The organism is Haemophilus parainfluenzae (assembly GCF_036288925.1).
Classification (GTDB): domain Bacteria; phylum Pseudomonadota; class Gammaproteobacteria; order Enterobacterales; family Pasteurellaceae; genus Haemophilus_D.
In genome coordinates, this window is record NZ_CP127167.1 from 1,953,045 (window position 1) to 2,010,715 (window position 57,671).

The 57,671-nt window shown below is 38.4% G+C and carries 51 protein-coding genes, 2 other RNA genes, 1 pseudogene and 1 CRISPR repeat array (2 of these 55 cut by a window edge); of the genes and pseudogenes, 33 read left to right on the plus strand and 21 right to left on the minus strand.

The window, feature by feature from the left end; translation table 11 throughout:
- Nucleotides 1-578 carry the start of a tyrosine-type recombinase/integrase gene (locus QQS40_RS09860; protein ID WP_329505090.1) on the minus strand. It extends 667 nt beyond the left edge of the window, so only the first 578 of its 1,245 coding nucleotides appear in the window; the start codon lies at nt 576-578; the stop codon falls past the left edge of the window.
- 286 nt (nt 579-864) lie between these two features.
- Nucleotides 865-1,230, minus strand: a transfer-messenger RNA (tmRNA) gene (gene ssrA / locus QQS40_RS09865).
- Between the two features lie 108 nt (nt 1,231-1,338).
- On the opposite strand from ssrA, the gene QQS40_RS09870 reads away from it, so the two are divergent.
- The gene (locus QQS40_RS09870) at nt 1,339-1,821 is read left to right on the plus strand and encodes a hypothetical protein (RefSeq protein ID WP_289901851.1); all 483 of its coding nucleotides are present in this window, start codon (nt 1,339-1,341) and stop codon (nt 1,819-1,821) included.
- A 108-nt stretch (nt 1,822-1,929) separates the two neighbouring features.
- The gene (gene dinB, locus QQS40_RS09875) at nt 1,930-2,997 is read left to right on the plus strand and encodes a DNA polymerase IV (protein ID WP_289901852.1); all 1,068 of its coding nucleotides are present in this window, start codon (nt 1,930-1,932) and stop codon (nt 2,995-2,997) included.
- A gap of 87 nt (nt 2,998-3,084) precedes the next feature.
- On the opposite strand, the gene rnpB is transcribed toward dinB, so the two are convergent.
- Nucleotides 3,085-3,461, minus strand: an RNA gene (gene rnpB / locus QQS40_RS09880) — RNase P RNA component class A.
- A 124-nt stretch (nt 3,462-3,585) separates the two neighbouring features.
- On the opposite strand from rnpB, the gene QQS40_RS09885 reads away from it, so the two are divergent.
- A complete protein-coding gene (locus QQS40_RS09885) occupies nt 3,586-4,521 on the plus strand; it encodes a KpsF/GutQ family sugar isomerase (RefSeq protein WP_289901853.1) in 936 nt (311 codons plus the stop codon).
- A complete protein-coding gene (locus tag QQS40_RS09890) occupies nt 4,521-5,066 on the plus strand; it encodes a KdsC family phosphatase (RefSeq protein WP_165819669.1) in 546 nt (181 codons plus the stop codon). Before QQS40_RS09885 ends, QQS40_RS09890 begins: the two co-directional genes overlap by 1 nt.
- A gap of 71 nt (nt 5,067-5,137) precedes the next feature.
- Here the strand turns inward: QQS40_RS09890 and QQS40_RS09895 are convergent, their stop codons facing one another.
- Both QQS40_RS09895 and QQS40_RS09900 read right to left on the minus strand, forming a co-directional pair.
- Nucleotides 5,138-7,795: a PqiB family protein gene (locus QQS40_RS09895; protein WP_289901854.1), complete on the minus strand. Its 2,658-nt coding sequence runs from the start codon at nt 7,793-7,795 to the stop codon at nt 5,138-5,140.
- Nucleotides 7,779-9,032 carry a paraquat-inducible protein A gene (locus tag QQS40_RS09900; RefSeq protein WP_289901855.1) on the minus strand — a complete coding sequence of 418 codons (1,254 nt, stop codon included), beginning with the start codon at nt 9,030-9,032 and terminating at the stop codon, nt 7,779-7,781. The genes QQS40_RS09895 and QQS40_RS09900 overlap by 17 nt, the downstream gene beginning before the upstream one ends.
- 169 nt (nt 9,033-9,201) lie before the next feature.
- Between QQS40_RS09900 and proQ the strand changes: the two genes are divergently transcribed.
- The 5 genes from proQ (at nt 9,202) to QQS40_RS09925 (ending at nt 14,824) form a co-directional block, all read left to right on the plus strand.
- Entirely contained in the window at nt 9,202-9,849 is a 648-nt protein-coding gene (gene proQ, locus QQS40_RS09905) for an RNA chaperone ProQ (protein ID WP_289901856.1), read from the plus strand.
- 29 nt (nt 9,850-9,878) lie between these two features.
- Entirely contained in the window at nt 9,879-11,948 is a 2,070-nt protein-coding gene (prc, locus tag QQS40_RS09910) for a carboxy terminal-processing peptidase (RefSeq protein WP_329505096.1), read from the plus strand.
- A gap of 78 nt (nt 11,949-12,026) precedes the next feature.
- Nucleotides 12,027-13,496 (plus strand): L,D-transpeptidase family protein, encoded by a 1,470-nt coding sequence (locus tag QQS40_RS09915; RefSeq protein ID WP_329506791.1) that lies wholly within the window; start codon nt 12,027-12,029, stop codon nt 13,494-13,496.
- Between the two features lie 75 nt (nt 13,497-13,571).
- Nucleotides 13,572-14,132, plus strand: a complete 561-nt coding sequence (gene mepK / locus QQS40_RS09920; RefSeq protein ID WP_329505098.1) for a peptidoglycan L,D-endopeptidase MepK — start codon at nt 13,572-13,574, stop codon at nt 14,130-14,132.
- Between the two features lie 62 nt (nt 14,133-14,194).
- Entirely contained in the window at nt 14,195-14,824 is a 630-nt protein-coding gene (locus QQS40_RS09925) for an MBL fold metallo-hydrolase (RefSeq protein ID WP_289901859.1), read from the plus strand.
- Nucleotides 14,825-14,979: 155 nt separating this feature from the next.
- Here the strand turns inward: QQS40_RS09925 and pepT are convergent, their stop codons facing one another.
- Nucleotides 14,980-16,218: a peptidase T gene (gene pepT / locus QQS40_RS09930; RefSeq protein ID WP_297567653.1), complete on the minus strand. Its 1,239-nt coding sequence runs from the start codon at nt 16,216-16,218 to the stop codon at nt 14,980-14,982.
- 277 nt (nt 16,219-16,495) lie between these two features.
- Here pepT and potA point away from each other — a divergent pair, with 277 nt between their 5' ends.
- The 4 genes from potA (at nt 16,496) to QQS40_RS09950 (ending at nt 20,442) form a co-directional block, all read left to right on the plus strand.
- Nucleotides 16,496-17,611 carry a spermidine/putrescine ABC transporter ATP-binding protein PotA gene (gene potA / locus QQS40_RS09935; protein ID WP_329505101.1) on the plus strand — a complete coding sequence of 372 codons (1,116 nt, stop codon included), beginning with the start codon at nt 16,496-16,498 and terminating at the stop codon, nt 17,609-17,611.
- Complete coding sequence (potB, locus tag QQS40_RS09940; RefSeq protein ID WP_289901862.1) at nt 17,595-18,455, plus strand: spermidine/putrescine ABC transporter permease PotB; 861 nt, start codon at nt 17,595-17,597, stop codon at nt 18,453-18,455. The genes potA and potB overlap by 17 nt, the downstream gene beginning before the upstream one ends.
- Nucleotides 18,455-19,225, plus strand: coding sequence for a spermidine/putrescine ABC transporter permease PotC (gene potC, locus QQS40_RS09945; protein WP_049356535.1), 771 nt, complete (start codon nt 18,455-18,457; stop codon nt 19,223-19,225). Before potB ends, potC begins: the two co-directional genes overlap by 1 nt.
- Nucleotides 19,226-19,359: 134 nt before the next feature.
- Complete coding sequence (locus QQS40_RS09950; protein ID WP_005698550.1) at nt 19,360-20,442, plus strand: extracellular solute-binding protein; 1,083 nt, start codon at nt 19,360-19,362, stop codon at nt 20,440-20,442.
- Between the two features lie 77 nt (nt 20,443-20,519).
- Here the strand turns inward: QQS40_RS09950 and QQS40_RS09955 are convergent, their stop codons facing one another.
- The 6 genes from QQS40_RS09955 to QQS40_RS09980 all read right to left on the minus strand — a co-directional run bounded on the left by QQS40_RS09955 (nt 20,520) and on the right by QQS40_RS09980 (nt 28,359).
- The gene (locus QQS40_RS09955; protein ID WP_289901863.1) at nt 20,520-21,860 is read right to left on the minus strand and encodes a replication-associated recombination protein A; all 1,341 of its coding nucleotides are present in this window, start codon (nt 21,858-21,860) and stop codon (nt 20,520-20,522) included.
- Between the two features lie 53 nt (nt 21,861-21,913).
- Entirely contained in the window at nt 21,914-22,540 is a 627-nt protein-coding gene (gene lolA, locus QQS40_RS09960) for an outer membrane lipoprotein periplasmic chaperone LolA (RefSeq protein WP_289901864.1), read from the minus strand.
- Nucleotides 22,541-22,576: 36 nt separating this feature from the next.
- Entirely contained in the window at nt 22,577-25,366 is a 2,790-nt protein-coding gene (locus tag QQS40_RS09965; RefSeq protein WP_289901865.1) for a DNA translocase FtsK, read from the minus strand.
- Nucleotides 25,367-25,368: 2 nt separating this feature from the next.
- Nucleotides 25,369-25,848 carry a leucine-responsive transcriptional regulator Lrp gene (gene lrp, locus QQS40_RS09970; protein WP_005695827.1) on the minus strand — a complete coding sequence of 160 codons (480 nt, stop codon included), beginning with the start codon at nt 25,846-25,848 and terminating at the stop codon, nt 25,369-25,371.
- 82 nt (nt 25,849-25,930) lie between these two features.
- Nucleotides 25,931-27,310 carry a DNA repair protein RadA gene (gene radA / locus QQS40_RS09975; RefSeq protein WP_049380993.1) on the minus strand — a complete coding sequence of 460 codons (1,380 nt, stop codon included), beginning with the start codon at nt 27,308-27,310 and terminating at the stop codon, nt 25,931-25,933.
- A 26-nt stretch (nt 27,311-27,336) separates the two neighbouring features.
- On the minus strand, nt 27,337-28,359 hold the full coding sequence (locus tag QQS40_RS09980; RefSeq protein ID WP_128787162.1) for a CYTH domain-containing protein: 1,023 nt from the start codon (nt 28,357-28,359) through the stop codon (nt 27,337-27,339).
- Between the two features lie 138 nt (nt 28,360-28,497).
- Here QQS40_RS09980 and QQS40_RS09985 point away from each other — a divergent pair, with 138 nt between their 5' ends.
- The 7 genes from QQS40_RS09985 to QQS40_RS10015 all read left to right on the plus strand — a co-directional run bounded on the left by QQS40_RS09985 (nt 28,498) and on the right by QQS40_RS10015 (nt 35,029).
- Nucleotides 28,498-29,178 carry a TIGR00153 family protein gene (locus QQS40_RS09985; RefSeq protein WP_329505108.1) on the plus strand — a complete coding sequence of 227 codons (681 nt, stop codon included), beginning with the start codon at nt 28,498-28,500 and terminating at the stop codon, nt 29,176-29,178.
- A gap of 35 nt (nt 29,179-29,213) precedes the next feature.
- The gene (locus QQS40_RS09990; protein ID WP_128787160.1) at nt 29,214-30,476 is read left to right on the plus strand and encodes an inorganic phosphate transporter; all 1,263 of its coding nucleotides are present in this window, start codon (nt 29,214-29,216) and stop codon (nt 30,474-30,476) included.
- Nucleotides 30,477-30,554: 78 nt separating this feature from the next.
- Complete coding sequence (locus QQS40_RS09995) at nt 30,555-31,163, plus strand: TIGR04211 family SH3 domain-containing protein (protein WP_049356518.1); 609 nt, start codon at nt 30,555-30,557, stop codon at nt 31,161-31,163.
- A gap of 61 nt (nt 31,164-31,224) precedes the next feature.
- The gene (locus QQS40_RS10000) at nt 31,225-32,469 is read left to right on the plus strand and encodes a multifunctional CCA addition/repair protein (protein ID WP_049356516.1); all 1,245 of its coding nucleotides are present in this window, start codon (nt 31,225-31,227) and stop codon (nt 32,467-32,469) included.
- A 64-nt stretch (nt 32,470-32,533) separates the two neighbouring features.
- Nucleotides 32,534-33,157 (plus strand): lipoprotein insertase outer membrane protein LolB, encoded by a 624-nt coding sequence (gene lolB, locus QQS40_RS10005; protein WP_005698818.1) that lies wholly within the window; start codon nt 32,534-32,536, stop codon nt 33,155-33,157.
- Nucleotides 33,157-34,050 (plus strand): 4-(cytidine 5'-diphospho)-2-C-methyl-D-erythritol kinase, encoded by an 894-nt coding sequence (ispE, locus tag QQS40_RS10010; RefSeq protein ID WP_049356514.1) that lies wholly within the window; start codon nt 33,157-33,159, stop codon nt 34,048-34,050. The genes lolB and ispE overlap by 1 nt, the downstream gene beginning before the upstream one ends.
- A gap of 31 nt (nt 34,051-34,081) precedes the next feature.
- Entirely contained in the window at nt 34,082-35,029 is a 948-nt protein-coding gene (locus tag QQS40_RS10015; RefSeq protein WP_128787159.1) for a ribose-phosphate pyrophosphokinase, read from the plus strand.
- 322 nt (nt 35,030-35,351) lie between these two features.
- Here the strand turns inward: QQS40_RS10015 and mdh are convergent, their stop codons facing one another.
- Nucleotides 35,352-36,287: a malate dehydrogenase gene (gene mdh, locus QQS40_RS10020; RefSeq protein WP_128787158.1), complete on the minus strand. Its 936-nt coding sequence runs from the start codon at nt 36,285-36,287 to the stop codon at nt 35,352-35,354.
- Between the two features lie 186 nt (nt 36,288-36,473).
- Between mdh and argR the strand changes: the two genes are divergently transcribed.
- Together argR and QQS40_RS10030 are read left to right on the plus strand one after the other, a co-directional pair.
- Complete coding sequence (argR, locus tag QQS40_RS10025; protein ID WP_049362727.1) at nt 36,474-36,932, plus strand: transcriptional regulator ArgR; 459 nt, start codon at nt 36,474-36,476, stop codon at nt 36,930-36,932.
- On the plus strand, nt 36,929-37,813 hold the full coding sequence (locus tag QQS40_RS10030; protein WP_289901866.1) for a TIGR01777 family oxidoreductase: 885 nt from the start codon (nt 36,929-36,931) through the stop codon (nt 37,811-37,813). Before argR ends, QQS40_RS10030 begins: the two co-directional genes overlap by 4 nt.
- Before the next feature lie 46 nt (nt 37,814-37,859).
- Here the strand turns inward: QQS40_RS10030 and folC are convergent, their stop codons facing one another.
- The 3 genes from folC to truA all read right to left on the minus strand — a co-directional run bounded on the left by folC (nt 37,860) and on the right by truA (nt 40,919).
- Nucleotides 37,860-39,164 (minus strand): bifunctional tetrahydrofolate synthase/dihydrofolate synthase, encoded by a 1,305-nt coding sequence (gene folC, locus QQS40_RS10035; protein ID WP_128787998.1) that lies wholly within the window; start codon nt 39,162-39,164, stop codon nt 37,860-37,862.
- A 4-nt stretch (nt 39,165-39,168) separates the two neighbouring features.
- Nucleotides 39,169-40,059, minus strand: coding sequence for an acetyl-CoA carboxylase, carboxyltransferase subunit beta (accD, locus tag QQS40_RS10040; RefSeq protein WP_197546806.1), 891 nt, complete (start codon nt 40,057-40,059; stop codon nt 39,169-39,171).
- 65 nt (nt 40,060-40,124) lie between these two features.
- Complete coding sequence (truA, locus tag QQS40_RS10045) at nt 40,125-40,919, minus strand: tRNA pseudouridine(38-40) synthase TruA (protein WP_289901867.1); 795 nt, start codon at nt 40,917-40,919, stop codon at nt 40,125-40,127.
- Between the two features lie 343 nt (nt 40,920-41,262).
- Here truA and QQS40_RS10050 point away from each other — a divergent pair, with 343 nt between their 5' ends.
- Both QQS40_RS10050 and QQS40_RS10055 read left to right on the plus strand, forming a co-directional pair.
- Entirely contained in the window at nt 41,263-41,451 is a 189-nt protein-coding gene (locus tag QQS40_RS10050) for a hypothetical protein (protein ID WP_288668232.1), read from the plus strand.
- Entirely contained in the window at nt 41,448-41,858 is a 411-nt protein-coding gene (locus QQS40_RS10055; RefSeq protein WP_329505117.1) for a hypothetical protein, read from the plus strand. The genes QQS40_RS10050 and QQS40_RS10055 overlap by 4 nt, the downstream gene beginning before the upstream one ends.
- Before the next feature lie 474 nt (nt 41,859-42,332).
- Here the strand turns inward: QQS40_RS10055 and rplY are convergent, their stop codons facing one another.
- Entirely contained in the window at nt 42,333-42,620 is a 288-nt protein-coding gene (gene rplY / locus QQS40_RS10060) for a 50S ribosomal protein L25 (RefSeq protein ID WP_014065570.1), read from the minus strand.
- A gap of 226 nt (nt 42,621-42,846) precedes the next feature.
- Between rplY and QQS40_RS10065 the strand changes: the two genes are divergently transcribed.
- From QQS40_RS10065 to cas2, 4 genes and pseudogenes are all read left to right on the plus strand, one after another.
- On the plus strand, nt 42,847-43,452 hold the full coding sequence (locus QQS40_RS10065; protein WP_289901927.1) for a DedA family protein: 606 nt from the start codon (nt 42,847-42,849) through the stop codon (nt 43,450-43,452).
- A gap of 328 nt (nt 43,453-43,780) precedes the next feature.
- Nucleotides 43,781-46,948, plus strand: a complete 3,168-nt coding sequence (gene cas9, locus QQS40_RS10070) for a type II CRISPR RNA-guided endonuclease Cas9 (protein ID WP_329505121.1) — start codon at nt 43,781-43,783, stop codon at nt 46,946-46,948.
- 53 nt (nt 46,949-47,001) lie between these two features.
- Complete coding sequence (cas1, locus tag QQS40_RS10075) at nt 47,002-47,919, plus strand: type II CRISPR-associated endonuclease Cas1 (protein WP_297567667.1); 918 nt, start codon at nt 47,002-47,004, stop codon at nt 47,917-47,919.
- A pseudogene (gene cas2 / locus QQS40_RS10080) lies at nt 47,912-48,237 on the plus strand (CRISPR-associated endonuclease Cas2). The gene cas1 and the pseudogene cas2 overlap by 8 nt, the downstream one beginning before the upstream one ends.
- 61 nt (nt 48,238-48,298) lie before the next feature.
- Nucleotides 48,299-49,192: a CRISPR direct-repeat array (repeat unit 36 nt; unit sequence ATTATAGCACTGCGAAATAAAAAAGGGAGCTACAAC).
- 84 nt (nt 49,193-49,276) lie between these two features.
- On the opposite strand, the gene QQS40_RS10085 reads toward cas2, so the two are convergent.
- Together QQS40_RS10085 and QQS40_RS10090 are read right to left on the minus strand one after the other, a co-directional pair.
- On the minus strand, nt 49,277-49,552 hold the full coding sequence (locus tag QQS40_RS10085) for a hypothetical protein (RefSeq protein ID WP_128787148.1): 276 nt from the start codon (nt 49,550-49,552) through the stop codon (nt 49,277-49,279).
- Nucleotides 49,553-49,580: 28 nt separating this feature from the next.
- Nucleotides 49,581-50,195 carry a riboflavin synthase subunit alpha gene (locus QQS40_RS10090; protein WP_289901930.1) on the minus strand — a complete coding sequence of 205 codons (615 nt, stop codon included), beginning with the start codon at nt 50,193-50,195 and terminating at the stop codon, nt 49,581-49,583.
- A 45-nt stretch (nt 50,196-50,240) separates the two neighbouring features.
- On the opposite strand from QQS40_RS10090, the gene QQS40_RS10095 reads away from it, so the two are divergent.
- On the plus strand, nt 50,241-51,638 hold the full coding sequence (locus tag QQS40_RS10095; protein ID WP_329505126.1) for an MATE family efflux transporter: 1,398 nt from the start codon (nt 50,241-50,243) through the stop codon (nt 51,636-51,638).
- A 44-nt stretch (nt 51,639-51,682) separates the two neighbouring features.
- Here the strand turns inward: QQS40_RS10095 and rng are convergent, their stop codons facing one another.
- Nucleotides 51,683-53,158 carry a ribonuclease G gene (rng, locus tag QQS40_RS10100; protein ID WP_297567685.1) on the minus strand — a complete coding sequence of 492 codons (1,476 nt, stop codon included), beginning with the start codon at nt 53,156-53,158 and terminating at the stop codon, nt 51,683-51,685.
- 117 nt (nt 53,159-53,275) lie between these two features.
- On the opposite strand from rng, the gene putP reads away from it, so the two are divergent.
- The 4 genes from putP to QQS40_RS10120 all read left to right on the plus strand — a co-directional run bounded on the left by putP (nt 53,276) and on the right by QQS40_RS10120 (nt 57,000).
- Nucleotides 53,276-54,790: a sodium/proline symporter PutP gene (putP, locus tag QQS40_RS10105; protein ID WP_297567687.1), complete on the plus strand. Its 1,515-nt coding sequence runs from the start codon at nt 53,276-53,278 to the stop codon at nt 54,788-54,790.
- Entirely contained in the window at nt 54,790-55,755 is a 966-nt protein-coding gene (gene cmoB / locus QQS40_RS10110; protein WP_329505129.1) for a tRNA 5-methoxyuridine(34)/uridine 5-oxyacetic acid(34) synthase CmoB, read from the plus strand. The genes putP and cmoB overlap by 1 nt, the downstream gene beginning before the upstream one ends.
- Nucleotides 55,756-55,840: 85 nt before the next feature.
- The gene (locus tag QQS40_RS10115; RefSeq protein WP_128787646.1) at nt 55,841-56,194 is read left to right on the plus strand and encodes a helix-turn-helix domain-containing protein; all 354 of its coding nucleotides are present in this window, start codon (nt 55,841-55,843) and stop codon (nt 56,192-56,194) included.
- A complete protein-coding gene (locus QQS40_RS10120) occupies nt 56,182-57,000 on the plus strand; it encodes an IS3 family transposase (RefSeq protein ID WP_329506793.1) in 819 nt (272 codons plus the stop codon). Before QQS40_RS10115 ends, QQS40_RS10120 begins: the two co-directional genes overlap by 13 nt.
- 61 nt (nt 57,001-57,061) lie before the next feature.
- Here the strand turns inward: QQS40_RS10120 and rlmM are convergent, their stop codons facing one another.
- A protein-coding gene (gene rlmM / locus QQS40_RS10125; RefSeq protein ID WP_329505132.1) for a 23S rRNA (cytidine(2498)-2'-O)-methyltransferase RlmM crosses the window boundary here: on the minus strand, nt 57,062-57,671 show its 3' portion. 479 nt of this gene lie beyond the right edge of the window; only the last 610 of its 1,089 coding nucleotides appear in the window; its start codon lies beyond the right edge, outside the window — the gene reads right to left on this strand; it ends in the stop codon at nt 57,062-57,064.

Sequence of the window (57,671 nt, forward strand, 5' to 3'; positions counted from 1 at the left end):
TCTCGGTGTAGGGCGTAAGTCATGATCTCGTTATGCTTCTGAATCGTCCGTTTGAGCTTTTCTAAATGCCCTTCATCTTGATACTGCTTAAATGCCTTTAATGCCATTGGCGCGGTAATTTGGGAAATAGGTAAATGTCCGAAATGTGGCAATAAGCAACGATTGATCAGGCTTATAACGTCTTTTTGATAATTATCTGAAAAGTTCTTTTTGGTTTTGCGATACTCAAGCCACGCCCACGCCACCGCTTCATAGGTATTATTCAGCTCATTTTGTTTCGCTTGTTCTTGCTGTTGGCGATAGATTGCTGGATCGATATTCTGCGCAAGTAAAGATAAATACTCATCTCTAATTGCTCTTGCTTGCTGTAAAGAAATATCAGGGTATTTGCCAACGCCAATTAACGCCCTTTTCTTTGGTTGCGTGAAAGGCTTGTAATAGTTAAACCGCCATAACTTAGCCCCATTGGGCTTAACCAACAGATAAAGCCCTTTGCCATCGGATAGGGTAAATTCCTTTTTCTGCGGCTTGGCTTTGTCTATTTTCGTGCTGTTTAGCGGTGTAATTATGCGTGCCATATTGTTTCTTTCTGAGAGTTGAAAACTGTTCTAAATAACTTAGACGGCGATTCAGACTTTTAAAAATCGGGTATAGCTAAAACATCGTTAACACTTTTTTCTAACAGGTTTTGTGCGATTTTAGTTATATCGATTTTGTTATACGGCTGTCAGTATAACTAAACGTATAACTAAAATTCAAGGATTTTATAGGATTGGATAGGAATGCTTAGGATATAAAAAAGCCCTTGAGGTCAATATTTTCAAGGGCTTTTAGGATTTGATAAGTTTGCTTTGGATTGTTATTTGGTGGAGCTGGCGGGAGTTGAACCCGCGTCCGAAATTACTCTACCTTCAGTACTACACGTTTAGTCTCGTCTTTAATTTCACTTAAGCATGCGGACAGACACGCTAAACTTAAGCTAGTTTGATTCAATTTAGTGCTTCGATCCTCAAACAGCGGCTTCCACACGATCTCGTTTTGGTTTGACTCCGCTTTATCTCCGTCTTACGAGCGGAAGCTGGGGAGCGAAGGCTATGAGCAGGTTATTAAGCTGCTAAAGCGTATTGTTCGTCGTTTGCGACTATTTTTTTGCGGTTTATTTACGAGGCCTACCGCACCTCGACGTGCACCTTGGGCTTCGCTAATCCCGTCGAATCCAAAATCAGCCCCAAAATTCTTTTGTATTTTATCAAAAAATTCAAGAAAGGAAAAGATGCTATTTATTAATCAGGAAAGTCAAGGTAAAATTTTGCCACTTTTTTATAAGGAATCAAATCAATGAAAACATTAAAATCTCTGACCGCACTTTCATTAGGTGTATTATGTTTAGCATTTAACACGCAAGTTATTGCAAAAGAAGCGACACCAGCAACCCAACAAGTAGCAAAAGCGAGTGATAACATCGACAAATACCTTGCCATCAATATTGGTAACCGTGAAATGGTGGTTGATGAAAATGGTCAAGCATTAAGTGCATTCAAACATGAAATCACTAACATTGGGCAAAAGCCAATCCAAAATATTCAATGGGTAGGCGTGTATGTGAATAACCGTAAAGTTATTTACAGCCAAGATATGCAAATCAATTTACAAAGCCCATTACAACCAGGTAAATCTTTAAATATTAATTTGCAAATCCCGTTTGTTCAACTGGCTGAAGACGCACGCAAAGCCTTTATGAATCAACAAGAAAAAATTGACGTTTATACGATTGAACGTATTGTAAAATTCTCCGATAAAACTATCCTTTCTGATCGTTAATTCTTTTATCTAGCCCACGCAATGCGGGCTTTTAACAACTGTATACTTGAACAGCTATTTTCTTTTCGATATACTAAAAACACGCCTAATTTTGACCGCACTTCAACTATGAATTCCACCCGAAAAATCATTCACATTGATATGGATTGCTTTTATGCCTCTGTTGAAATCCGTGAAAATCCAACGCTACAGGGAAAACCTGTCGCGGTGGGGGGAAGTTCTCGACAACGTGGTGTACTCACTACCTGTAATTACGAAGCACGAAAATTTGGACTGCACAGTGCGATGCCGACAGCACAAGCTATCAAAAAATGCCCGAATCTAATTTTAGTGCCAGTTAATATGCCCCTTTATAAACAGGTATCCGCACATATTCATCATATCTTTCAACGCTACACTTCTATTATTGAGCCACTTTCCTTAGATGAAGCTTATTTAGATGTTACGGATTGTACACAATGTTCAGGATCCGCCACTTGGATCGCACAAGAAATTCGCCAAGCCATTTTTGATGAATTAAAGCTGACTGCCTCTGCTGGTGTGGCTCCCCTTAAATTTCTCGCCAAAATTGCTTCCGATATGAATAAACCGAATGGGCAATTTGTGATTAAACCTCATGAAGTTGAGCAGTTTGTAAAAACGTTACCATTGAAGAAAATCCCTGGTGTGGGGAAAGTCACCTCTGAACGTTTATTGAAAATGGGGCTAGAAACTTGCGAAGATGTGCAAAAACTCGACCAATCTATTTTGTTAAATATCTTCGGTAAAATGGGCAAGCGAATTTGGGATTTTAGCCATGGCATTGATGATCGTGAAATTCAAGCGCATCGGGAGAGAAAATCTATCGGCGTAGAACGCACTTTATCCGAAAATGTTCGTCATCTCGAACAAGGCATAGCATTGTTAGATAATCTCTATACCGAGCTTATTCGTCGCATTGAACGAAGCGCGCCGAATATCCCTTTAACCGCTTTTCGCAAAATTGGGGTGAAATTAAAATTTGAAGATTTTCAGGTGACAACCTTAGAAAAAACTGGCCTAACTTTATCGTTAAAAAGCTTTCAGCAATTACTGGAACAAATTTGGCAACGTAGCCATGGGAAATCCATTCGTCTCGTTGGATTACACGTGAATTTACCAGAAGAAAGCCATTTAGAACAAATGAGCTTGTGGTAAAACACAAAAGAAAATGACCGCACTTTTATTCATTCCATCCCGAGTTGGATAACTAAAAAACAAAAGTGCAGTCATTTTTTGATGAACTTGTTGAGTTGGTCGATAAGCCGAGTTCTGTCGTGGACAATCATTCCTCTAGGCGACAAATTACTCTGCCGCTCAAGCAACCTACCCGAACTCTGGACGGGCCATCCATTGAGTTCCTATTTGGTCTTGCTACGAGTGGAGTTTACCTTGCTGCACGTTGTTACCAACGGCACGGTGTGCTCTTACCACACCCTTTCACCCTTACCGTTTTCACGGCGGTCTGCTCTCTGTTGCACTGGTCGTCGGCTCACGCCGCCCGGACGTTATCCGGCACTCTGCCCTTTGTAGCTCGGACTTTCCTCTCGTTTACTTGTCCCACTAGGTCGTGCGAACACGGTTAAGGGCTTCAATAAACCAGCGATTGTCTAACCAACTCGCGGCGTAGTATAGGGGGAATTCAAAGAGCGGTCAAATTTTCATTCTTATTTTTAATAACTTCCGTTAAAATAGCCCTACAAAACACGGTTATTTTCAACCGCACTTTTATCATAAGGATTTCCTATGAATTATTTACAAATCGCACGAGAAACCCTTTCCGTTGAAAGCCAAGCGCTCGCTCAACTAAGCCAACGTTTGGATGATGCGTTTTCTCAAGTTGTCGATCTTATCCTTACTTGCGAAGGTCGTTTAGTCATCGGTGGTATTGGTAAATCGGGGCTAATTGGCAAAAAAATGGTGGCGACCTTTGCTTCTACAGGGACGCCAAGTTTCTTCCTTCACCCGACTGAAGCCTTTCATGGCGATTTAGGTATGCTAAAACCGATCGACATTGTGATGCTGATTTCTTATAGCGGTGAGACAGATGATGTAAATAAGCTCATTCCAAGTTTGAAAAACTTTGGTAATAAAATTATTGCTTTAACCAGCAATAAAAACTCTACGCTTGCTCGCCATGCGGATTATGTTTTAGATATCACGGTAGAGCGTGAAGTCTGCCCAAACAATCTCGCACCAACCACTTCTGCGTTAGTCACGTTAGCCTTAGGCGATGCTCTTGCGGTTTCATTGATTACTGCGCGTCATTTCCAACCAGCTGATTTTGCGAAATTCCATCCGGGTGGTAGCCTTGGTCGTCGTTTGTTATGCAAAGTAAAAGATCAAATGCAAACTCGCCTACCGATTACCACACCAGATACCAGCTTCACTGATTGCTTAACTATTATGAATGAAGGTCGTATGGGTGTGGCATTAGTCATGAAAAACCAACAACTTAAAGGTATTATTACCGATGGTGATGTGCGCCGAGCATTAACGGCTAACGGAGCTGACACGCTTAATAAAACCGCGAAAGAATTGATGACCTCGTCACCGAAAACTATTCATGAAAATGAATTCTTAGCAAAAGCAGAAGACTTAATGAAAGAGAAGAAAATTCACTCTCTTGTTGTGGTCAATGATGAAAATAATGTTGTGGGCTTAGTGGAGTTCTCAAGCTAATGATTAACGAAAAATTAAAGAAAATTAAATTGGTCATCACCGATGTTGATGGCGTATTAACTGACGGACTACTCCATTATGATGCAAATGGCGAAGCCATTAAAAGTTTCCATGTGCGCGATGGGCTTGGTGTCAAAATGTTGATGGATGCGGGTATTCAAGTAGCCGTATTATCGGGCAGAGATTCGGCGATTCTGCGTAAGCGAATTAGTGATCTCGGAATTAAGTTGTTCTTTTTAGGTAAGCTTGAAAAAGAAAGTGCTTGTTTAGATCTCATGAAACAAGCTGGTGTTACTGCTGAACAAACGGCCTATATTGGTGATGACAGTGTCGATCTCCCCGCTTTTGCAACCTGTGGCCTTTCTTTTGCTGTGGCAGACTCTGCACCTTATGTGCAAAATGCTGTGGATTATGTGCTTTCACTTGGCGGCGGAAAAGGTGCATTCCGTGAAATGTCTGATATGATTTTACATGCTCAGGGCAAAGATGAAGTCTATACTTCAGCCAAAGGTTTTTTAAAATCCGTCAAAAATATGGGCCAATAGCACTCCTCAAAACACCTAAAAAAATAACCGCACTTTGATTATTCAAAAGTGCGGTTATTTCTTTTTATGTTTTATTGATTTGCCGGTAAAGCACCTGAATTCCAAGTCGGTGCTTCAGCGGGTTTCTTCACTTGTAACATAAAGCGCTGATTTGCCGTTGCTTGTGGTTGAACGATCGTACCCGATGGAGTCGAGAACGAAATACCGCCTTTTAACAATTGTTGTACACTACCAGTATTAAACTCTGCGCCTTTCCAACCAAGGTTGAAATCATAACCCGATGAAACCCAGAACTCTGAATTTTTACGTACCAAATGTTGATACTTCGGTGTAATCGCAATATGTACCAACACACGATCGCCTAAAGAATTCAATTCAAACTTACGAACGGTTCCCACTTCAACACCGCGATAAAGCACTGGTGAGCCTTCCGTTAAATTCATCGCATCACTGGTTTCCAAAATAAATGGCACGCCATTGCTGTATTTATTTCGAGGTTGTGCAGTTTGTGCTAAATTAAACTGTGTTTTTGATGGACCTTTGCCTAACTCAATATCAATGTAAGGCTGTAAAAGGCTATCTAAGTTTTCAATTCCACCCGCTGAGATTTGTGGGGAAATCACTTTAAATACAGTACCCTCTTTTGCAATCATCCCCATATAACTTGGGTTAATTAATGCTTTCGCTGTGATACGGTTTGTCTTTTGATCAAGAGCAATCTGCTCGACCTCACCCACATTCATACCAAGATAACGTAAGCTCATTCCTTTACTTAAAGCCGTTGCATCATCTGTGAGTAACGTAATCACTTGCCCTGCTGATTTTGCTCGCAATTCACTTGGATAAAGCGTTTTATTTTTACCTGAACCTGTATTATCAAAGCTTATTGCACCTTTTAATGATCGCGCAACCGGTGATGCCTGGATACTAATACCTTTTGGCGTAATATCAATTTGTGCTGCACTTTCTACCCAGAATACACTTTTATCTGTCAGAAGATGTTGATAAGCCGGATAAATATACACATCAATATCAAAGTTATTGGCTTTCGGTCTTACGTTAATAATTTTACCTACTTCAAACTGACGATAAAGCACGATTGAACCTTTACTAATACTTGGTAAATTAGTCGAATGTAATACTATAGTTGGATTTACCAAATTACCCGTAATGCCCGTTTCTGCACTACTAATATCTTTATAAAGTGGATAGCTTGAATGTGGGGCACCACTTCCTTTTTTGGGTAATACTCTCACCCCACCTTGTAGCCATTTTGATGGCATTGCTGATTCAAAACGTAATCCGTCGATACCAAAACTGACATCAAAATTAGAGGCTGCCACAAATTGAGTATTTTCATGAATAAGATTGCGGTATTCCGCCGCAATTGCCGCTTCAAATTTCACACCATCAACATTTAAGTGCTGCTTCACAATTTGACCAATGGCAATATTGTTATAAAACACCGATTGCCCTTCAGCAATACCATAAGTTTCTGGTGCGGTTAAAGTTAAGACTAAAGTATTCGGTGCTTTGAGTAATAACTCATATTCTCGAATCACATCAAATTGCGTTTTGCTTTCTCCACTACCCGGAATAATTTCAAAATAATCTCCACGGAAGAATTTTTTCGGATTAGCCACATCACCCAAATCTAACTTACGATTTTTTAACACAATACGTGTATTTGTTTTTAACAGGCTAGCTTGACTTGGATCAATTAATAATGTGCCTTTTAAAATTTCTTCATTATTTTCAACCGCACTTAAAGATGAAAGAATACCTACCGGTTCATTACCATAATAAACCGAAGTCTGCTCTGCCTGTAAACCCGCTGTGACCGGAATTGTTATACTTACTTCAATCCCTCGTTTGGCTGCTTGTAAATTAGAGTAAAGTTTGTAATTACTGTCTGCAACGGCCTGTGTGCTATCTGCTGGCGAGTCAAATGATACCGCACCTTGCACCACAGAATTTAAACTTTCTATTGCCACATGCATCCCTGATGAATTAATGTTTGCGTTAATACCACTAATATTCCAAAAACGTGAATCTTTCTTCACAAAATGTGCAAAAGATTTATCAATTACCACATCAATTTCTACTTTATTCTCTTTATTGAAGCGGTAATCATAAATTTTCCCGACCGGCATTTTTTTGAAATACACGGAAGCGCCAATCGAAATTGAGCCTAAATCATCTGAAATTAAATGAATGAGCAAATCGCCAGGATTGACTTGTGCAATAGGGCCTTGCTCTTCAGCAATAAATTCATCTTCTGAATCGCCATCACCCGGTTGAAGCGTAATGTAATTTCCTGATACTAAAGAGTCTAAACCTGAAATCCCTGCAAGAGACACACTTGGTTGGACAAGCCAGAATTTGGTATTTTCCTTTAACACATCGGTGGCTTCAGAATAAACGTTAGCCTCAACTTTCACTTTTTGCATGTTGTCGGTAAAGTTAACCTTCTTCACAACACCGATTTGCAAACCCTGGTAACGTATAGGCGTTTTATCTGCAACGAGTCCTGCGCCATTGGAAAACGTGATCGTAATAGTCTTCCCTCGTTCTTGCACAATTTGGAAAAATAAAATGGCACCAATACATAATGCAATAAAAGGCAACAACCAAAACGGTGAGATGCGTTTATTCTTGCGTAATAACGCTTCCACATTGTTATATTGCTCATCAATAGATTGAGATTCTGGTTTATTGTTTTCTGTCATAAATTTTCCAAATTAATCGACTATCAAACTGAGAAGTTGAAATCATAGTTAAAAACACGGCTGCACCAAAATAAAATGCGGCAGGGCCTACAGTAAAATTAATAATCTGTCCGCGTGTGACTAGAGACATCATCAAAGCTAACACAAAAAGATCCAGCATTGACCAACGTCCTACAAAATGAACAATATGTAATAACCGCATTTGCCATTTGATCGAATGTCGCCATTTAAAATGTACACTCGCAAGCAAGTATACCATAATGAGAATTTTACTTATTGGAACAAAAACACTGGCGAAGAATACCACGAAGGCAACAAAATAGCTGCCCATACTAACAAAGGAAATAACACCAGACATTAAAGTATCTTCTGATAGACTACCTGTTAAATAAACACCTGATATAGGAAGTAAGTTTGCGGGAAAAAGCATAATAACCCCTGAGACTAATGTTGCCCAAACTCGCTGTAACTTAATACTATCGGGTATATCAATAACTGATTCACAACGAGGACAAATTGCACGATGACGGTGATCATATTCTTGATCTTCTTTTAAAAAAGTGTAATCACAAGCTGTACAAAGTACTAACGGCTTATCACTTTGAGTAACGGGTTTCTGCTCGGGATAAAAATCATGCCATAAGTCATCTAAATTAATTTTAATAAACAATAAAGTGGTTAAAAGTGCAGTAAAAACAAAAGCAATTAAATATACATCTACTTCTAACGTGGCATATTCGCGCACTTTAAACATGGTAACAGCGAGTGCAACTAAATACACGTCAAACATGACCCAAGGCTTAATATAACCCAAAAATAATAAGACATTACGAGGCTTAATTTTGAGTAATTTAGAAAGCTGCAACATAATGACTAAAATCGCAAAAGAGACAGGCATTAAAACAGCACAGATAAAAATCATAAATGCAGTATAGGAATATCCCTCTACTGCCATTTTCCAAATCCCTTTCCAAACAGAAGCATCAATTTTAGTACCCAGTAAATCTAAGCTCAATAAAGGATAACCTAAAGCAAATGGCATTAAAATTAAGATAGAAAGGGCGATTAATGAACAACGTTTAAGAGACCAACGACTTCCCGATTGCAATTTATGATGGCAACGCGGACATTGCGCATACTCACCTTCTTGCGGACGACAAACAGACACCGTTGCATCACATCCGATACAACGCACGAGTTTATAAGTGGCATGAGAAAAATCAGGTGTTTTTGTCATTATGTTTTGAGAAATTATAAAAGTGGACTATTTTAGCCTGAATTAAGGGAATTTGTAAAGTTATACATTTGAGCTAGAAACGGAATTATTCTGTCCAGCCATTGTCAATTCTTATAAAAGTGCGGTAAACTGTGCAAGTTTTTATTTTTTATCCTAGGAAAACGCAGAAATGACAGATTCTCAAGTTGAAGCCCAAGTTGAAAATAGTGCTGAAGGCATTCAAAAATTAACTGATACAAAAGCGATCATTGCATATCTTGTGGAAAAATTCCCACTTTGCTTTATTGCAGAAGGTGAAGCTAAACCATTAAAAATTGGTCTTTTCCAAGATCTTGCTGAAGCATTAAAAGATGATGAACGTGTCAGCAAAACTCAATTACGTCAGGCTTTACGTCAATACACCTCTAACTGGCGCTATTTACACGGCTGTCGCGAAGGTGCTGAGCGTGTGGATTTATACGGCAATCCTGCAGGTGTCTTAGATGCAGAACATGTTTCTCATGCGGCTCAGCAATTAGCTGAGGCAAAGGCAAAATTTGCAGACAAGCGCAAAGCAGAATTAGCAGCGAAAAAAACACAACAAAAACGCCCTGCTCGTAAACCAAATACAAATCAAACAACTCGCAAACCGAAAGCACCACAAGTGAAACTAAGTGCGGTTGATTTCACGACACTTTCTACTGGCAGTAAAGTTAAAGTAAAAGTTGGTGAGCAAGCAAAAAATGCGACCGTATTAAATTTGGAAAAAGATGGCGCACGCGTAGAACTTGAAAATGGTTTAGTGATGACAGTCACCGCAGATCGTTTATTTGCCTAATAATTTATTTCTTATCGGGATAAGGTTAAATGAAATTACATACAACCAAAAGTCTTATTGCGACAGCAATTTTAGGTGCGTTATTTCTTCATTCGTCTGACACATTTGCTGTGCAGCCGAAATTAAAGCAAAATGATATTACGATTCCTTCCGCAACTGATGCAAATCAGTTGGCAACAAAGCGTGCAACAACACGTTTAACCCAATCACATTATCGCAAATTCCAGCTTGATGACGCCTTTTCCGACAAGATTTTTGATCGTTACATTAAAAGCTTAGATTACAGCCATAACACCTTTTTAAAATCAGATATTGATGATTTACGTGCTAAATATGGTTCTAAATTAGATAATCAACTTAATGAGGGTGATCTTTCAGCTGCATTTGCGATTTACGATCTGATGATGAAGCGTCGCTATGAGCGTTATGCTTATGCACTATCCTTATTAGATAAAGAACCTGATTTAAAAGGTAATGATCAAATTGAGATCGACCGTGAAAAAGCACCTTTTCCAGCAAGCGAAGAAGATGCAAACAAGCTTTGGGAACAACGAGTCAAAAATGATGTAATCAGTCTGAAGTTAAAAGATAAAAAATGGCCTGAAATTAAAGAAAAACTGACTAAACGTTACAATTTAGCCATCCGTCGATTAACTCAAACCAAGGCTGATGACATTGTTCAGATTTATATTAATGCCTTTGCTCGAGAAATCGATCCGCATACAAGCTATCTTGCGCCACGTACCGCAAAAAGCTTTAATGAAAGTATGAACCTTTCTTTAGAAGGAATTGGTGCAACATTACAATCTGAAGATGACGAAACCAGCATCAAGTCTTTAGTGCCAGGTGCGCCTGCTGAACGCAGTAAAAAATTACAAGCGGGCGATAAAATCATTGGTGTAGGTCAAGAAAAAGGTGAAATCGAAGATATTATCGGTTGGCGTTTAGAAGATATCGTTGACAAAATCAAAGGTAAAAAAGGAACAAAAGTTCGTCTTGAAATTGAACCTGCAAAAGGTGGAAAAAGCCGCATTGTCACTTTAGTGCGCGATAAGGTCCGTATTGAAGATCAAGCAGCCAAACTCACTGTTTCTAAAGTTGAGGGTGAAACGGTTGGTGTCATTAAAATCCCAAGTTTCTATATTGGCCTAACTGATGATGTGAAAAAATTATTAGTGGATGCTGAGAAGAAAAAAATTGGTGCTTTAATTGTGGATCTTCGTGAAAATGGCGGTGGTGCGTTAACGGAAGCGGTCGCATTGAGTGGTTTATTCATTACTGATGGTCCTGTAGTACAAGTTCGTGATGCGTATCAGCGTATTCGTGTACACGAAGATGACGACAATGCCCAGCAATATAAAGGGCCATTGCTGGTAATGATCAATCGTTTCAGTGCGTCTGCTTCTGAAATTTTTGCTGCAGCAATGCAAGATTACAATCGCGGTATCATTATTGGGCAAAATACCTTTGGTAAAGGGACAGTACAACAAAGTCGTTCATTAAACTTTGTGTATGATTTAGACCAAACACCACTTGGTGTATTGCAATATACTATCCAAAAATTCTATCGAATTAATGGTGGTTCAACCCAATTAAAAGGTGTAGCAGCGGATATCAATTTCCCTGAAATTATTGATGCAAAAGAAATTGGTGAAGAAAAAGAAGATAATGCATTGCCTTGGGATAAAATTCCTGCAGCGACTTATTCTGAAACCAACAAAGCGCGTAAAGATGTTGAACCATTAAATGAAAAACATCTTGAGCGCATTGCAAAAGATCCTGAGTTTATTGCGTTAAATGAAGATCTTAAAATCCGTGATGAACGTCGTGAGCGCAAATTCTTGTCATTGAATTTCCAAGAACGCAAAGCGGAAAATGACAAAGATGATGCAAGACGTTTAAAAGATCTCAATGATCGTTTTAAACGTGAAGGTAAAAAAGCATTAAAAGATATTGATGATTTACCGAAAGACTATGAAGCGCCAGATTTCTTCTTAAAAGAAGCGGAAAAAATGGCAGCTGATTTAGTAAAACTCAATGCTAATCAACAAAAAGTGGATGCTGAAATAAAACAAGAAGCGACAAAAGCAACAAAATAACGATTATTTTGACCGCACTTTAGCAGATAAAAAAACTGAAGTGCGGTTATTTTTATGAATATTTTTAAAGGTACAGTAATGTTAAAAGGAACAATGAAATTAAGCACATTAGTCTTATCATTATCAATGATGACGTCAGGTTGTGCGTTAGCAGACTGGGCAAAAACAGTTGGGCAACCTCAACAAGCCGAAAATAAAGGCGTTGATATGTCTAAATTAAGCCCTGAAGAGCGTGCAAAACTTGAAGCGGAAATCAAAGAAGACCAAGCTCGCCTAGCAGCTGAAAAGCAAACTATGCTAGAGATGTCATTAACCCATGAAATTGGCGAACAAAATCTGCAGTTCAAACCAATTTTGGCAAAATTATATGCCGATAATAAATATGACTTAATGTGGAAAGACAAGGCTGCAGAAAAACAATTCCTACGTGAATATGCCGCCATGGTAGCATCAGGCATTTCTAAACGTTCTGCGCAATCATTAATTAATTTACATAACGCTGAAAAAACGGGCGGGCTCACCTATGATGTATTACTAAGTGATGCTTTCCTTGATTACTTGTATTACAGCAAGAATGTAAATCAACAAGCACAACGTTGGTTATATACAACGAATGCTTACAAACCAGAATTACCAAATCAAGAAATTATTGACCAATGGCAAAGTGCGGTTAAAAACAATGCGGTTTCTGACTTTGTGAATGGATTATCCAATCATAATCGTTTATACCGTGAAACTGTACAATCGCTCCCGTCAATGATTTCATCTTCAGGTATTTCTGCAATGGGTAAAAAACTTGCTCTCAATGCGCAGCGTTTACGTGTTATTCCTGATTTTGAAAATGGCATTTTTGTCAATATTCCGAGTTATAAATTAAAATATTACCGTGATGGGAAAGCAATCTTAGAATCACGTGTTATCGTAGGAAAAAATGAACGCCGTACACCTGTTATGTATAGTCGCTTAAGCAATGTAGTGGTTAACCCGCCTTGGAATGCTCCTACACGCTTAATCAATGAGGATATTTTACCGAAACTAAAACGTGATCCTAGCTATGCAACAGCTCACAACTATTCTATTTTGGATAGCCGAGGCAATGCCATTGATCCTCACTCTATTAATTGGAGTCGTATTGGTGATAAATTTCCATATCGCATCCGTCAAGCTGCTGGTGACAGTGCATTAGGTAACTATAAATTCAATATGCCAAGTTCTGATGCAATTTATCTTCACGATACACCAAATCATAGTTTATTTAGTAAAAAAGATCGCGCATTAAGTTCTGGCTGTGTACGCGTAGAAAAATCCGACCAACTAGCCTCACTTTTATTACAAGAAGCGGGCTGGTCAGATGATAAAAAACGCAATGTTTTAGCAAGTAAGAAAACGACTTCTGCGAATATTCGTACAAATGACCCCGTATTCTTATATTATGTCACTGCATGGGTGGAAAACGGTCAAACACAAGTTTTACCAGACATTTATAAATACGATGATGCAGCAAGTTTTAGCGGTATTGATTGGGCGGTTGTAAAAAAATATCTTTAAAATGGTTTACACTAGAGAACTTTTTAATACAAAAATTGTCTAGGGTGAAAGATAGGTAATAAAAGAGACTATAAAATGAGTAATATTAACAAAAATCGTCGTAAATGGCTTTCGTTAGGCGGCATTGTTTTAGGCACAAGCATGATGCCAACTTCGGTATTAGCCATGGTCTCTACACCCAAACCTCGCATTCTCAGCTTTTATAATGTCAACACCAATGAACGATTAAGTGGTGAATTCTCTGCAACCACAGGGTTTAGTCGTTCACTACTTGCTAAACTTGATTATTTTATGAGAGATCGCCGTACTGACCAAGTCCATCATATGGATCCTAATCTCTTCATGAAATTTTATCATTTACAAAATAACTTAGGTTTACGTACGGCACAAATTGATGTAATTTGTGGTTATCGTAGTGCTAAAACGAATGCTGTACGCCATCGCCAAAGTCGTGGTGTAGCAAGTAATAGCTATCATATTAAAGGACAAGCGATTGATTTTAGAATGCCCGGTATCCCTTTAGCTAAATTACGTCAGGCCGCTGAAAATCTCAACAGTGGTGGCGTAGGATATTATCCCTATAGTAATTTTATTCATGTTGATACTGGACCAATAAGAGCATGGCGTGGTGCATAGAAAAATGTGATTAAAACCGCACTTCTGTGTGGTTTTTTTGTTATCAACAATAAGGAAAAAAGATGAATATTGAAATTATTCCAGTTACAGCCTTTCAGCAAAATTGCTCACTTATTTGGGATGATGAAAAAAATGCAGCAATTATCGATCCTGGTGGTAATGCGGAAAAGCTTATTCAACGCATTGAAGAACTCGAATTAAACCTTAAAGCTGTCCTATTAACACATGGACATCTTGATCATGTAGGTGCAGCAGAAGCGATTCGTGATCATTTCAACATTGAAATTTGGGGTTCGCAAGAAGAAGATCGTTTTCTATTTGAAAGTCTACCACAGCAATCTCAACAATTTGGTTTACCTTATGTTTCCGCATTTACACCTGATCGCTGGTTTAATCAAGAAGGCGAAGAAATTCAAATTGGCACATTAACCTTTGAAATTTTTCGCCTTCCAGGCCATACACCAGGTCACATTGGCTTTATTGAGCATGAAAAAAATATCGCTTTTACTGGCGATGTCCTTTTTCAAAATAGCATTGGGCGTACAGACTTTCCTCGTGGGAATTTCGATACATTGATCTCATCAATTAAAAATAAATTATTTACATTAAACGACGACATGGTTATTGTTGCAGGGCATGGTCCTTACACAACTATTGGACAAGAGAAACAAAATAATCCGTTTTTGAAGTAAAGATCTGAATTTTGGCTAAAAAAAAGCTCCTAATTTCTTAGGAGCACCAAAAAGGAATTTATGAATAAAATCTCTAAAGTTTAGCTTTATCAAAGGAATCTCGATAAAACATTAACTATTATATTGTTACGCTATAACAAATGCAAGTTTTTTCTTTACATTAATTTACAAACCTTTATAATTTGTAGTATTACTTCAACCGATTTTCCCATTCCTTCTAGAGTAATTAATTCATGCTTACTATGGAAATTATAGCCACCAGTAAAAATATTTGGACAAGCTAATCCTTTTTCCGCTAAAAATGCCCCATCCGTTCCACCGCGTATTAGTTTGTGATTTGGTGTAATACCGCAAGCTTTCATTGCTGCATCCGCAAGTTTAATCGCCAGTGGAACATTTTTAACTGTGTCATACATATTTTTGTAACTGTCTTCAATGACACATTCCACGGGCTCTTTCAGGCTTTTCTCTCTATTAAATTTTTCCACTAATTGATAAATAAACGCCTTGCGTTGCTCAAAATGAGCTTGGTCAAAATCTCGAATGAGATAATGTAGCTCAACTTTCTCAATATCCCCTTTAAAATCATCTAAATGGAAAAAACCCTCTTTACCCGATGTTTTTTCAGGGACATCATCTTTTGGAAAACCTTGTTGAAATTCACAAGCTAACGTAAGCGCATTCACTAATTTGTTTTTAGCATAACCCGGATGAATGCTCCGACCTTTAAAGGTAATTTTTGCAGTCGCAGCATTAAAGTTCTCATACTCTAATTCACCCACTTCTCCACCATCAATGGTATATGCCCAATCACAAGGAAAATCGTCCAATGGAAAATAATGCATCCCTAAGCCAATTTCTTCGTCTGGTGTAAATGCAACCCTAATATTACAATGTGCTATATTTTCTCGTTGCAAGATAGAAAGTACAGTCATAATTTCTGCGATTCCAGCTTTATTATCTGCACCAAGTAGAGTCGTTCCATCTGTCACAATCAAGGTTTTACCAATAAGCTGATGTAAAAATGGATAATACACGGGACTAATAAATTCAATTCCTAAACCTAATGCAATATCTCCCCCCCGATAATTTTCAATCACTTCGGGTTGAACATTTTTACCGCTGCATTGTGGTGAGGTATCAAGGTGGGAAATAAATCCAATAGTTCGTGTTAACTCGGGATGATTTGAAGGTAAATAAGCTGTGACAACGGCATGCTTAGTCACATTGACATCTTGTAAACCAAGTTTAATTAATTCTTGCTGCAAATGTAAAGCCAACTTCATTTGCCCTACTGAACTTGGTGAATGCTTTGCAGACGATTTAGATTGCGTATCAAACGCAACATAAGTTAAAAATCGCTCCAGTAATTTATTATAATCTTGTTCTTCCATTTTGATATTCTCCTTTGTTTTACTGCTAGTCTAATCCCAAAAATCCTTGCTGTTCTTGATATATAACAAGAAAGTGAAGAGTTATAAAATTTTCTGAAAAAAGTGCGGTCAGTATTTCAATAAAATTTTTCCTAAAAACGTGATTAAATCCTTTTCATCATTAACAATTCGCTATATCATAGCTGTTCAATTTTATGTCGCCCCTGCATCATTTTTGCAGGTTCATTTCTACTCAGTACCGATTAAATTGGTGAAATTAGGGAGAAAACCAAAGCTAGTGGAAAATCTGGTTCAAAAGCCTATTATTGATCTTCGTTCAATCAAAAAATCCTATGGTTCTAACACAATTATTAATGATTTTAATCTAACCATTAATAACGGTGAATTCGTCACAATTCTTGGCCCGTCAGGCTGTGGTAAAACTACAGTGCTACGTTTATTAGCAGGTTTAGAAGAATTAGATGAAGGTCATATTATTTTGGACGGTGAAAATATTACTAATGTTCCGGCAGAAAAACGCCACATTAACACCGTATTCCAAAGTTATGCATTATTCCCGCATATGACCATTTTTGATAACGTAGCTTTTGGTTTGCGTATGCAAAAAGTGGCAGAAAGCGAAATTAAATCTCGCGTTCTGGATGCATTGCGTATGGTGCAATTAGAAGAAATGGCAGATCGTAAGCCAACCCAACTTTCTGGTGGTCAGCAACAACGTATCGCGATTGCTCGTGCTGTTGTGAATAAACCAAAAGTGTTGCTACTTGATGAATCTTTATCTGCGCTGGATTATAAGTTACGTAAACAAATGCAAAATGAACTTAAACAATTACAGCGTCAACTTGGCATTACCTTTATTTTCGTTACTCATGATCAAGAAGAAGCAATCACCATGTCTGATCGTATCGTTTTATTACGTAAAGGTAAAATTGCACAAGATGGTTCACCTCGTGAAATCTATGAAGATCCAGCTAACCTATTCGTCGCTCGCTTCATTGGTGAAATCAACGTATTTGATGCTACTGTGATTGAACGTAAATCTGACGATGAATTACTTGCTAACGTAGAAGGTCGTGTATGTGATATTCACACCAGTATCTCTGCTGAAAAAGATCAAAAGCTACAAGTGTTGTTACGCCCAGAAGATATTGTGATTGAGGAGCTTGACGAAAATGAGCACTCAAATGCCATTATTGGTCGTATTGTAGATCGTACCTATAAAGGGATGACTCTTGAGTCTACCGTAGAATTTGATCATAACGGCAAACGCGTATTAGTAAGCGAATTCTTTAACGAAGATGACCCACATATGGATCACAGCGTTGGTCAACGTGTAGGTATTACATGGCACGAAGGTTGGGAGGTTGTACTCAACGATGAAGATAATCAATAATAAATTTCAGAAAATTACTGTTGCAATTATCTTTAGTTGGTTAATCTTCTTTGTGCTAATTCCAAACTTATTGGTTTTAACCGTAAGTTTTTTAACCCGAGATGGTAGCGACTTTTATGCTTTGCCATTTACTTTAGATAACTACACGAACCTGTTTAATCCGCTTTATGCACAGGTTGTGTGGAATTCATTGTATATGTCTGGCATTGCGACAATTATTTGCTTACTCATTGGCTATCCATTTGCCTTTATGGTCAGCAAAATTAACCCTAAATATCGTCCATTTTTGTTATTCCTTGTGGTATTGCCATTCTGGACAAACTCACTCATTCGTATCTATGGGATGAAAGTATTCCTTGGTGTGAAAGGGGTGTTAAATACCATGTTAATGGATATGGGGATTTTGAATGAGCCTATTCGTATTTTAAATACCGAAGTAGCTGTAATCATTGGTTTAGTGTATCTTCTTTTACCATTTATGATTCTACCGCTCTACTCTGCTATTGAAAAATTAGATGGACGCTTATTAGAAGCGGCAAGAGATTTAGGGGCGAATGCAGTTCAACGTTTCTTCCGTGTTATTCTGCCATTAACCATGCCGGGTATTGTTGCAGGTTGTTTATTAGTATTACTACCAGCAATGGGGATGTTCTATGTAGCAGACTTGCTTGGTGGGGCGAAAGTATTATTAGTTGGTAACGTGATTAAGAGTGAATTCTTAATTTCCCGTAACTGGCCATTCGGTTCGGCGATCAGCATCGGTTTAACTATCTTAATGGCATTGCTGATTTTCGTTTACTATCGTGCAAATAAATTGTTGAATAAGAAAGTGGAGTTAGAATAATGAGTCGTTTACTGCGTAATATTTTTATGTTTGTGGTATACGCTTATTTGTATATCCCAATTATTATTTTGGTGACTAACTCCTTCAACGAAGACCGTTATGGTTTAAGTTGGAAAGGTTTTAGTTGGAACTGGTATGAGCGTTTATTTAATAATGATACCTTAATCCAAGCTGCATTCCACTCTGTCACGATTGCTTTCTTTGCCGCTACGTTAGCAACTATTGTGGGCGGTTTGACCGCGATTGCACTTTATCGCTATCGTTTCCGCGGAAAACAAGCCGTAAGCGGTATGTTATTTATCGTCATGATGTCACCAGATATCGTAATGGCGGTTTCTCTACTTGCCTTATTCATGGTTGTAGGAATTTCGTTAGGTTTCTGGTCATTATTATTGGCGCACGTAACGTTCTGTTTACCTTATGTTACCGTGACGATTTTCTCTCGCTTAAATGGCTTTGATGCAAGAATGCTTGAAGCAGCAAAAGATTTAGGTGCGAGTGAAGTCACGATTTTACGTAAAATTATTCTACCACTTGCCTTACCGGCTGTCGTATCTGGTTGGTTGTTAAGCTTTACTATTTCACTAGATGATGTTGTTGTATCCTCTTTCGTAAGTGGTGTAAGCTATGAAATCCTACCGTTGCGTATCTTCTCACTTGTAAAAACAGGTGTAACACCGGAAGTAAACGCATTAGCAACGATTATGATCGTGCTTTCATTAGGGTTAGTCATTTTAAGCCAATTAATTGCACGTAAAAATAATCATTAAACATTGATATAAAAAGGTTTCACAAATCTTTTAAGATCAAATAGAATACGCCTTGACGCACAATCAAGGCGTTTTTTTATACCTGCATTAATGCAGGTGGTTTTTTACCCCTCTTTTACGGAGAACAGAGAAAAATGAAAAAATTTGCAGGTTTGCTTACTGCTGGTTTAGTTGCCGCTACATTAACTGCTTGTAACGACAAAGAAGCCAAGTCTGATGCAACAAAAGCACAGGCTCCAGCAAATGATACTGTGTATTTATATACTTGGACTGAATATGTACCAGATGGTCTTTTGGATGACTTCACAAAAGAAACTGGTATCAAAGTTATTGTAGCAAGTCTTGAATCTAATGAAACGATGTATGCCAAAATGAAAACCCAAGGTGATGCGGGCGGTTATGATGTGATTGCACCATCTAACTACTTCGTATCTAAAATGGCACGAGAAGGCATGCTACAAGAATTAGATCACAGTAAATTACCTGTTATCAAAGAATTAGACCCTGATTGGCTCAACAAGCCTTATGATAAAGGCAATAAATACTCACTTCCTCAGTTGTTAGGTGCGCCAGGTATTGCATTTAATACCAATACCTATAAAGGTTCTGACTTCACTTCTTGGGGCGATTTCTGGAAACCTGAATATGCAAACAAAATCCAATTATTAGATGATGCGCGTGAAGTGTTCAATATTGCGTTATTAAAAATTGGTCAAGATCCAAACACCAAAGATCCTGCAATTATCAAGCAAGCTTATGAAGAGTTGTTAAAACTACGTCCAAACGTACTTTCTTTCAATTCTGATAACCCTGCAAACTCTTTTATCTCTGGTGAAGTGGAATTAGGTCAGTTATGGAATGGTTCTGTACGTATCGCAAAAAAAGAACAAGCGCCATTAAATATGGTGTTCCCAAAAGAAGGTCCTGTTCTTTGGGTTGATACTTTAGCGATTCCTAAAACCTCTAAAAACCCAGATGGTGCACACAAGTTAATTAACTACTTATTAGGTGCAAAAGCAGCGGAAAAATTGACTTTAGCAATTGGTTACCCAACAGCTAACCTTGAAGCGAAAAAAGTACTTCCAAAAGAAATTACAGAAGATCCATCTATTTATCCACCAGCAGAAATCCTTCAAAAAAGCTACTGGCAAGATGATGTAGGTGATGCAATTCAATACTATGAACAGTATTACCAAGAGTTAAAAGCAGCAAAATAATGCGTTTTTAAGTGATAACAAAAAGAACGGTCAGATCAATTTGACCGTTCTTTTTATATTTACTGTTTTTAAAGAAACTATTTATAGCGTTTTTTTAACGAGTTTTTATCTTGCTCTTGTAAACGCTCAAGTTTTTCTTTAATCTGAATTTCCATGCCTCGGTTAATTGGGAAATAATACTGCGTATCTTTCAGTTCCGTTGGGAAGTAATTTTCTCCAGCAGCATAAGCATTAGGTTCATCATGAGCATAACGATATTCAGCGCCATAACCTAATTCTTTCATTAAAGCCGTTGACGCATTACGTAAATGAGGCGGCACATCAAAATCAGGAAAATCTTTTGCATGTTGTTTGGCTGCATTAAATGCGTTGTAAACCGCATTACTCTTCGGCGCTACAGCCAAATAAATAATGGCTTGAGCAATAGCTCGCTCTCCTTCATAAGCGCCCACTCTCGTAAAACAATCCCAAGCCGCTAGCGCCACTTGCATTGCGCGAGGGTCCGCATTACCCACATCTTCTGAAGCAATCGCTAATAAACGTCGTGCAACATAAAGAGGATCGCCGCCTGCAGTGATAATTCGTGCATACCAATAAAGTGCTGCATCTGCTGCTGAGCCTCGAATAGATTTATGTAAAGCAGAAATCAAATCATAAAAACGATCGCCTTGTTTATCAAAACGCGCTTGTCGTTCTCCTAATACTTCTTGCAACAAAGTGCGGTCTAATTTTTTACCGTTTTCAGTTTCAGAAGCCATATCAACCATCAGTTCAAGACAATTTAAAGCCAGGCGAGCATCACCATTCACATATTCAGCTAAAACCTGTAGCAAATTCTCTTCTAAAACTAACCGCTCTTTACCTAATCCTCGCTCAGGATCAGAAATCGCTTGTTGTAGAACTTGTTCGATTTCAGCCACTGTCAATGACTTAAGGAGATACACTCTGGCACGAGAAAGCAATGCATTATTTAATTCAAAGGAAGGATTTTCCGTTGTCGCACCAATAAAAATAATCGTACCATCTTCGATATGGGGTAAAAATGCATCTTGTTGGCTTTTGTTAAAGCGATGCACTTCATCCACAAATAAAATCGTTTGTCGATCTGCAAGTCGATTTTGTTTCGCGCGCTCAATTGATTCTCGAATTTCTTTCACGCCACTTGTTACCGCTGAAATCCGTTCAACTTCTGCATTGATACGATGAGCAATAATTTCCGCCAGTGTTGTTTTACCTGTACCCGGCGGTCCCCACAAAATCATAGAATGAACATGCCCTGCTTGAATTGCTTTACGAAGCGGCTTTCCTTCCCCAATTAAATGCGTCTGTCCATAATATTGTTCCAAATTTGTTGGACGCATACGGGCTGCTAAAGGGCGAAAGTCATTTTCAGCAAAATCAAAATTAAGATTAGACATATTCTTTCCTTAATAAGCAAAAGGTGTGAAGATTATCATTCACACCTTATGGATTATTTTTTACCTTTACGTTGGTCATCCAATTCCACGCCTTTTGGTACGCTAAATTGGAATAAGCTATCAGCTAGTGTTTGATTCGTAATGTTACGCAACACATAAAGATTGGTTTGACCATCTTTTTCTGTGGTGCTGAAATTTTTTAACACACCATTTGTATCTACACGAATATCAAACTGTTTAATGTTGCTATTTTTTGCCTTTGGTTTTAGCACAAATGTATCTGCATTCTGCGTCACTGAATACTGATTCCAGTGGTTTTTATCGTTACTGGTTAAAAGGACGAAAGGGGTATTATTTACCGCATCCTTCACCCATTGAGCAGTAACTTGTTGCACGAATGGATCATAATACCAAAGGGTTTTACCATCTGCAATAATTTGTGTTTCTTGCGGTGATTTGGTATCCATACGGAAAAGATTTGGACGTTTAATTTGAAGTTTTCCACTTCCTTGTTGAACGTTTTTACCGCCAGCAGACGTCACAGTTTGTGAGAAATCAGCACTTAATACCGTTACTTGATTTAAGCGATTTTGTAGCTCATCTGCGGCATCAGCAAAGGCAAAGTTACTTGCGCTTAAAAGTGCAGTAAGTGCGGTCATTTTTAATAATGTTTTTTTCATTCTACTTTCCTTTTTGTAAAGTGAAACTTAAGAGAATTAATATTCGGAACGTCGAGCTAAAATTTCTCGTTTTCCATTTGTCATAGGACCTAAAATGCCTTGTTCTTCAAGCTGATCCATAATTCGAGCTGCTCGGTTAAACCCCACACTAAATTTACGTTGAACATAAGAGGTTGACGTATTGCCAGTACTTAATACAAACTCCACAACGTCATCAAATAACACATCAAGATCGCCACTGCTTGCCGTTGATTTCTCACCTGAGTCTTCATCATCCGCGCCGTCTAAAATTCCATCAATATAATTCGGTTTACCTCTTGCTCGCCAATCATCAGCTACTCTTGCAACCTCATCATCGCTCATAAAGGCGCCATGTACTCGAATAAGATCCGACGAACCTTGACCTGAATATAACATGTCACCACGCCCCAATAAGGCTTCAGCACCGCCTTGATCCAGAATCGTTCTAGAGTCAATTTTGCTTGCTACCGTAAAAGCAATACGACTCGGAATATTGGCTTTAATTAAACCAGTTATAACATCAACTGAAGGACGTTGCGTTGCTAAAATAAGGTGAATACCAATGGCTCGGGCTTTTTGTGCTAAGCGAGCAATTAATTCTTCAATTTGTTTACCCGCTACCATCATTAAGTCAGCAAACTCATCAACAATTAGGACTATATAACTTAATTTTTCTAATGGTGGCGGCATTTTATCCATTGTATCACCTGGCTTCCAAATTGGATTTGGAATAGGCATATTCAGTTTTTCATATTCTTCAATTTTTTCATTATAACCTTCAATATTACGCACACGTAAAGCTGATAGTAATTGATAGCGACGTTCCATTTCATCTACACACCAACGTAGTGCATTCGCTGCTTTTTTCATATCAGTCACAACTGGAGTCAGTAAGTGAGGAATATCGTTATAAATAGAAAGCTCGACCACTTTTGGATCTATCATAATAAATTTCACTTCATCGGGTCTGACACGGAAAAGTAAACTTAAAATCATAGTATTCACTCCAACAGATTTCCCTGAACCTGTTGATCCCGCAACCAGCAAATGAGGCATTTTAGCCAAATCTACAATGACAGAATTTCCTCCAATATCTTTCCCCAAAGCCATTGAAAGTAATGATGTTGACGAGCGGAACTCATTACTATCAAGTACATCACGCAATGGTACCATTTGACGGTGCGCATTTGGCGTTTCAATACCAATATAAGGTTTGCCTGGAATCACTTCTGCCACACGGATCGCACGGAACATCAATGCACGAGCTAAATCGGTATCTATACTTGTTACTTTAGATGCTTTTACACCCGGTTGTAATTCAAGCTCATAACGAGTTACCACAGGGCCAACTAACACATCTTGTACCGTAGCTTTGACATTAAAATTCTTTAATTGTTGTTCTATGCGTGCGGATGTGTCTAAAATTTCTTTACGCGTAATATCTTGAGCCTGTGTAGGACGATGCTCAAGTAAATCTAAACTTGGTAAAGGTGTTGTCGGTTTCTCTCGTTTATTCGTTGGTTGTTGAAATGCTGGATGTATAAGCGTATCAGAATATGGCTTATAGGTTATTTCATCGGTATTCTCAGTATAAATTTCACGCGCTTTAACTGGTGAAGCTGTCGGCTCATTCAAGATCACTTTTAATGCATCTTCAGCATTTGAGGCTTTTGCTCGCACTTCCATTTCTTGCATACGAGCTTGCTCTTGCGCAGCAAACTGACGCGCTAATTCATCTTCTAAACCATCATTATCTGATTCTAAAGGTTCATCATAAGTTGGATAAAGTGCGGTCGTATTTTCAGGTGTTTTAAGTGACACTTTTGGTATGACATTTTCTTCAAAAATATCATCTGAATCATCCGCACTTTGATGATTCACTTGTGAGTTTTTCCATGTAGCTGAAAAATCTTCTTTTGTTGGTAATTCAACGGAAGAAGCGGTAGAAATAGATACATGAGGTAAATGGTCAGATCCAACCGTGAAACCTTTAAACTTATCTTCTAATTTTTCAATATCTGCAGGCTCTGAAGTACTCGGTGAGTATAGCCCACTGATATTAATGAGTTGCTCAGGCTTAACAAAGGTATTTTCAGAACCCTCCTCTTTTTCATCTTCTGTAGATTCAGTTTCCAATTGAGAATCAGAGAAAGCCAGTTGTTGAGGTGCCTCAATCACAATTTGTTCAAGATCATCCACAGAAGTATGTTCTGCATGCTCCTCTTCTGCCGGCTGATTTTTCATGGTTAGCCAATGATAGAATTTCACAATTAAACGAATTAATGATGCACCGGAACAGAAAATAAAGCCTACAACTGCACAGATAAAGCCCACTAAAATACAACCAAACTTACCGAGTGTAGGATATAAATTCACCACTAAACTGCCACCAAATACGCCACCAGCTAGATAGTAGTTCGTATTTGAAAGCAGCAATGTTGCCATCATGGTTAAGCCAACGATGAGAGCAATAAAGCCAAAGAAACGTAATGTAATACGGGTTACAGAGAGAGAATGCACCGCTTTGATTTTCAGTAAATAAATCGGTACGATAAAAATGACAAACGGAATGAGATGACCTACATAGCCGAGAAAAACAAAAAACGTATCAATCATCCAAGCACCCAAAGCACCTGTCTTATTAATAGTTTCAGTCTGAAAACTTGCTGTAGACCAAGAGTTATCTAATGGCGTATAGCTTGACCATGCTACGATTAAATATAAACCTAAAAGTGCGGTCAATCCGAGTAATAATTCTGCTAAATATTGTTTCGGTGTAAATCGTTTTGTAATTCGTTTAATCATTTTTATTTTAGTACGAGATAATTAGTTTGTTTCACTTCTTCCATGACAACATAAGTTCGGGTGTCATTCACACCAGGTAAGCGCAATAATGTGGTACCCAATAATTTTCGATATGCCGCCATATCTGCTACACGTGTTTTGAGTAAATAATCGAAATCACCTGATACCAAATGACATTCGAGAATTTCATCAAGCGCTTGAATCGCCGCATTAAACTCTTCGAAAACATCCGGTTTACCACGCACGAGCGTAATTTCAACGATCACCAATAAAGGGGCATCCAATAATTCAGGATTTAATAGTGCCCGATAGCCCATAATCACACCTTGTTTTTCTAAGCGTTTTACCCTTTCTAGACAAGGTGTTGGGGATAACCCCACTTTCTTTGATAAATCGATATTAGAGATTTTACCGTTGCGTTGTAATTCATTTAAGATTTTGATATCAATGCTATCTAACGCTTTATTTAATTTCTTTTCCATAACCTTTCCTTATGTACGGCGTATATTCTATCTAATTTATCAAAAACTTTCAGTAATCAGACAGCAATAGGACAACGTTTTTTTAGAAATTATCCAAAATGGCAAGTGCATCAGCGAGTTTTTTCACCGTAAAAACTTCCATATTCTCAACCGCACTTTTCGGCTTATTGGCAAAAGGGACGATCGCGCGTTTAAAACCATGTTTTGCCGCTTCACTAATGCGTTCTTGACCGCTGGTTACCGGACGAATTTCACCGGCTAACCCTACTTCACCAAAGACAACTAAATCTTGTGGCAATGGACGATTACGAAAACTCGAAATTAATGCAAGCAATAACGCAAGATCTGCTCCAGTTTCTCCGACTTTTACCCCACCAACGACATTCACAAAAACATCTTGATCCGACATTTGTAGTCCACCATGACGATGTAATACCGCAAGCAATAAAGCTAAACGATTTTGCTCTAACCCCACCGCCACACGGCGCGGATTTGCAAGCATGGAATGATCCACTAACGCTTGAATTTCCACCAAAAGCGGACGCGTTCCTTCCCAAAGTACCATGACCGAGCTACCTGGTGTTTGTTCATCTCCACGGCTTAAGAAAATTGCCGATGGATTTTTCACTTCGCGTAGGCCTTGTTCGGTCATACCAAATACCCCTAGCTCATTCACTGCACCAAAACGGTTTTTATGACTACGTAACGTACGGAAACGGGAATCAGCCTCCCCTTCCAGCAATAATGAACAGTCAATGGCATGCTCCAATACTTTTGGCCCCGCAAGGGTACCGTCTTTGGTGACGTGGCCAACCATAATGATAGCGACCTGTCGGGTTTTCGCATAACGAGTAAGAAAAGAGGCACATTCACGCACTTGTGCCACACTTCCTGGAGAGGATTGAATATCTGAAAGATGCATAACCTGAATCGAATCCACCACAATAATTTGCGGTTTTAATTGATCCGCCAAATTACAAATTTGCTCAACTGAGGTTTCAGATAACATATTTAATTTATCTGTCGGTAGATTCAAGCGATTAGCTCGCATTGCCACTTGTTGAAGCGACTCTTCCCCTGTTACATAAAGTGCGGTCATATTTTTTGCTAATCCACACATCACTTGAAGTAGCAAGGTACTTTTCCCCGCACCAGGATGCCCACCAATTAAAATGGCACTCCCCGGCACGATCCCACCACCTAACACGCGATCTAATTCTTTAAATCCACTGGTGAAACGCGGTGTCTCTTGCAAGCTAATTTCAGAAAGCGTTTGGATTTTTGCGCGAGTTTCTCCTGCATAACCACTAAAACGATCATTTTTTGTGGAATTTGAGGCTGAAATTAACCGCACTTCGCTAATGGTATTCCAGGCTTTACAGGCAGAACACTGCCCTTGCCAGCGCGAAAATTCTGCGCCACAATCATTACATACGTAAGCGGTTTTAGGAGCTTTTGCCATTTTTATTATCCTTTCGAGAACCCGTTTTACGCCATCAACATCATTAAGCCAAGCATTCTTTCAAAATACGCACGGCGCTTTAATAAGGCTTTTAACTTCTCAATAGTTTGAACATTATCTTTTGTTTCGCTATGAAAGGTAATCAAACCTTTTATTTCATTAAGGAAAAATTGATTACTTGCTAATAATTCAGCGGATCGATTTTCTTCCAGTTTTTCAAACAAGGCTTTGTTATCATCATAATAATGATAAAGATTGAAAAATGCGCCGACACGTTCAACGGTTTTCATAAAATCGAAAGCAAACACATCCGTTGGGAATGAAAGCGTTTCCTCAATCAATTGCTGCTCCATTTTCATGACCGCACTTAATTGTTCGCGAGAATCAACCGCACTTCCCTCACGTTCTTCTTTTAAGAAATCCCGCCATTTATTTAACCAATCAATCAGAAGTGGTTTACTGCCTAGTTGATAGCCTCGTTTCGCTTTACTTGCTGAACTAAAATACACATCCTGTTCAAAAGGTAAAAGTGAGACAAAATAGAAAAGATCTGAAACAAGCCCTTCTTTTAATTCAAATTCAATTTCGCAGATAGGCTGTGTTTTCTCCCCTGATAGAATCTTCCCCTGATCAAAAGCCACTTCAATTTTTGATGCACCAAATGCAATCAACCAAAAAGTGCGGTTAAAATCTGTTGAGAAAATTGGTTGTAATGTAGCGGAAGGCAAGCTTTCAAATGGATACAATGAGGTTAATTGTGCCGATGTAGGTACGGAATTATCAGGTATAGATAAATTGTATTCTGGACGACTATGCAATCCGCCAACCACTTTTCCGTCAGTTTTTAAGGTTAGTGTGAAATCATTATTTTCTCGACGAACACGCAATCCCATTTTTTGTTTTGCCAAAAAATGATCGGGATAATCGAAATAAGTATTTCCTAGAAAGATCGTATTTTGCTCTAAAATATTGAATTGATTGAGGTGTGTTTTTAGGATGTCGAAGGCGTCAGGGGCGACAGCAAGTTTTAATTCAACTTCATTACTCATTTTATTTTTCCTTATCAATTTTAACTGTTTAAATATACAGATAATTTTATACAAATCAAGATCTTTTTCGTGTATTTCCTTATAAAATCAGGTAATATGCAACGGAAATTTTAACCCTTGTTATGGAGTACCTCCCCTATGGCAATGAATAATATTCTCGGATTATTTGCCCATTCTCCTTTGAAGCCTCTGCAAAAACACTCAAAAAAAGTAACAGAATGCTGTGAATTACTGGTTCCATTTTTCAAATATACGTTTTTAAAACAGTGGAATGATGCAGAACAAACACGTTTGGATATTTCTCAATGTGAACGTGAGGCTGATAGCTTAAAACGCGAAATTCGTTTGAAATTGCCTCGTGGTTTATTTTTACCTATTGATCGTACTGATTTGCTCGAATTAGTTACACAACAAGATAAATTAGCTAATTATGCCAAAGATATTGCTGGTCGTATGGTTGGTCGACAATTTGGTATTCCTGAGAAAATGCAGGAGGAATTTTTACATTATGTTCAGCGTAGCTTAGATTCTATTCATCAAGCACACTTGGTGATTGAGGAAATGGATAAATTACTTGAAACTGGTTTCAAAGGACGTGAGTTAACATTAGTTAACAATATGATTCAAGAGCTTGATAGCATTGAAGATGATACAGATCAAATGCAAATTAAGCTACGTAATATGCTCTATACGATTGAAAGTCATTATAATCCTATTGATGTGATGTTCCTATATAAAATCATCGAATGGGTAGGTGTATTAGCTGATCAAGCTCAACGTGTTGGCTCTCGTATTGAATTAATGCTTGCTCGTTCCTAATTTTGACGACATTAACTACAACATAGGAAATCACTATGGAAATTATTAATGCATACGGTTCGTGGTTAGTCTTAATTACCGCGGCATTCGGTTTTTTTATGGCATTTGGTATTGGGGCCAACGACGTATCAAACTCAATGGGTACCTCGGTTGGTTCTGGTACCATTACAGCCAAACAAGCAATTATTATTGCCCTTATTTTTGAATCTGCCGGGGCTTATTTAGCCGGTGGTGAAGTAACAGAAACCATCAAAAGTGGTGTGATCGACCCCACTCAATTTGTCGAAATGCCAGACGTATTGGCATTAGGAATGCTTTCTGCTCTCTTTGCATCAGGCGCTTGGTTATTTATTGCTACTAAAATGGGTTGGCCTGTTTCAGGTACTCACACCATCATTGGGGCTTTAATTGGTTTTGCTTGTATTACGATTGGTCCAAGTTCTGTTGACTGGTCTACTATCGGTGGGATCGTTGGAAGCTGGTTTATCACCCCCGTGATCGCAGGACTTTTAGCTTATACCATCTTTGCAAGTATCCAGAAACTCATTTTCGATACAGAAGAACCGCTGAAAAACGCACAAAAATACGGGCCTTACTACATGGCGATTACCGTATTCGTACTTTGTATTGTGACCATGGCAAAAGGTTTAAAACACGTTGGATTAAACCTATCAACAAATGAAACGCTCGGTATTTCATTTCTAATCAGCATCATTGGTATGATTTTCTGCCACTTCTACTTCCGTAGTAAAAGATTCACTGAAAAAGCGACAAAAGGCACATTCGGTTCAGTAGAAAAGATTTTTAGTATCTTAATGCTTTTAACCGCTTGTGCTATGGCATTCGCACATGGTTCTAATGATGTAGCCAATGCAATTGGTCCGCTTTCTTCGGTGGTATCAATCGTAGAAAATGGTGGGCAAATCCTCAGCGGTGGGAAATTAACTTGGTGGATTTTACCCTTAGGTGCATTAGGTATCGCAGTAGGTCTTATTGCGATGGGACAAAAAGTGATGGCGACAGTAGGCTCAGGTATTACCGATTTAACTCCGAGCCGTGGTTTTGCCGCACAATTTGCAACAGCGATGACCGTTGTAGTGGCATCTGGTACGGGTTTACCAATCTCCACGACACAAACCCTAGTAGGGGCAATCTTAGGTATCGGTTTCGCTCGTGGTATTGCGGCGCTTAACTTAACAGTTATCCGTAACATCATTAGTTCATGGGTTGTCACATTACCTGCTGGTGCATTCTTTGCAATTATGATTTTCTACGTTCTTCGAGCAATTTTTCACTAATATAATTATTAAAAGTGCGGTGATTTTTCATTACATTTTTTAATCGCACTTAGCTTATTTACAATTTTGGGAAGTATTATGTCAAAAATCAATAAAGTTTTATTTTCTTGCGTTGTATTGATTTCAACTATTGGAACAGTACAAGCAGAGACAAAATATGTGACAGAAAATCTGAATACATATTTACGTCGTGGTGCTGGCGATCAATTTAAGATCGCAGGCGCCATTCAATCTGGTGAAGCTGTGACCGCATTGGAACAACAGGGAAAATATACCCTGATTCGTGATAATAAAAATCGCGAGGCATGGATTTTAACCTCGGAACTGAGTTCTACCCCAAGTAGCCGTGAAGAAAATCCAAAATTAAAAGCTCAAATTCAAGAACTGACTTTAAAATTAAATCGTGTTGATTCTGATTGGCAGCAGCGCACAAGTGAAATTCAACGTCGCAATAAGCAATCTGAGCAACAAAGTGGGGAGTTACTTGAACTAAATGCACAACTTAAACGTGAATTAGACATGATAAAAAATAAAAATCGTGATTTAGAAGCAATGCTTGATGCCAATAAACGTGAAATTGCGATCCAATGGTTTATTTATGGTGGCTCGGTATTAGGCGTAGGTTTATTAATCGGTTTAATATTACCTTACCTTTTACCAAGACGTAAACGTCGTAATAGCTGGTAATGATTCATCGCAGAGGTAGGCATTCGCCTACCTTTTCTTTATATTTTAATGGGAGAGTAAAATGGACATTTATCTTGTCGGCGGTGCAGTACGTGATCAACTTTTAAGTTTGCCTGTGAAAGATCGTGACTGGGTTGTCGTGGGAGCTACACCAGAAATGTTGCTGGCTCAAGGTTATCAACAAGTTGGCAAAGACTTTCCTGTTTTTCTCAATCCTGAAAGCCATGAAGAATACGCACTTGCCCGTACAGAACGAAAATCAGGCAAAGGTTATACGGGGTTTATTTGTGATTTTTCAAATGATATTACACTTGAACAAGATTTAATTCGTCGAGATCTCACCATTAATGCCATTGCAAAAGATAAGGAAGGCAAGCTGTACGATCCTTATCATGGCGTAGAGGATATTCATCAACGTATTTTACGTCATATTTCGCCTGCTTTTGCTGAAGATCCACTTCGTGTATTACGTGTCGCTCGCTTTGCGGCTCGATTCCATCATTTAGGTTTCTCTATTGCCGAAGAAACCCTTAAATTAATGGCTGAACTTACTGAACAAGGTGAACTTGCACACTTAACGGCTGAGCGTGTTTGGATGGAAACGGAAAAAGCATTAAACGAACCGCATCCTGAAATTTATTTTGAAACACTGCATCAAGTCGGCGCACTCAAAGTGCTCTTCCCTGAGATTGCCGCCTTAGATGGCGTACCAAACCCAGCTAAATATCATCCTGAAATTGATAGCTTTGTTCATACCATGCTCGTATTACAGCAAGCCGTTAAACTGACAGAAAATACCAATTTGAATAAAAGTGCGGTCCGTTTTGCAGCAATTTGTCACGATCTTGGTAAAGTCCTTACACCCAAAGAAAATTGGCCTAGTCATCATGGACATGAAAAAGCGGGGATTAAACCGACTCGTTCATTATGTAAACGTCTTAGAGTCTCTGGCTATCTTCAAGAATTAGCTGAATTAACTTGTGAATATCACACGCATGCACACAAAGCATTAGAACTTCGTCCAGAAACGGTAGTGAAACTCTTTAACACTTTTGATGTTTGGCGCAAACCTCAGCGATTTGAGGAATTTTTATTGGTATGTTTATCTGATACTCGCGGACGAACGGGCTTTGAAAATAAAGAATATCCGCAAATTGATTACCTCAAAACACTTTATCAAGCTGCTCTAGCTGTTGATGTGCAACAAGTGATTTCCGATGGTTTTGAAAAGCAAGGTATTCGAGATGAATTAACACGTCGAAGAATTGCCGCAGTGAAAGCCGAGAAAACTCACTTAAATGCTTAATCCAGCTTTACTAAAAGTAAACTACCCCTTACAATATGCGCAATTTTTTAGTAAATATTTTGTTATGAAATTATTAAAATCTCTTCTTGCACCTGTATTTGCAAGTGTGATCTTATCCGCTTGTACCCTTGATGCAGAACGCCCAACAGATGTTCAACATATCGATAAGAACGATATTACGTGGCAACAGCACCTCAAAAAAATCAAACAAATTCAATCTTATAGCACAAAAGGACAAATTGGTTACATCAGTCCACAAGAGCGTTTTTCTAGTCGCTTTGAATGGCAATATCAAAACCCTAAAGCCTATAAGTTAAAACTTTATTCTCTGATTAGCAAAACGACGCTAACTATGGAAATGCATCCTAATGGCATGACGATTTCAGATAATAAAGGCAATCAACAATCTGATAAAAATGCCAAATTATTGTTACGCGAAATCATCGGAATGGATGTGCCATTAGAGCACTTATCTTATTGGTTAAAAGGTCAGCCAGCAGATAACGCAGATTACCAAGTTGGAACGAATCATCTTTTATCCGAATTTAGCTACCCACTTGATGGCTCAATGTGGACAGCCGATTACTTAAGTTATCATGCCGATAATTCGATGCCTGAAAATATTCTGTTAAAGAATAAAAGTACATCACAAACCCTAAAAATTCGTGTGGATGAATGGGCGTTCTAATGAAAACACATCACTTTTCGACCGCACTTTCAACTTCGCTTGGAAAGCCTAACCGCTTTCCAAGCCCCGCAAAACTCAATTTATTTCTCTATATAAACGGTAAACTGCCAAACGGCTACCACGAATTACAAACCCTTTTCCAATTTCTTGATTTCGGCGATTGGCTCACTATTGATATTTGCCAAGATAAACAAATTCGGATCACTCCTGAAATCCCTGGCTTACCTCTAGAGCAAAACTTAATCTATCGTGCAGCCACGCTCCTACAAGAAAAAACCAGCTGTACACTCGGTGCAACAATTCATTTAGATAAAATTCTGCCAATGGGCGGGGGGATTGGTGGCGGCTCATCCAATGCCGCAACGACACTGCTTGCTTTAAACTATTTATGGCAAACCCATTTATCCATTGATGAACTTGCCGAACTTGGGCTAAAACTTGGGGCTGATGTGCCTATCTTTGTTCATGGCCAAGCCGCTTTTGCTGAAGGTGTGGGTGAAAAAATTCAATACTGTGAACCGCAAGAAAAATATTATGTAGTACTGAAACCTGAAACCTCGATTTCTACTGCAGTGGTCTTTAGCGATCCCGATTTGCCACGCAATACAGAAAAAAGATCCCTTGCCGAACTGTTGAATCAACCGTTTGCAAACGATTGCGAAAAAGTCGTGCGAACTCAATATCCTGAAGTTGAAAAAGCACTACTATGGTTGCTACAATATGCACCAGCCAGATTAACAGGAACTGGGGCTTGTGTTTTTGCTGAATTTGATGATGAAAAATCAGCACAAGCTGTTTTCCAACAAAAACCGAAGGAATTTTTCGGTTTTGTTGCTAAAGGATTAAACGTTTCACCATTACATACCATGTTGAAACAACTCTCGACCAACTAATTTATCTACACTCAACCTGAGGTTATATAAAATGCCAGACATTAAACTCTTTGCTGGAAATGCTACGCCTGAGCTAGCAAAAAAGATTTCTGAACGTCTTTACATTTCATTAGGCGATGCCACCGTTGGACGCTTTAGCGACGGTGAAATCCAAGTGCAAATTAATGAAAATGTGCGTGGTGCAGACGTATTTATTATTCAATCCACCTGTGCACCAACGAATGACAACCTGATGGAATTGATTGTAATGGTTGATGCTTTACGTCGTGCATCAGCTGGTCGTATTACTGCCGTTGTTCCTTATTTCGGTTATGCTCGTCAAGATCGTCGTGTGCGTTCTGCTCGTGTTCCAATCACTGCAAAAGTGGTAGCAGATTTACTTTCAACAGTAGGAATTGACCGAGTATTAACTTGTGACTTACACGCAGAGCAAATCCAAGGCTTCTTTGATGTACCAGTTGATAACGTATTCGGTTCACCTGTTTTACTTGATGATATCTTGAAGAAAACCGATCTTGTCAATCCTATCGTTGTTTCGCCAGATATCGGCGGTGTGGTACGTGCACGTGCGGTAGCGAAATTATTAAATGATACCGAAATGGCAATTATCGACAAACGTCGTCCACGTGCAAACGTATCGCAAGTGATGCACATTATCGGGGATGTCGCAGATCGTGATTGTATCCTTGTCGATGATATGATTGATACAGGTGGTACATTATGTAAAGCCGCTGAAGCATTAAAAGAACGTGGTGCAAAACGTGTATTTGCTTACGCAACTCACGCCGTATTCTCTGGTGCAGCCGCACAACATTTAGCGAGCGATGCGATTGATGAAATTGTCGTGACAGATACTGTTCCACTTTCACCTGAAATGCAAGCGCTTGGTAAAGTTCGCGTACTGACTCTTTCTACCATGCTTGCTGAAGCAATTCGTCGTATCAGCAATGAAGAATCTATTTCAGCAATGTTTGAATAATTCTTTCGCTTAGTATTCATTTTAAAAGTGCGGTCGGAAAATCTTGTGTTTTTCGACCGCACTTTTTTATACTTTCGTTAAAAATAGACATAAAAAAAGTGCCCCATTGGGGCACTACTCGGAAAGCAAAATAGATGTCGGCTATTTAAAAATAGCACTTGTTTTTAGTGATTAAAGAATACGACAAAGTCCTTTACATTGCAAATAGCAATATTCAAATTTGTGAGCTAAATCACGATTTTTCTTCACTTTTTTATGTTTAATCGTTTTCGTATAAAAAAAGAGGAGCTGACTACTCCTCTTCTCCAGAAATAGAATTAAATTAGCCGTTAATAAATTTTTCGCCTAATTCAATATCCGCACGCAATGTTGATAACATTGCTTCTAAAGCTTCTTGTTCAAATTTGCTTAAGGTACCGATTGGTAAAATTTCTTCTACACCTTCTTTACCTAAACGTACAGGTTGAGCAAAGAAACGTGCATATTTACCGTCACCTTCAACATAAGTACATTCAACCACAGTTTCGCCGCTTAAGCCTTTCACTAATGAACGCGCAAAACGTGCTGCCGCTTGAGCCATAGAAAGTGTTGCAGAACCGCCACCTGCTTTTGCTTCAACCACTTCAGTACCTGCGTTTTGGATACGTTTAGTTAATGGTGCAATTTCCTCTTCTTTCCACTCAGCATACTGAACTTGTGAAAGTAATGGAAGAATCGTCACACCTGAGTGTCCACCAATTACCGGTACGCTTGTACGAGAAACATTTAAGCCTTTTAATTCAGATACAAATGTTTCAGAACGTAACACGTCTAAAGTGGTGACACCGAATAATTTACGTTTGTCGTAAACACCCGCTTTTTTCAATACTTCTGCAGCAATCGCAACCGTCGTGTTCACAGGATTGGTGATAATACCTACACAAGCTTTTGGACAAGTTTTTGCAACATGTTCAATTAAGTTACGCACGATACCTGCATTGATATTGAAAAGATCTGAACGATCCATGCCCGGTTTACGAGCTACCCCTGCAGAAATTAAAACGACATCCGCACCTTTAAGTGCAGGTGTTGGATCTTCTCCTGCAAAACCTTCTACTTTAACCGCTGTTGGGATATGGCTCACATCTTTAGCCACACCTGGTGTCACTGGTGCAATATCATACAGTGCTAATTCACTTTCAGCGGGTAATTGTAATTTAAGTAATAAGGCTAATGCTTGACCAATGCCGCCTGCTGCGCCTAATACTGCAACTTTCATAAAATACTCCTCATGTATTAATCAATCCTAACTAGGTAGGATTTTAAGGTTTTCATTAATAAATTACAAACAGAGAAATTCAATTATGAGATCTAGTTCAAACTTTTCAAATGACAGGTTTATTTTAATTGCCTAAAATGAATTTTTATGCAATTCTTATGCAGATTCCCCTATATGAGAATATCTATGTCAGATCAATTAACTAAAGCATTTAAAGAACTGCTCAATCAAGAACGATTTGCTTCTCAAAGTGAAATTGTTGAAGCCTTAAAAAACCAAGGATTTCAAAGCATTAACCAGTCTAAAGTTTCACGCATGCTAAGTAAATTTGGTGCAGTTCGTGCAAGAAATACGAAAATGGAAATGGTGTATTGCTTACCAAGTGAATTAAGCGTTCCCGCCACTAGCAGCCCATTAAAAAATCTGGTTTTAGATATTGATCACAATGATTTCGTTATCGTCATTAAAACCTCTCCCGGTGCGGCACAGTTAATTGCCCGCTTATTGGATTCCATTGGTAAACCTGAAGGCATTTTGGGTACGATTGCGGGAGATGACACCATTTTTGTAACACCAACAAAAGACATAACAATCAAATCACTTCTAGAGCAAATTCAAATGCTTTTTGAAAGTAATCTATCATGAATATCTTAGTGACCGGCGGAACGGGATTCGTTGGAAAACCCTTAGTTGAAGCGCTACTTTCACGTGGCGATACCGTGACAGTATTAACTCGCTCTATTGAAAAAGCCCAATCTATTTTTCTTGAAAAAACACCTCAATTTTTGACCGCACTTTTAACACTCAAAGACTTGAATACCTTTGATGCGGTTATTAATCTTGCCGGTGAGCCAATCTTCGATAAAAAATGGACAGTTCAACAAAAAGAAAAACTGCGTCATAGCCGAATTAATTTAACACAACAGCTTGTCCAACTTATTAATCAAAGTGATAATCCACCCACCTTGATTTCGGGTTCTGCAACGGGAATTTATGGAAACTGCGGTGACGAGCAGATCACTGAAAATACAAATCCAAATACTCAATTTACCGCTCAACTTTGTATTGATTGGGAAAATGCGGCAAAGCAAGCCAACACAAGAGTCTGTTTAGTGAGAACCGGGTTAGTGCTTTCTCCAAAAGGTGGGGCTTTTGCAAAAATTCTACCGCTCTATCGCTTCGGATTAGGCGGAAAATTAGGGAATGGTGAGCAATATTGGAGTTGGATCGCGTTAGAGGATATGGTAGAAGGCCTGCTCTTTTTACTTAATCATAATAATTGTGAAGGTGCATTTAATTTTACTGCACCACATCCAGTTAAAAACAAGACCTTTAACCAATTATTAGGTCAAGCATTACATCGTCCTTGTTTTGCTCACGTGCCTCAATTTTTACTCACTTCTCTTCTCGGTGAACGTACTTGCATTCTATTAGACAGTCAGAATGCCTATCCAAAACATTTGTTAGATTGTGGATTTACATTCAAATATTCAGAATTAAGTGATTATTTCCATAATATACTTTAAAAACAAAAGGCTGACATTTTATCAGCCTTTTTACTTTGCAAACCCATTATGCTAAATATTCTAAAAATTCCCCTACGGTGTGGAAAGATCCAAATACCAGCACAATGTCATTTTTATCTGCATTTTTCACCGCACTTTGCACACCTTCAATGACAGAGTCTTCAGAAACACTTTTTGCTGATGGGTAAACTGATGTTAATTTTGCATTCAAGTCATCACCCGATTGACCACGGTAACCACCTAATGTGACACAATGCCATTGGTCAATAATGAAAGTAAGTTGGATAAACACCGACTCGGCATCTTTATCTTTTAACATACCACAAACGGCAATAATGCGACCTGAAATTTGTGTTTTAAGTGTGGTCAATTTTTCGGCTAAATATTTTGCCGCATGAGGGTTATGCCCAACATCAATGATCACTTTTGGCAACTGTGAATAGGATACATTCAAGCGATCTGCTAGCTTTTCTAACTGATTACCTTTCAATTGTTGGAAACGCCCCACCAATTCCACTTCAATTAATGAACGTTTGATAGTCTCAACAGAAATATCAAAAGGCAGCAGTTCAACAGCTGCCAAAGCTGTTGCGGCATTAGCTAATGGAATTTGGCAAAACGGCAGATTTTCTAACCGCACTTTATTACTCTGCCACATCCAAGTTTGTTCATTAGCTTTAAACGACCAAGTAACATCTCGGCGTGAAACATGACAATGTAATTTCTCAGCTTGTTCTAACATAGGCTGCGGAACATTAGGTTCGCCAATCACAACCGGTTTATTCGTACGGAAAATACCCGCTTTTTCAAAGCCAATTTCTTCGCGAGTTGAACCTAGAAAATCTGTATGATCAATATCAATACTGGTGATAACCGCCAGATCATTATCCACAATATTGGTTGCATCTAAGCGTCCACCAAGCCCCACTTCTAAAATGACGACATCAAGCTTCGCTTGTTTGAATAAATGCAACGCTGATAAAGTGCTAAATTCAAAATAAGTGAGGGACTGCGTTTTATGCTTTTCGATGAAATCAAAAGAAGCAGTATGCATTTTATCCGGCAAGTCTTGATTTTGAATACGAACACGTTCGTTATAACGCAATAAATGAGGTGAGGAATACACACCCACACGCAAGCCGTGATTTAACAGAATAGTTTCAAGCAAACGACAAGTCGTGCCTTTGCCATTTGTCCCCCCTACCGTGATCACATAAGGTGCGGGATTCAAGAGATCCAATTCTTCTGCCACGGATTTTATGCGCTCTAGCCCTAAATCAATAGCTTTAAAGTGACTGTTTTCCAAATAAGAAAGCCACTCAGCGAGTGGCGAAGTGGCTTTTAAATTCATTATATTACTCATGTTCAACAACTTCTACTTCAACAAAAGGTGAAGGTTGATTGGTGAGTTTGCTTAAAAGGTTTCCAAGGGTTGAACGCATTTCTGAACGTTTCACGATCATATCAATTGCCCCTTTCTCGAGTAAGAATTCACTGCGTTGGAAGCCTTCTGGTAATTTTTCACGTACGGTTTGTTCAATAACTCGTGGGCCTGCAAAACCGATTAATGCTTTTGGTTCAGCAATGTTTACATCACCTAACATCGCAAAACTTGCAGATACACCACCTAATGTCGGATCCGTTAATACTGAAATAAACGGCACACCTTTTTCACGCATTTTAGCTAATACCGCACTGGTTTTTGCCATTTGCATTAATGAGAAAAGTGCTTCTTGCATACGTGCACCACCACTTGCAGAGAAACAAACAAACGGACAATTTAATTCCATTGCTTTTTCTGCCGCTTTCACAAATTTTGAACCCACAACAGAGCCCATTGAACCGCCCATAAAACTGAAGTTAGATGCAGCGACAACTACAGGCATATTGTAAAGTGTACCCGTCATTGTGATTAACGCATCTTTTTCACCGGTTTCTTTTTGTGCAGCAGTAATACGATCTTTATATTTTTTTAAATCTTTAAATTTAAGAATATCTTTTGGTTCTAAATCAGCCGATAATTCTTGGCTTGAACCTTCATCTAATAAGGCTAAAAGGCGCTCACGAGCATCAATGCGCATATGATGGCCGCATTTTGGGCAAACATGTAAATTACGTTTTACTTCTTCGCCGTAAAGGACTTGTTCGCAAGAGGTACATTTTGTCCAAACCCCTTCTGGCACGTTTGCTTTACGTGATGTAGCGGAAGAGGTTCCTTTGCTAAAAATTTTATCAATCCAGCTCATTTTTTACCTTTTTTATTAACTAGAAAAGTTTGCGTATTTAATCATAATTTAGCGAAATTTGCTAGTCAGATGAGATTATCTTCTAAAAACAACGGCCCTAAATTTTTCTGTGGAATCGCAAATTTTTCAGGGTAAATGACATTCACTAAATATAAGCCTTCGGGTTTCGCTGTTGGAGCGGCTAATTTACGATCTTTTTGCTCTAACAACCATTTCATCCACTCAACAGGTTGATTACCGGCACCGACTTCAATCAAGCTTCCCACAATGTTGCGTACCATATGATGCACAAAAGCATTGGCTTGAATATCCACAATAATGTACTGCCCTTTTCGCATCACATTTAAATGATGCACATTTCGCCAAGGGGTATTTGATTGACACTGTGCCGCACGGAAAGAGGAAAAATCATTTTCGCCCAATAAAAACTGCCCCGCCTGGTGCATTTTCTCTTCGTCCAAATCTAAATGGCAATGGGTAATTCCTTCCGGCAAAATGGCTGAACGCAATTTATTACAATATAAAATATAACGATAACGACGCGCGGTTGCCGAAAAACGGGCATGAAATTCATCATCCACTACTTTTGCCCAACTCACTGAAATATCATCAGGCAAATTCGCATTAGTACCAAATGCCCAGGCTTTTTCAGGGCGAACCGCTTTGGTTTCAAAATGAACGACTTGTCCTGTGCCGTGCACACCAGAGTCTGTTCTGCCCGCACAAAATACTTCAATTTTTTCATTTGCCACAAAAGATAACGCTTTTTCTAATTCTTCTTGTACGCTACGCACTTTCTCTTGTCGCTGCCAGCCACAATACTGTTTTCCGTTATATTCAATGCCTAAGGCTATCTTCATTGGAAAATACTCCTAAAACGATTTCAAATTTGACCGCACTTTTTAGTGTTACCCTATTATTCTGTTACTCTTTACTTTTTCACTAGCTAACATATACGGATTAACATAGTCAATGTATCTTTCTAGAGTTAAGCCTTTAGGTTGAGCCCTAACTAGTTCACCTAAAGTCCATTCATAAGGGATTTTTTATTGACACTCACCACCCAATCATTTAGGATAATCTTACTTTCAACAGAAAATTGATTAGTGACAGTAATCATTCGTTCTTTATTATAACAGTTTAAATAGCTTACAAAAGAACCTTTGAGTAAGCTTTTTTATTTATAAAAATAAAGGAAATATGATGAAAAATACAATTTTAACCCCAATAAAAAAGCGTTATCTTTCTCCAAAAGATTATTTGAAAGATCTGCAATTAAATAATATACACAACAATATCGAACGAGTTCAGTTTGTACCACCAGAGATTGGTAAGCCTGGATTTGGAAAGTTCCTTGTTGAGTATAAAACACCAGTGTTGGTATCTCAATGAACAATGAAAATCTTCCACAGCCAATCGAAAATAAAGACGAATTAATCAAAGAGTTCTTTGCTATCCAACAACAAGAAGTTGCAGTTAAGCGTGATGAATTAGCAATCCGAAAAGAAGAAACAAAACTCAATCAAGAAGTGGCGTTAGCATCGATTACATCTCAAGAAAAAGTAGAGTTAAAACGAGGAGATGTATTCCTAAAAACTCAAATCGCAAAATATTGGCTTTGGGGGGTTTTAGGCTTATTATTTACTTTCATTATTGGCATTGCTATGTATCTTGATAAATCGGATATTGCAATTCGCGTTATTGAAATTGGAGGATCGGTGCTTTTAGGTTACTTTGCTGGTATTAACCGAGGAAAGGCACAGATTTTAGAACAGCAAAATAGAACAAAAGATGAATAATCATAAGCTCTCAATGGAGGGCTTTTTTTATTAACAACCATAAATTCTTATATTACTCTCCACAATCTGTCGAAACCTCAATATATTCAAGACGAATAGTTCAACCGATTACCACTAGCGATTTTTTATATCCGTAATTCTAACTATGTCAAAATGGTAACCAACACAATACAGGAATGAATCCCTTCCTTACCTTAGGGCGGATTTCTGATCTAACGATCACCACTATCGAAAGTAATAAATTCAGAAAAACAACTTAGACACACTTCTTCACTAACAACTCAACGTTACATCAGAAAAGAAAAACCACTCAATCCAACCAAATAAAAAAGGCTCTTCAAATGAAGGGCCTTTTTTGTCACAAATCACGTTCCGAAACGTTTTTAAAACTCATTGATTTTACTAAACTTTAAAACCTAAAAATAAGAAAAGGTTTCGGAATTAAAATTGACTTTAGATAGCGTAAATACTGGATTATGCTCTTTTGAAGTCAATGTGAACCAATTTTGGTTTGAATGGGTGACGTTGCATTGCTTGAACTTTCACTGCAACTTCTTTACCTTCAACCACTAAAGTGATTACATCGCTATAGAAAGAATCGTGAACTTGTGCGTTGTTTAATTCATCGTGATTTAAGATGATTGAAACAGGTGCTTCACTGCCACCATAAATGATTGCAGGGATTTGACCGTTGTGACGCAGGCGGCGGCTCGCACCCTTACCTTGCGCTTGACGAACTTCAGCGTTAAATTTAAATGCCATTTTAATGTTCTCTTGATTAAAAGTTTAAAATAAAAAATTGCAGGCGACCCAGCAATTTTCCTAAATTTGCTCAAAGACAAACTTTGAGAGCGACGGATTATAAAATATTCAGCCCCACAATGCAAATTTACACAGCAAATTTTTTCTAGGCTTTTCAAGGCAAAGCGATTAAAATAAGCCCCAATTTTTAATTAATTTTAACTAACTGATTGTAAGTGGGTTTCAAATGGAATTTCTTATCAGCTTTTTTACCGATTACGGTTATTGGGCGGTGCTATTTGTTCTGATTATTTGTGGTTTTGGTGTACCCATTCCAGAAGATATCACGCTTGTATCCGGTGGCGTAATTGCTGGTCTTTATCCTGAAAGTGTAAACTCCCATTTAATGTTATTAGTCAGTATGATCGGCGTACTTGCTGGTGACTCTTGTATGTATTGGCTTGGTCGCATTTACGGCACCCGAATTCTTCGTTTCCGTCCAATGCGTAAAGTAATCACTCTACAACGCTTAAAAATGGTACGTGAAAAATTTGCCCAATACGGCAACCGCGTACTATTTGTGGCCCGTTTCCTTCCAGGATTACGCGCACCGATTTACATGGTTTCAGGTATCACCCGCCGCGTCAGTTACACACGCTTTATATTAATTGATTTCTGTGCGGCCATTATTTCTGTGCCAATTTGGGTTTACCTTGGCGAATTTGGTGCAAGAAACTTAGATTGGTTGCACGAACAAATCCAAAAAGGTCAGCTTGTAATTTATATCCTTGTTGGTGCATTAGCGGTTTTCTTATTCTGGAAATGGAAAAAAGCGAAGAAACAGGCTAAATAATTTCTTATAAAGTGCGGTCAAAAATTTATAAATTTTCGTCAATTAAAAAACGCTTAATAATTTTATTAAGCGTTTTTTTGTTTTTGTTAATCTACTCTCACATCTTTATTTTCTAAATAAGCAGAAAAAAGATGTCCCTTGAAACTTACATTTCAAGGGACAGAGCTTTGCGAGAAATCTTTTCTCTTATTGTAACAACGTTTTTCATTTCGCAGTGCCATTACAACGAGGTGAATTCTATCTATTTATTTTTTTATCGTCAATATATTTTTTATACAAAAATCTGTTAAAATTTAAACAAAAAAACTAATGAAAAGGAACCAACCTTATGGAAAATAAAAACTTACATTATATCCTTGGTCTCGACCTTGGTATCGCCTCTGTTGGCTGGGCTGTAGTTGAAATTGACGAAAAAGAGAATCCTCTGCGTTTAATTGATGTTGGTGTTCGTACTTTCGAACGAGCAGAAGTACCCAAAACAGGTGAAAGTCTCGCGCTTTCTCGCCGTTTAGCCCGCGCTGCTCGTCGATTAACTCAACGTCGCGTTGCTCGCCTGAAAAAAGCAAAACGACTTCTAAAATCAGAAAATATCCTATTATCCACTGATGAACGTCTTCCTCATCAAATTTGGCAGCTACGTGTCGAAGGTCTAGATCGAAAACTAGAACGCCAAGAATGGGCTGCTGTGTTATTGCATTTAATTAAGCATCGTGGTTATTTATCTCAGCGTAAAAATGAAAGTAAAAGCGAAAATAAAGAGCTAGGTGCGTTATTAAGCGGTGTAGCCAGTAACCATGAATTATTGCAACAAGCTACATATCGTACGCCTGCAGAACTTGCTGTAAAAAAATTTGAGATCGAAGAAGGTCATATCCGTAACCAGCAAGGCGCCTATACTCACACGTTTAGCCGACTAGACTTACTCGCCGAAATGGAACTTCTCTTCTCTCGTCAACAACTCTTTGGTAATCCATTCGCTTCAGAAAAATTATTAGAAAATTTAACCGCACTTTTAATGTGGCAAAAGCCCGCCTTATCTGGTGAAGCCATTTTAAAAATGCTCGGTAAATGTACTTTTGAAGATGAATATAAGGCGGCTAAAAATACCTATACTGCAGAACGTTTTGTTTGGATAACAAAATTAAATAATTTACGTATTCAAGAAAATGGCTTAGAGCGTGCTTTAAGTGATAATGAACGTTTAATGTTAATCGAGCAACCTTATGAAAAAGCTAAATTAACTTATGCACAAGTACGTTCAATATTAAATTTATCTGATGATGCAATCTTTAAAGGCGTCCGTTATTCCGGTGAAGATAAAAAAGCCATTGAAACCAAAACAACTCTGATGGAAATGAAAGCCTACCATAAAATTCATGATGTATTAAAGAGTAATAACCTAAAAGCTGAATGGGCGGAATTAAAGACAAATCCAACATTGTTAGATGAAATTGGCACGGCATTTTCATTATATAAAACTGATGAAGGTATCAGCGCTTACTTAGCAGGAAAACTTTCTCAGCCTGTATTAAATGCCTTATTATTGGAAAACCTTAGTTTTGATAAATTTATCCAATTATCTCTTAAAGCTTTATATAAACTTCTACCATTAATGCAACAAGGGCTACGCTATGACGAGGCTTGTCGTGAAATTTATGGCGATCATTATGGTAAAAAAACAGAAGAGACCCATCACTTCTTACCACAGATTCCAGCTGATGAAATTCGTAATCCTGTAGTTTTAAGAACGCTCACGCAGGCTCGTAAAGTAATTAATGGCATAGTGAGATTATATGGTTCGCCCGCTCGTATTCATATTGAAACAGGACGAGAAGTGGGCAAATCTTACAAAGATCGTCGAGAACTAGAAAAACGTCAAGAAGAAAATCGCAAACAGCGTGAAAACGCAATCAATGAGTTTAAAGAGTATTTTCCTCATTTTGCTGGTGAACCTAAAGCTAAAGACATTTTAAAAATGCGACTTTATAAACAACAAAATGCAAAATGTTTATATTCCGGTAAACCTATCGAATTACACCGTTTATTAGAAAAAGGCTATGTAGAAGTCGATCATGCCTTGCCATTTTCCCGCACTTGGGATGATAGCTTCAACAATAAAGTATTGGTGCTTGCTAATGAAAATCAAAACAAAGGCAATTTAACCCCTTTTGAATGGCTTGATGGTAAACATAACAGCGAACGCTGGAGAGCTTTCAAAGCATTAGTTGAAACAACTGTATTCCCTTATGCGAAAAAACAACGCATCCTAAGCCAAAAGCTTGATGAAAAGGGCTTTATTGAACGTAACTTAAATGATACGCGCTACGTTGCTCGTTTCTTATGTAACTTTATTGCAGATAATATGCACTTAACAGGTGAAGGAAAACGTAAAGTCTTTGCTTCCAACGGGCAAATTACTGCTTTACTTCGTAGCCGTTGGGGATTAGCAAAATCACGTGAAGACAATGATCGCCATCACGCTTTAGATGCCGTTGTGGTCGCTTGCTCAACCGTCGCTATGCAGCAAAAAATCACACGTTTTGTTCGTTTTGAAGCAGGTGATGTATTCACTGGAGAACGAATAGATCGTGAAACAGGTGAAATTATTCCATTACACTTCCCTACACCATGGCAATTTTTCAAACAAGAAGTTGAAATCCGAATTTTTAGTGATAATCCTAAACTGGAGCTAGAAAATAGATTACCGGATCGTCCACAAGCAAATCATGAATTTGTCCAACCTCTTTTTGTATCTCGAATGCCAACACGCAAAATGACTGGTCAAGGACACATGGAAACCGTGAAATCCGCGAAACGTCTCAATGAAGGGATAAGCGTGATTAAAATGCCACTCACTAAATTAAAATTAAAAGATTTAGAATCAATGGTAAATCATGAGCGTGAAAAAGAGCTTTATGACGCATTAAAAGCTAGCTTAGAGGCTTTCAATGATGATCCTGCTAAAGCGTTTGCTGAACCTTTTATGAAAAAAGGCGGGGCTATTGTTAAATCAGTACGAGTAGAACAAATACAAAAATCTGGAGTATTAGTCCGTGAGGGTAATGGTGTCGCGGATAATGCCTCTATGGTGAGAGTGGATGTCTTCACTAAAGATGGAAAATATTTCCTTGTACCAATTTATACCTGGCAAGTAGCGAAAGGTATTTTGCCTAATAAAGCTGTTATTCAGGGAAAAGATGAAGAAGATTGGGAAAATATGGATGACAATGCAACTTTCCAATTTTCATTACACCAAAATGACTTAGTAAAATTAGTCACTAAAAAGAAAACTATTTTGGGTTACTTTAATGGACTTAATCGTTCCACAGGTAATATTGATATTAAAGAGCATGATTTAGATAAATCTAAGATCAAAGATGGTATTCATCAAAGTGTCGGCATAAAACTTGCTACTTCCTTTGAAAAATATCAAGTAGATGAACTTGGCAAAAATATTCATTTATGTAAACCAAGTAAACGTCAAGCTGTTCGTTAATTTTCTCCAATCCCCATCGCATTGCCTATGGGGATTTTTTATAAGGAAACATTATGACATGGAGAAGTCTTCTTATTAGCAAAGGAGGAAAACTCTCTTTGCATCAGCAACAAATGCTAATTCAGCAAGAAGGGAAAGAATTTACCGTTCCTTTAGAAGATATTGCTATTGTTGTTGTGGAAAGCCGAGAAACAGTGATTACCTTTCCGTTACTCTCTGCATTCGGTTTATATGGGATCACTTTATTGAGTTGTGATGAACAATTTTTACCTTGTGGTCAATGGCTCCCTTTTAATCAATATTATCGACAATTAAAAACCCTTAAATTACAACTTGAAACCAGTTTGCCACTGAAAAAACAACTTTGGCAACGAATTGTGCAACAAAAAATTCGTAATCAAGCAAAAGTCTTATCACTCTGTCAGTTTCAAGAAAAATCAGAACGCTTACTCCAGCTCGCTAATTTAGTGAAATCAGGTGATAAAGATAATCTTGAGGCACAAAGTGCGGTTATTTATTTCTCTGGATTATTCGGCACTCATTTCAGACGAAAAGAAGAAGACAATGCGATTAATATACATCTGAACTATGCTTATTCAGTTATGCGTTCAGCTGTGGCAAGAAGCCTTGTTCTTTATGGTTGGCTACCTCAATTAGGTTTATTTCATCATAGTGAACTTAATGCCTTTAATTTGGCTGATGATTTTATTGAACCTTTTCGCCCTATTGTTGATTTGCTTGTATCGAACTTGCTCGAAAAAGGCTTACTCTCCAAAAACCTTAGTCCTATATCAAAACAACAATTAATAAAAATCTTACATCATCAACTACGCTTTAAGCGGGAAAAAGTGAGTGTTTTAACTGCCATAGATAAAAGTGTTGCCTCTTTACAAATTGCACTTATTCAAAAAAATGCAGCATTATTGCAGTTACCAGAAATTGATACACTACAGGAATATCAATATGAGTGAGGAAGTATTTATGCGTATGATCGTTTTATTCGATTTACCGGTCACCACTAAAGCAAAAATGCGGACGGCAAACCAATTCCGCCAATTTTTACTTAAAGATGGTTATCAAATGTTGCAACTTTCTATTTACACTCGAATTATTAAAGGGCGAGATGCTTTAGAAAAACATCATAAAAGACTCGTCGCACACTTACCTGAAGAGGGTTCAATTCGATGTTTATCTATTACAGAAAAACAATTTGCGAGCATGGAAATTTTAGTGGGAGAGAAAAAACCGCAAGAAAAAAAGTCAATTCAAATCAATTACTGCTTTTTTAACCGTTTTTTTAGACAAAAAAAAGCCCCTAAACCTTACGGTATGGGGCTTTTTGCTGTCCCTATTATAGCACTGCGAAATAAAAAAGGGAGCTACATCACAGATAGCCAATTATTAGCTTTAATCACCATTATAGCACTGCGAAATAAAAAAGGGAGCTACAACATACGCATAGTTGATAAGCTAAAAAATAACATTATAGCACTGCGAAATAAAAAAGGGAGCTACAACTGTGTGGCAAATACACCCATCAATATAAACATTATAGCACTGCGAAATAAAAAAGGGAGCTACAACCGAAGAGTGCCTTACTTAAATTATTACTGAATTATAGCACTGCGAAATAAAAAAGGGAGCTACAACTAAAGGGCTTTTTTTATTAATTCCAATCATATTATAGCACTGCGAAATAAAAAAGGGAGCTACAACTTCACTATCTACCGTTGCAACCGGTAAATAATTATAGCACTGCGAAATAAAAAAGGGAGCTACAACATCCTAGCCTTGTAATCGAAGTAACAGGCGATTATAGCACTGCGAAATAAAAAAGGGAGCTACAACTCCGATCTTCAATTTGAAGAAATTACAACTATTATAGCACTGCGAAATAAAAAAGGGAGCTACAACCTGGAAAGCGGTGAAATCGATCCGAGTACGATTATAGCACTGCGAAATAAAAAAGGGAGCTACAACAAGCGTGACGATACATACGACGCAGAAATGATTATAGCACTGCGAAATAAAAAAGGGAGCTACAACTAGATGTTATAGAGGAAATCAGGCTTTAAAATTATAGCACTGCGAAATAAAAAAGGGAGCTACAACTCAATCATTTTTAAAATACGTTCTGGAGTTATTATAGCACTGCGAAATAAAAAAGGGAGCTACAACATAGTGGGGTGTATGCAGACAAAGAAGGCTATTATAGCACTGCGAAATAAAAAAGGGAGCTACAACACAAATACTGACTGGGGATTACCTTATTTAATTATAGCACTGCGAAATGAAAAAAGGGTGTTATTACAATACAGTATAAATTTATTATTTAATAATAATGTATTTAACTTTATTCTCTTCTTGCATTTTTTTCTGATGCTCTCTCTCCCATTTTTTATATAAAAAATAGATTAATATCCTAAATAAGACAAGAAATACGAGGTAAGTAAATACAATACCTAAAAGTACATTCCATATTACACCATGAATAACGCCAATCAGCACTAAAATAATTGAAAGCGGAAATAGAAAAAACACATTAAACACGACAATAAACTCTCTGCCTAAAAAGCGAATAAGAGCAATTTCATCTTTAAACATATTTCCTCCTTATAGTAATCTTAATTAACTATATCCCTCTTGCTTTTAAATAATTCTCCACCGTATCTACAATCGCTTGTGTTTGAGGATCAATTTCAATATTTACTAAATCGCCAATTTGGCGTTTGCCGATCAGAGTTCTATGCAAAGTTTCAGGAATTAAATTCACGCAGAATTCATCACCTTTCACTTCACCGATAGTAAGGCTGATGCCGTCAATCGCGATAAATCCTTTGGTGAGGATATATTTCATCACGTCTTTAGTAGGTAATTTAAACCAAATCTGACGATTGTTTTCGCTTTCGATAATCTGTGAAACGCTTGCAGTACAATAAACATGGCCAGATAAAATATGCCCACCAATTTCTGCACCCATTTGCATTGCGCGTTCAATATTGACAAAATCCCCTGCTTTTAAGCTGCCGAGATTGGTGATGCGCAAGGTTTCTTGCATTAGGTCAAAGCTCACAAGATCATCATGAATTTCAGTCACTGTTAAGCATACGCCGTTATTCGCCACTGATGCACCGATTTCTAAGCCTTTTCGCATTTCAGCTGGTAATTTTACGATCTGTGTTCTAAAATTATCGCTATCTTTAATTGTATGAATTTGGGCGATGCCCTGTACAATACCTGTAAACATTATTATTCCTTCATTAAAAACTTTTCCAATATTATAGCAAAATTTATGAATTCTCGTCTTTTTTCTCAATACCGTATTGATATTCAAAAACTTATCCGCATTGCGACACCTATCGGGCTTGCCCAGTTAGCTCAAACTGGCATGGGCACCGTGGATGTGATTATGGCGGGGCGTGTGAGCTCGGCTGATGTCGGCGGTGTCGGTATTGGCGCCTCCATTTGGCTACCTTTAGTACTTTTCGGACAAGGCTTATTACTCGCCTTGCCACCAACAATTTCCTATTTAAATGGTTCAGGGCAGCGCCATCGCATTGCTCACCAAGTAAGACAAGGCCTTTGGATTTCATTTTTAGTGATGATTCCCCTTGCTTTCATCATCTATCATAATGATTTCATATTACAGTTTATGAATATGGATACCCACATGGCAGATGTGACGATGAATTATTTGCGTGCGATGGTGTGGGGCTTACCTGCCTATTTATTGCTGATTAATTTCCGCTGTTTGAATGATGGCATTACTAAGACCAAACCGTCCATGGTGATTACCTTCATGGGGTTAATGCTGAATATTCCACTGAATTATATATTTATTTACGGCAAATTTGGTGCGCCAGCATTGGGCGGTGTTGGTTGTGGTGTGGCAACGGCTATTGTCAACTGGGCGATGGCGATCTTAATGATTACTTATTCGGCCAAAAACTATAACGAACGTAGTTTAAAAGTCTTTGAAAAGATTATTGAAAAGCCTGACATCAAAACACTGAAAAAATTGACCGCACTTGGTTTACCTATTGCCATTGCGCTGTGCAGTGAAGTGTCACTGTTTGCCTTGAGTAGTTTATTACTTTCCCCATTAGGTGCGGATGTAGTCGCTAGCCACCAAATTGCCTTAAACACCAGTGCCGTAGCCTTTATGTTCCCCATGTCTATTGCGATGGCTGCAACCATTTTAGTGGCGCAAGAACTCGGTAATCACGCACCACAAAAAGCCAAAATCATGGCTCACGCTGCTATTATTCTTGGTTTGATCGCGGCAAGTGTATTGGCGTTGGTAATTTGGGTATTTAGTGCAGAAATCGCCGCATTAATTGTAGGCGATAATGCCACCGTTATTGCCCTTTCAGGCAGCTTATTAGCAATGGCGGCGATTTATCAATTTTCAGATTCGGTGCAAGTGGTAGTGAGCGGTATTTTACGTGGCTATAAAGATACCAAAATTATCCTTTATATCACGTTACTTGCCTATTGGGGCGTGGGTATCCCTGTTGGTTATATTCTTTCCCGCACGGATTGGATTGTTCCAAGCATCGGTGCAAAAGGCTTCTGGGTTGCGTTTATCATTGCATTAACCATTGCCGCCACTTTACTCTTTATACGTATGCGAAAAATCCAATCACAACCTGATGAAGCCATTATTCAACAGTTAGAAAGATTGAAGTAGTTAAAGTAAAAAGTGCGATCAAAAATTGACCGCACTTTTATCTTTTACATCACGACTACATCAAACTGTTCTTGATTGTAGTACTGTTCCGTTTTAACTTGAACCTGTTTGCTGATGAACATTTCAACCTCTGGCAATAAACCGTGCGATTCTTCTTTGATTAAATAATCCGCTACGGCTGGAGAGGCATAAACCACAAATTGTTCACTCGAGAATAAGTGGTTAACGCGAATAATCTCACGCATAATTTCATAGCATACCGTTTCAACGGTTTTTACACGTCCACGACCTTGACAAGTTGGGCATTCATCACACAATACGTGTTCTAAACTTTCGCGAGTACGTTTACGGGTCATTTCCACTAAGCCAAGTTGAGTAAAACCATTCACATTCGTTTTTACGCGATCTTTCGATAGGGCCTCTTCCAAGGATTCAATCACGCGATTGCGATGCTCATCGGTTTGCATATCAATAAAATCAATAATGATAATACCGCCTAAATTACGCAGTTGTAGCTGCTGCGCAATGGCTTTAGTGGCTTCAATATTGGTGTTAAAAATCGTTTCATCTAAATTTCGATGACCAACGAAAGCGCCCGTATTGATATCAATGGTCGTCATGGCTTCGGTTTGCTCAATAATGAGATAGCCGCCCGATTTTAAATTCACGCGTTTCTCTAAGGCATTTTGAATACCACGTTCTACGCCATAAATATCAAAAATCGGTTGACTGCCCGTATAAAGCATTAATTTATCACTTAATTCAGGCATAAATTCATCGGTAAATTCTTTCACTTCGTTAAAACAAAGTTTGGAATCAATATGAATTTTCTCTAAATTAGCGCCGATAAAATCACGCAGAATACGTTGTGGTAATGCGGGCTCACCATAAATTTTAGAACGGGTTGGATATTTGCCTTTACGCTCAAGCACTTTACGCCATAAACGTTTTAAAAATTCTGCATCTTGACGCAATTCCTCTTCCGTTGCACCTTCGGTGGCGGTACGAATAATAAAACCACCTAACTCATCACAAAAAGGCTCAACTAACGCTTTTAATCTTGCGCGCTCTTCTTCGCTTTCAATACGTTGCGATACCCCAACATGGCTATTTTCTGGCATAAAGACAAGATAACGAGAAGGCAATGTAATATCGGTGGTTAATCTTGCACCTTTGGTACCCAAAGGATCTTTTACCACTTGTACTACGATATCCTGACCCTCGCGTACGAGTTCAGAAATGCTTTTTGCTCGGAATTGCTTTTGTTCATTCACATCCACACACTCGGTATGTGAAACAATATCGGAAGCATGTAAAAATGCGGCTTTTTCTAAACCGATATCCACAAACGCAGATTGCATCCCCGGTAAAACACGAGTTACTCTCCCTTTATAAATATTCCCCACGATGCCACGTTTGGCTTGACGTTCAATATGAACTTCTTTTAAAACGCCCGTTTCCACCAACGCAACGCGGGTTTCATTGGGCGTAACATTCATTAATAATTCAACAGAATTCATTTTTTCGACCTTAGTTTTAATGGTATAAGTCTATCGAAAAGGGAAATAGAATAATAGCCCCAAATAAGGTAAAATATGACCTTTCTCAAATTTTCATAACTTATTTTGGGGTATTTAATGTTTGGTTTAGACCCAACACTTATTACTTTTAGTATTTATATTTTCGGCATGATTTTAATCGGTGTCCTTGCCTATTATTATACAAACAACTTATCCGATTATATTTTAGGTGGCCGTAAACTCGGGAGTTTTGTAACCGCCATGTCTGCTGGCGCATCTGATATGTCAGGCTGGCTATTAATGGGCTTGCCAGGTGCGGTATATGTATCTGGTTTAGTAGAAGGTTGGATCGCCATTGGTTTAATCCTTGGAGCTTATTTTAACTGGTTGCTCGTGGCGGGTCGCTTACGAATTTATACCGAATTTAACAACAATGCGCTCACATTACCAGAATATTTCCACCACCGCTTTGGCACAAAGCATCATCTCTTAAAAATTGTGTCTGCATCAATCATCTTAGCATTCTTCACGATTTATTGTGCCTCGGGTGTGGTTGCGGGTGCTAAATTATTCCAAAACCTATTCTCAGTCGACTACTCCACCGCCATTTGGTACGGCGCATTAGCGACTATTCTCTATACCTTTATTGGTGGTTTTTTAGCGGTAAGTTGGACTGATACGATTCAAGCGACATTAATGATTTTTGCCTTAATTTTAACGCCACTCTTCATCTTTTTAAGTTTGGGCGATGCATCACAATTTACGGAAGCACTCCATCAAGCTGAAATTGCGGCAAGTAAAGACTTTACCGATTTATTTAGTTCTACCACGCCATTAGGTTTATTAAGTTTAGCGGCTTGGGGCTTAGGTTATTTTGGTCAACCGCATATCCTTGCGCGTTTTATGGCGGCTTATTCGGTGAAATCATTAATCAAAGCACGCCGTATTAGTATGACGTGGATGGTGATTTGCTTAGCAGGTGCTATCGGTATCGGTTTCTTCGGTATCCCTTATTTCTTTGCGAATCCTGATGTTGCGGGCGTAGTAAATAATGAACCAGAACAAGTGTTTATTGAACTGGCTAAATTGCTCTTTAATCCATGGATTGCCGGTATTCTGCTTTCTGCGATTCTAGCAGCAGTAATGAGTACACTTTCCGCACAATTATTAATTTCTTCTAGCTCTATTACTGAAGATTTTTATAAAGGATTTATTCGTCCAAAAGCCGCTGAAAAAGAATTAGTTTGGTTAGGTCGTGCAATGGTTTTAGTTATTGCCGCTATCGCCATTTGGATTGCGCAAGATGAAAACAGCAAAGTACTAAAACTCGTTGAATTTGCATGGGCAGGCTTTGGTTCTGCATTTGGTCCTGTTGTACTTTTCTCCTTATTCTGGAAACGAATGACTTCTTCTGCAGCTTTAATTGGAATGATTGTGGGGGCTACCGTCGTATTTGCTTGGAGATCCGTCATTCCTAAAACCAGTGAGTGGTTTAACGTCTATGAAATGATCCCAGGTTTTACGCTTGCTAGCCTGGCAATTATTGTGGTTTCTCTCCTTTCTGCCGAACCAGAAAATGAAGTTAAAGAAACCTTTGAGAAAGCCGAAAAAGCCTATAAGGAAGCAAAATAATGATTGATTTTCGTCCTTTTTATCAGCAAATTGCCACCACCAATTTATCTGCTTGGCTAGAAACGTTGCCTTTGCAGTTAAAAGAATGGGAAAAACAAACCCATGGTGATTATGCCAAATGGTCAAAAATTGTGGACTTTCTTCCTGATTTGCAGGCAGATACCATCGATTTAAAAAATGCCGTGAAATCTGACCGCACTTCCCCACTTTTAGAGGGTGAAAAACAACGCATTATCCACCATTTAAAGCAATTTATGCCATGGAGAAAAGGACCTTATCATTTATTTGATATTCATGTAGATTGCGAATGGCGTTCTGATTTCAAATGGGATCGTGTCTTGCCTCATCTTGCTCCATTAAAAGATCGTACCATTTTAGATGTGGGTTGCGGTAGCGGCTATCATATGTGGCGAATGGTTGGCGAAGGTGCAAAAATGGTGGTAGGTATTGATCCAACCGAACTTTTCCTTTGCCAATTTGAAGCCGTTCGAAAATTATTAAATAACGATCGTCGAGCTAACTTAATCCCATTAGGTATTGAAGAAATGCAACCACTTGCGGCATTTGATACGGTATTCTCAATGGGTGTACTTTATCATCGTAAATCACCACTTGATCACCTCATACAGCTAAAAAATCAATTAGTAAAAGGTGGCGAGCTCGTCTTAGAAACCTTAGTAGTTGATGGCGATGTCAATACGGTATTAGTGCCTTCAGATCGCTATGCAAAAATGAAGAACGTATATTTTATTCCTTCTGTTGCTGCTCTCATTAATTGGTTGGAAAAAGTCGGCTTTACTAATGTGCGTTGTGTGGATGTCGCCACCACTACATTAGAAGAACAGCGTAAAACGGATTGGTTAGAAAATGAAAGTTTGATTGATTTCTTAGATCCAAATAATCACAGTAAAACCATCGAAGGCTATCAAGCTCCAACTCGCGCAGTGATTTTAGCCAATAAATAATTGCTTAAATAAAAGAGCGGTCAAAAAATGATCTGCACCCCAAAAGTTGGACTCAACAAACCAACAATTGAGGTGCAGATTTTTTATGGGTAAACACTACACAATCGAATTTAAATTACAGGTTCTTCAACCTATTTTGAATGGGAAAATGAGTATCAGAGAAGTGGCTCGTTTTTACAATATTCCTTCCAACGCCTTAGTCGGGACATGGTTGAAACGGTTTGAAAAAAGTGGCATAAAGGGACTTATTCCCCGTAAACCATCAGGACGACCGCCTATGAAACCCAAATATGCCAGAATGCCACCGCCACCCAAAACTGAAGAAGACCGTTTACGCCTGAGAATTTTACAGCTTGAAGCGGAGGTAGCCTACCTAAAGGAGTTGAGAAGGCTCAGACTTCAGGACGAAGCCGAGCAACGGAAATTATCCAAAGGTTAAGAACACGCTATCCGTTAAAATGGCTTTTAGGCTTTGCACAGTTAGCGCGTAGTACGTTTTTTGCGAAACTTCAGATTAAACCGGATAAGGATGAGGAGCTGAAAAAGGCCATTAAACGCATCAAAGCCAATCATCCTGATTATGGCTACCGACGTGTTCATGCCAGCTTGCCAGGCGTGAATCATAAAAAAGTTCAACGTTTAATGCAGACACTTGGGCTTCAAGTGCGGTCAAGAAAAAGCAAGAAATTTACCACCTATCGAGGCACGATAGGGGTAATTGCACCGAATCATCTTGAACGCGATTTTAGTGCAACGGCCCCGAAACAAAAATGGGTGACAGATATCACCGAGTTTAAGGCGAAAGATGGGAGTAAAGTCTATTTATCTCCAATTTTAGACTTATTTAACAATGAGATAGTCTCCTATAATCTCAGCTATTCCCCAAATTGGGCGCAAGTAGAGGACATGTTAATGCAAGCCGTCAAAGGATTAAATAAAGCTTGTGGTGTCATTTTACATTCAGACCAGGGATGGCAATATCAAATGGTAGCTTATCGTCGAATTTTAGCTGAACATGGCATCATTCAAAGTATGTCGAGAAAAGGGAATTGCTTAGATAATGCCGCAATGGAAAGTTTCTTTGGACGATTAAAAACAGAATGTTTTTATGGTCGGGAATTTAAAACAAAAGAAGAGATAGTTGATGCCGTCAGGGATTATTTGGATTACTATAATCATCGACGGATTCAACTAAAATTAAAAGGACTGAGTCCGATACAATATCGAAAACAATCCTTTGAATAACAGTCTAACTTTTTGGGGTCAGATCAAAAATTCAATGTTTTTTTGACCGCTCTTTACTTTTCTATTTTAATGCAATATGCACCGTAATCTCTTCGCGATCGTGATACAAATGTTTTGCTTGAATATCAAATTCCAATTCTTTTTCTGCTAACATCACAGCAAGATTTTCTAAGCACAACATCACTTCTTGATAACGTTTTTTCATTGGCAATTTCAAGTTGAAAATGGTTTCTCGGCACCAGCCGTTAATCAACCATTTCCCTATTAAATTCGCAATTCGACTTGGTTGCTCCACCATATCACACACAAGCCAATCAATATGCTTGCGTTTTGGTGGTTGGAATTTAAATCCGTCTTCTGGGCAATGTTCTATTCTACCGGTATCATGCAAACTGGCCGCCATTTTGCCGTGATCAACTGCATACACAAATAAACCACGTTTCACTAATTGATAAGTCCAGCCACCAGGGCAAGCTCCGAGATCAACGCCAACCATATTTTCATTTAAGCGTCTACTTTCTTCATTTCGAGGAATAAAGGTTAAAATCGCCTCTTCCAATTTTAAAGTTGAACGGCTTGGCGCATCCGCTGGGAATTTCAAACGTGGTATCCCCATAAAATGGGTAGAGTTATTGTCAAGATAAGAATACCCTACATAGCAGCAATTCGGC

Excerpts from the sequence above, each read along its gene's own strand:
- QQS40_RS09900 (WP_289901855.1), bottom strand. The coding sequence starts at position 9,032 with ATGACAAAAACACCTGATTTTTCTCATGCCACTTATAAACTCGTGCGT.
- putP (WP_297567687.1), top strand. The coding sequence starts at position 53,276 with ATGTTTGGTTTAGACCCAACACTTATTACTTTTAGTATTTATATTTTC.
- lolA (WP_289901864.1), bottom strand. The coding sequence starts at position 22,540 with ATGAAAAAAACATTATTAAAAATGACCGCACTTACTGCACTTTTAAGC.
- QQS40_RS10065 (WP_289901927.1), top strand. The coding sequence starts at position 42,847 with ATGGAATTTCTTATCAGCTTTTTTACCGATTACGGTTATTGGGCGGTG.
- QQS40_RS10015 (WP_128787159.1), top strand. The coding sequence starts at position 34,082 with ATGCCAGACATTAAACTCTTTGCTGGAAATGCTACGCCTGAGCTAGCA.
- QQS40_RS10090 (WP_289901930.1), bottom strand. The coding sequence starts at position 50,195 with ATGTTTACAGGTATTGTACAGGGCATCGCCCAAATTCATACAATTAAA.
- QQS40_RS10085 (WP_128787148.1), bottom strand. The coding sequence starts at position 49,552 with ATGTTTAAAGATGAAATTGCTCTTATTCGCTTTTTAGGCAGAGAGTTT.
- QQS40_RS09925 (WP_289901859.1), top strand. The coding sequence starts at position 14,195 with ATGAATATTGAAATTATTCCAGTTACAGCCTTTCAGCAAAATTGCTCA.
- pepT (WP_297567653.1), bottom strand. The coding sequence starts at position 16,218 with ATGGAAGAACAAGATTATAATAAATTACTGGAGCGATTTTTAACTTAT.
- accD (WP_197546806.1), bottom strand. The coding sequence starts at position 40,059 with ATGAGCTGGATTGATAAAATTTTTAGCAAAGGAACCTCTTCCGCTACA.
- QQS40_RS10095 (WP_329505126.1), top strand. The coding sequence starts at position 50,241 with ATGAATTCTCGTCTTTTTTCTCAATACCGTATTGATATTCAAAAACTT.
- QQS40_RS10055 (WP_329505117.1), top strand. The coding sequence starts at position 41,448 with ATGAACAATGAAAATCTTCCACAGCCAATCGAAAATAAAGACGAATTA.
- QQS40_RS09895 (WP_289901854.1), bottom strand. The coding sequence starts at position 7,795 with ATGACAGAAAACAATAAACCAGAATCTCAATCTATTGATGAGCAATAT.
- cas9 (WP_329505121.1), top strand. The coding sequence starts at position 43,781 with ATGGAAAATAAAAACTTACATTATATCCTTGGTCTCGACCTTGGTATC.
- QQS40_RS09890 (WP_165819669.1), top strand. The coding sequence starts at position 4,521 with ATGATTAACGAAAAATTAAAGAAAATTAAATTGGTCATCACCGATGTT.
- QQS40_RS10000 (WP_049356516.1), top strand. The coding sequence starts at position 31,225 with ATGGACATTTATCTTGTCGGCGGTGCAGTACGTGATCAACTTTTAAGT.
- QQS40_RS09955 (WP_289901863.1), bottom strand. The coding sequence starts at position 21,860 with ATGTCTAATCTTAATTTTGATTTTGCTGAAAATGACTTTCGCCCTTTA.
- QQS40_RS09965 (WP_289901865.1), bottom strand. The coding sequence starts at position 25,366 with ATGATTAAACGAATTACAAAACGATTTACACCGAAACAATATTTAGCA.
- QQS40_RS09985 (WP_329505108.1), top strand. The coding sequence starts at position 28,498 with ATGGCAATGAATAATATTCTCGGATTATTTGCCCATTCTCCTTTGAAG.
- rng (WP_297567685.1), bottom strand. The coding sequence starts at position 53,158 with ATGAATTCTGTTGAATTATTAATGAATGTTACGCCCAATGAAACCCGC.
- lolB (WP_005698818.1), top strand. The coding sequence starts at position 32,534 with ATGAAATTATTAAAATCTCTTCTTGCACCTGTATTTGCAAGTGTGATC.
- mdh (WP_128787158.1), bottom strand. The coding sequence starts at position 36,287 with ATGAAAGTTGCAGTATTAGGCGCAGCAGGCGGCATTGGTCAAGCATTA.
- QQS40_RS10030 (WP_289901866.1), top strand. The coding sequence starts at position 36,929 with ATGAATATCTTAGTGACCGGCGGAACGGGATTCGTTGGAAAACCCTTA.
- QQS40_RS10050 (WP_288668232.1), top strand. The coding sequence starts at position 41,263 with ATGAAAAATACAATTTTAACCCCAATAAAAAAGCGTTATCTTTCTCCA.
- QQS40_RS09915 (WP_329506791.1), top strand. The coding sequence starts at position 12,027 with ATGTTAAAAGGAACAATGAAATTAAGCACATTAGTCTTATCATTATCA.
- truA (WP_289901867.1), bottom strand. The coding sequence starts at position 40,919 with ATGAAGATAGCCTTAGGCATTGAATATAACGGAAAACAGTATTGTGGC.
- ispE (WP_049356514.1), top strand. The coding sequence starts at position 33,157 with ATGAAAACACATCACTTTTCGACCGCACTTTCAACTTCGCTTGGAAAG.
- dinB (WP_289901852.1), top strand. The coding sequence starts at position 1,930 with ATGAATTCCACCCGAAAAATCATTCACATTGATATGGATTGCTTTTAT.
- cas1 (WP_297567667.1), top strand. The coding sequence starts at position 47,002 with ATGACATGGAGAAGTCTTCTTATTAGCAAAGGAGGAAAACTCTCTTTG.
- folC (WP_128787998.1), bottom strand. The coding sequence starts at position 39,164 with ATGAATTTAAAAGCCACTTCGCCACTCGCTGAGTGGCTTTCTTATTTG.
- lrp (WP_005695827.1), bottom strand. The coding sequence starts at position 25,848 with ATGGAAAAGAAATTAAATAAAGCGTTAGATAGCATTGATATCAAAATC.
- argR (WP_049362727.1), top strand. The coding sequence starts at position 36,474 with ATGTCAGATCAATTAACTAAAGCATTTAAAGAACTGCTCAATCAAGAA.
- rplY (WP_014065570.1), bottom strand. The coding sequence starts at position 42,620 with ATGGCATTTAAATTTAACGCTGAAGTTCGTCAAGCGCAAGGTAAGGGT.
- potB (WP_289901862.1), top strand. The coding sequence starts at position 17,595 with ATGAAGATAATCAATAATAAATTTCAGAAAATTACTGTTGCAATTATC.
- potC (WP_049356535.1), top strand. The coding sequence starts at position 18,455 with ATGAGTCGTTTACTGCGTAATATTTTTATGTTTGTGGTATACGCTTAT.
- QQS40_RS09950 (WP_005698550.1), top strand. The coding sequence starts at position 19,360 with ATGAAAAAATTTGCAGGTTTGCTTACTGCTGGTTTAGTTGCCGCTACA.
- QQS40_RS09870 (WP_289901851.1), top strand. The coding sequence starts at position 1,339 with ATGAAAACATTAAAATCTCTGACCGCACTTTCATTAGGTGTATTATGT.
- radA (WP_049380993.1), bottom strand. The coding sequence starts at position 27,310 with ATGGCAAAAGCTCCTAAAACCGCTTACGTATGTAATGATTGTGGCGCA.
- cmoB (WP_329505129.1), top strand. The coding sequence starts at position 54,790 with ATGATTGATTTTCGTCCTTTTTATCAGCAAATTGCCACCACCAATTTA.
- mepK (WP_329505098.1), top strand. The coding sequence starts at position 13,572 with ATGAGTAATATTAACAAAAATCGTCGTAAATGGCTTTCGTTAGGCGGC.
- QQS40_RS09885 (WP_289901853.1), top strand. The coding sequence starts at position 3,586 with ATGAATTATTTACAAATCGCACGAGAAACCCTTTCCGTTGAAAGCCAA.
- prc (WP_329505096.1), top strand. The coding sequence starts at position 9,879 with ATGAAATTACATACAACCAAAAGTCTTATTGCGACAGCAATTTTAGGT.
- proQ (WP_289901856.1), top strand. The coding sequence starts at position 9,202 with ATGACAGATTCTCAAGTTGAAGCCCAAGTTGAAAATAGTGCTGAAGGC.
- QQS40_RS09980 (WP_128787162.1), bottom strand. The coding sequence starts at position 28,359 with ATGAGTAATGAAGTTGAATTAAAACTTGCTGTCGCCCCTGACGCCTTC.
- QQS40_RS09990 (WP_128787160.1), top strand. The coding sequence starts at position 29,214 with ATGGAAATTATTAATGCATACGGTTCGTGGTTAGTCTTAATTACCGCG.
- QQS40_RS10115 (WP_128787646.1), top strand. The coding sequence starts at position 55,841 with ATGGGTAAACACTACACAATCGAATTTAAATTACAGGTTCTTCAACCT.
- QQS40_RS09995 (WP_049356518.1), top strand. The coding sequence starts at position 30,555 with ATGTCAAAAATCAATAAAGTTTTATTTTCTTGCGTTGTATTGATTTCA.